This is a genomic window from Hungatella sp. SL.1.14 (assembly GCF_024460495.1).
GTDB classification, from domain to species: domain Bacteria; phylum Bacillota; class Clostridia; order Lachnospirales; family Lachnospiraceae; genus Hungatella; species Hungatella hathewayi.
In genome coordinates this window covers 57,672-115,342 of sequence record NZ_JANFYJ010000004.1, presented here as the reverse complement: position 1 = coordinate 115,342, position 57,671 = coordinate 57,672, and the positions used below count along the sequence as shown (strand labels likewise).

Here is a 57,671-nt window from a genome sequence, read left to right as displayed (position 1 = left end):
TGCAGGTTCAGGCAGAAGCACAGGCCCGGTAAGACCTTTGGGAGGAAAACAATGAATAGTAAGAAAATATCCAGCGTTATCAAAGGATGGTTATTCATTGGTTTCGGCACGCTGATTATAGTAGTATTCTGCTTTTATCCCATGATAGGAGCGTTAGCCAATTCATTTCAGACAGGAATGGGGATGAATCTCCATTTCTGTGGGCTGGCTAACTATAAACGGCTTCTGGTCGATCCCATATTTCTGTCCTCAGTAAAAAACACATTTCTCTATCTGATTGTTCAGGTGCCGGTCATGCTGCTTCTGGCCATGCTGTACGCAGTTCTTTTAAATGACAAGAAACTGAAATTCCGCAGCTTCTTCCGCATTGCGATCTTTCTGCCGTGTGTTACCTCTCTGGTAGCTTATGCGGTACTCTTTAAAAGTCTGTTTTCCGACAGTGGTTTTATCAATCAGATGTTAATGACGCTCCATGTGATCCAGTCACCGATCCATTGGCTGACCGATGCCTTCTGGGGAAAAGTTACGATTATCATCGCAATCACCTGGCGCTGGACCGGATACAACATGATCTTCTTTCTGTCCGCACTTCAGAATATTGATCCTGAAATTTACGAGGCTGCGGAGATTGACGGAGCCAATGTGGTACAGAAGTTCTTTTCCATTACCGCTCCGCTGTTAAAACCGATTATTCTGTTTACCAGCATCACCTCGATCAGCGGAACCTTGCAGCTGTTCGACGAGGTCGTAAACTTAACACAGGGAGGACCGGGCAACGCAACCATTACGATGTCACAGTATATCTACAACCTCTGCTTCAAGTATACTCCTGATTTCGGATATGCTTCCGCGGTTTCCTATGCGATACTCCTGATGATCGTTATTCTTACGGCAATCCAGTTTAAAGTGACGGGAGGCAACAAACATGATTAAAAAAGTTGGAAAATACGTGTTCTTATGTATTGCGTCTTTTCTGTCCATCTTTCCGTTCTTATGGATGATCGTCGGCGCAACGAATGCCTCTGTCGACATCACCAGTGGCCGGATGATTCCGGGGAATCAGCTTCTCACCAATATTCATACGCTGTTTACCACTACAAACATCGTGACGGGAATCAAGAATTCCATGATTATCACGGTAATCGCCACGATACTCACTGTGCTGGTAGCCGCCATGGCCGGATACGGATTTGAAATTTACAAGAGCCGGATCAAGGATAAGGTGATGGCGCTGCTTCTGATGTCCATGATGGTCCCCATGGCGACACTGCTCATCCCCCGTTATCGCATGTTTGCACAATGGGGCCTGTTAAACACCTTTCTGTCCGTAATTCTGCCTTCCATGGCAACCGCGTTCCTGATCTTTTTCTTCCGTCAGAATACAAAATCATTTTCGAAAGAAATTCTTCAGGCCGCCAGAGTGGACGGACTGGGTGAAATGAAATCATTTTTCCTGATTTATTGTCCCGTCATGCGCTCAACCTTTGCAGCGGCCACCATTATCACCTTCATGAATATCTGGAACAGCTACTTATGGCCCCTGGTCGCACTTCAGACCGACGACAAGATGACCCTGCCGCTGATTATTTCCGCCATGAACTCCGCCTATACTCCGGATTTTGGAATGATCATGGTAGCTATCGTAACAGCCACCTTTCCGACTGCGGCGATCTTCTTTATTATGCAGAAGAGTTTTGTAGAAGGGATGCTGGGGTCTGTAAAGTGAGGGGGGTACGCCCCGCGTCATTGCGTCAGGCCCAGGCTGCGGGTGGAGGGGAGCGGGCGCGCTATGGTTATTCCGTGTCCGTCTTGCTTCCTACTCACCATAAGAAAGTCCGAACCTGTCGTACACGCCAAATACGGGCGTGTTCGCCAGGCTCGGACTTTCTTATGATTCGTATCCAGATGCCGGCACACTGGAATAACCATAGCGCGCCCGCTCCCCTCCACCCGCAGCCTGGGCCTGACGCAATGACGCGGGGCTGTGTACCACGGGAGCTGGGAAAGGCGATTATGCAGCAAATGTTGTTTTTATTGTTACTATTATTATTGTTGTTGTTGTTGTTGTTGTATGGTTTTTGTTTTTTTACTAGTGGAGCCAATACACAGCCCAAATTCTTGTGGGAGGGAGAGGGGGAGGCGGGGAAGCGTGCAGGCTTCCTTTTCCGAGGCTCGCAGGAACTTAAGTCGGAAGGCAGGAAAAAAGGGTGGCGAAAGTTGGCCTCAAAGCCAACTTTCGAGCGCATACGGAGGAGAAGTCCTTCAGGAGTTCTCCGTAGTTTGCAGCGATCCGCCCTTTTTTCCTGCCTTCTGGCTTTAGTTCCTGCCGCCGAGGAAATGAGAAGTCTGCGCGCTTCCCTGCCTCCCCCTCTCCCTCCCACAAGTATTTGGGCGTATCTTCAAACACTTTGACATTTTGCACAGAATCATGTAATATTTTTGTAAACACTTACAAATACTTCGTATGAGAGCAATTCATATTGCCTTTTAAAGCCACAGGGAGGTATACTAAAGGAGTAAGAACGGAGGCAAACCATGAAACTGAACAGAACGACACAGAGAACCGTGGAAATATTGAAGATGATATCCAGAACACCGGAGGGAGCTACGCTCGATGATCTCTGCGAGAAGCTGAATCTTCCGAAGACGAGCGCCTACGATATTGTGACGACGCTGGCCGAGATGGGGATGGTCAATGTGGCCAGGGGGCAGAAGCAGAGCTATACCATCGGGCTGATGGCTTACCGCATTGGAATTAACTATACGAATAATCTGGATTTTATCGGCACCATTGAACCGGTACTCAAGGCATTTTCCAAGGAAGTGGGCAAGACCGTGTTTTTCGGAATCCCTTCCGACCACCACGTTGTCTACATATGCAAGTTTGAACCGGAGAATCCGATCATTACCACGGCGACGGTGGGTTCGAAGAATCCCATGTACTGCACCTCGCTGGGAAAGGTCATTCTTGCATACAGTGACGAGGAGACGAGAGAGCAGGTGATAAACCGGATTAAATTTGTGAAGCATACGGAACGGACAATACTGGGAAGAGAACAGCTTTTGAAAGAGCTGGAGAAGGTCCGGGAGCGTGGATACGCTTTCGACGCGCGGGAGATGGAAGAGCATATGCAGTGTGTAGGAGCCCCCGTGTTCGACCGGGACGGTTCCTGCCTGGGAGCGATCAGCGTGTCCAGTCTGTACAAACCGACGGAGGATTATGAGGCGCTGGGGGCACTTGTAGCGGCAAAAGGACGGGAAGTTTCGAGACTATTGGGCTATTTTGTGTGACAGCGGCCGCGTTCCGCCGCGTAAGTCCGGCATGCCGGATTCTTTATTCGAAAATATAAAGATTTCCTGTTGACAAAATGAAGAGAAACGATTAATATTCAATTATAAGAATCGCAATTATGAAAGACATTCGTATATGCGAATAAGAAGGAGAGAGCAATCATGAAAAAAGAACAGGTTTTAGCAAAGATGAAAGAAGACTGCCTGGTAGCCGTTGTTCGTGCAAAGAACTTGGAGCAGGGCGAGAAAGTGGTTGACGCGATTATTGCCGGCGGCATCAACTTCATTGAGATTACGATGACGATGGATGAAGGCAACCCGGTTGAATTCATTGCAAAGATGTCTGAAAAATATAGAGATAACAAAGACGTTGTTATCGGTGCGGGTACCGTACTCGATCCGGAGACTGCAAGAGCCGTTATTTTGGCAGGTGCGAACTACGTTGTGAGCCCTGGTTTAAACGTAGAGACCATTAAGATGTGCAACCGTTACAGAGTGCCGATGCTTCCGGGCGTCATGACACCAACCGAGGCTATTACCGCATTAGAAGCCGGCTGTGACATCATCAAGATCTTCCCTGGCAATATCATGGGACCGGCAGCCATCAGCTCCTTCAAAGGCCCGCTTCCTCAGGGCGAGTTCATGCCATCCGGCGGTGTTGATGTGGACAACGTGGACAAGTGGATTAAGGCAGGCGCTTACGCAGTAGGAACAGGCAGCAGCTTAACAAAGGGCGCCAAGACAGGCGATTTTGCAGCAGTTACGGCAAAAGCTCAGGAATTTGTAAAAGCGGTTGCGGCAGCACGCGCATAAGACAGACGATTCAGATAAAGTTGAAAATAGAATTAAGGAGAGAAAATAATGGCAAAAGTAGTAACAATGGGCGAAATCATGTTAAGATTATCTACCCCGAACAATGAGAAGTTTATCCAGGCAGATGAATTTGACGTAAATTACGGCGGCGGCGAGGCAAACGTAGCAGTTTCTCTGGCTAATTACGGCCATGACGCAGAGTTTGTGACAGCGGTTCCGAAGAACCCGATCGGCGAATGCGCAGTAGCAGCACTGAGAAAGTACAACGTATGCACAAAGCACATTGCAAGATGCGGTGAGAGACTGGGTATCTACTTCCTGGAGACCGGTTCCGCCATGAGAGCATCTACTGTTGTTTATGACAGAGCTCATTCTTCTATTTCCACAGCAACCGAGGCGGATTTCAATTTTGATGAGATCTTTGAAGGAGCCGACTGGTTCCATTTCACAGGTATCACACCGGCAGTCAGTGACTCTGCTGCAGAGCTGACGGAAGCGGCCTGTAAGGCTGCAAAGGCTCACGGAGTTACGGTATCTGTAGACTTAAACTTCCGTAAGAAATTATGGTCTTCCGAGAAGGCTCAGAAGGTCATGACAAACTTAATGCAGTACGTGGACGTATGCATCGGCAACGAAGAGGATGCAGAAAAGGTTCTCGGATTTAAGCCGGGCAACACTGATGTAACCTCCGGCGAACTGGAGCTGCAGGGTTACGTTGACATCTTCAATCAGATGATCGACAAGTTCGGCTTTAAGTATGTGATCAGCTCCTTACGTGAGAGCCATTCCGCTTCTGATAACGGCTGGTCAGCCTGCATCATGGACGGCGCTACACGTGAGTTCTATCACTCCAGAAAGTACCACATCACACCAATCGTGGACCGTGTAGGCGGCGGCGATTCCTTTGCAGCCGGCGTAATCTGCGGCATGGTGGACGGTAAGGATTATAAGAGTGCTCTGGAGTATGCGGTAGCTGCTTCCGCATTAAAGCACACCATTCCCGGCGACTTCAACTTAGTTACGAGAGAAGACGTTGACAGCCTTGCAGGCGGAGACGGTTCAGGACGTGTACAGAGATAAAAAATAAGACAGCGGGGTCATTCTAATCAGCTTTTAAAAGCTTTTATAGAATGGCCCCTCTTTTTAAAAGTGAGGAAGATTAATCATGAGTGACAGACCATTTGATTTGCTAAGTTTAGGTGAACTGCTGCTGCGCCTGTCTCCGGCCGGAGTGGAACGTCTTGTGCGCGGAGACTCATTTCAGAAGCAGGTGGGGGGAGCAGAGTTAAACGTCGCAGTCGGCGCGGCCCTTTTGGGGCTTCACACCGGCGTGGTGACCCAGCTTCCAGCCCATGATATGGGTAATTTTGTGAAAAATAAAGTGCGCTCCTATGGAATCAGTGATGATTTCTTTGTCTATGACCACAGCTCCGACGCGAGACTGGGCCTCTATTACTATGAATACGGCGCGCACCCCAGAAAACCGAAGGTTATTTACGACAGAAAGAACAGTTCCTTTTACAGCATTTGCATCGATTCTTTCCCGGAGGACATGTTCCGTGCGGCAACCTGTTTCCACACGACGGGTATTACCCTGGCGCTGTGTGAAAACACGAGAAGGACTGCCATTGATATGATCCGCAGGTTCAAATCAAACGGAACCATCATATCCTTCGATGTGAATTTCCGCGGGAATTTGTGGACGGGCGAGGAGGCCAGGGAGTGCATCGAGCAGATTCTCCCGTATGTGGATATCTTCTTCTGTTCAGAGGACACCGCCCGGCTGACCTTTCAGAAGACGGGAACGGCCAGGGAGATGATGAAGAGCTTTACGGAGGAATACCCCATCTCCATCGTGGCTTCCACCCAGAGAGTGGTGCACAGCCCGAAGAGCCATACGTTCGGTTCCGTGATCTATGATGCGGCCAGGGACGAATACTATGAGGAAGAGCCGTACCGCAATATTGACGTTGTAGACCGGATCGGCAGCGGAGATGCCTATATCGCGGGCGCTTTGTACGGACTGTTAAGCAGCGGCGGCGACTGCATGAAGGCGGTGCGTTACGGGAACGCGGCCAGCGCGCTGAAAAACACGATTCCCGGCGATCTGCCCACCTCGGATTTAGAGGAAATGAACATGATTATCCGTGAGCACAACCAGAAGGGTCCTCAGAGCGAAATGAGCCGCTGAAACTGGAAAAATCTGGTTGACAAGACGGTATTATAAAACTATTATATATAGTAATGGCAAAACTGTCGAAAGGCAGTGACGCAAAGCTAAAGGGCCGTATGGGCAGCCAGCTGCTAAAACCTTACGAGATGTTGGGGCTTCAGCCAGATTAATCTGTCTGAAGCCTTTTTGCGTAACAAGAAAAGCTGCCGCCCCAGACGGGTTTTCATACAGAGTTTTTTAAGGGGCCATCCCTGACATATTTTTGCTGCTTGATTCGTAAATGGCGACCTGTAGGAAACGAGGAGGGAAAATATGAAAAAGGAAAACAGCTTCAGCCGGAATCATGTGAGAGCCGTGCTGCTGCTTGTCGTGCTGGTTCTGGCTTTCATCTATCTGTTTCTGTACGATTTTTCGAGGCGTGTCGACCATTTGATGACGGACATGACGACAGAACATCTTGCGGACGTTAATGACCAGTCCCAGACCGCGGTAAAGAACGAATTGACCAGAGTATTTGAGGAAGTGCGGTATACGGCGGATTTTTTGTCTGAGACGCCTGAACTGACAGAGGAAAGCCGTCAGAGAGTCTATGAGCAGCTGAAAGAGAAGTGTGGATTTGCAAATATCAGACTGGTTTCTGCTGACGGAGGACTGTATACGGTGGAGCACGAGGAGCTTCCGCATTCGACGGGAGGCTATGTAGAAGGAATCTGCAGAGGGGAAAGCGGGATGACGGATGTCTTTCCATCCAGCGTAACCGGACAGGAGGTCTTCGCCTTTTATGCACCGGTAAGAAGAGGAGAGACTGTAGAAGGCGGAATTGCAGGGATCATGATCGTGGAGCAGATGGTGGATATGGTAACCACCAACGGATTTAATTCCGGAAGCTACAGCTACGTGTTAAAGTCAGACGGAACGGTGATCATGCAGACCAGCCATGCGGACAGTCTGTACAGTGGACGGGACTATTTCAGTTTCCTGCGAAGTGATACGGATATGGGGGAGGAGGCCGTCGAAGAACTGCAGGAGAAGATGGAGCGGAAGGAGCGGGGCGTCTTTCTGTTCACTTACGGGAAAGAGAAGCGGATCGTCTATTACGCGCCGGCTCAGATCAATGACTGGTACGTGCTTACCGTAGTTCCCTATACGGTCTCTAACTGGTACCGTGAACACATTGGCAAGACGGCTCTGTACCTTACGGTGAAGATGCTCCTGCTGTTCCTGGCGGAACTGGCAGTCATCGTTTTATGGTTCAGGAAGACGAGAAATATAATCCTGGACTCCAAGACGGCACTGGAGCTGGAGAAGAAAAAGCTGGAACTGGCGCTTCTTCATTCCACCGGCACTACATTCGAATACGTGCCCAAGGATGACAGTCTTAGCTTTATCTCCCCTCCGGTGGTGAAGACGGCAGAATTTCCAACGGTCCTATATCAGGTTTCGGCAAAAGGAGCTGCCTGTGGGCTGGTGGCTCCGGAGGATCTGGAGAAGTGGAGGATGATCTTAAAGAGGGCGGCAGAGGGAAAAGAGCCGGATCCGCTGGAATTTGCAGGAGGCACCTCCTTTTCAGAGGATACGTATTTCAGACTGTCCGTGACTCCGGTGATCGTCGGAAAGGGTGAGGTGGCCAATGCCATCGGAACACTGGAGGACATTACGGAGGAGCGGAGAATCAGGAGGCAGTTTGCCCAGGAGGAGCAGTACCGTGCAGCGCTTCTCTCGGAGGCGGTTGCCATGTGGTCTGTTGATCTCGTAAAGCAGCAGGTGCTGGCCTGTACCATTCACGGGAAAGACTGGATGGAAGACGGAAGCGGATTCTTATACAGCAGCAGATTCGTGGAGAAGATGTGCCGGTACATTCACCCGGCGGACCATGACAGGATCGCCGGACAGATGCAGGCCAATCGTATGCTGGCCGCCTATTACACCGGAGAACGGGAGCAAAAGGAACTGTTTCGGGCGGCGTATCCTGGATCGGCTGATTACAAATGGATGACGTGTACCATCTCCCTCCTGACGGAGCCTGTCTCGGGAAATCCGGTGGCTTTCGCCTACGTCCGGGATGTGGATGAAGAGACAAAACGGAAGATGGAGCTGCTGTATTCCTCCGAGAGGGATCCCCTGACAGGTCTCTACAACAGAAGAAATATCGAGGAGAAGGTGGAACAGGCCCTGAAACACGAGGACAGCCTGTCCTGTCTGATGATGCTGGATTTAGATGGATTTAAGGAGATCAATGACAGGTACGGCCATCAGGAGGGAGACGCAGTCTTAAAGAAGATGGCGAGGATTCTCTCTGGTGCATTCCGGTCTGACGACCTGATCGCCCGGTTCGGCGGCGATGAGTTTGTCGTGTTCCTGGAGCGCATACCGAACCGCGAGTGTGCCAGCTTCCGGGCCGAGGAGGTGCGCCGCCAGGTATATGCCCTGACGATGGACGGAGAGGACAGTATCGTATCCATCAGCATTGGAATCGCATTCAGCCCACAGGATGGGAATACGTTTGAATTGCTCTACAGGCACGCGGATGAGGCACTTTACAGCGCCAAAGGGCGTGGAAAGAACCAGATCGCGTTTTACGGGGAAGAGGAAGAGATCATGGTTCTGGAAAGACTGGATTAAGGGATCAGACGAAAAATACCGGTGACGGAAGAATACCTTTTTGAAGTGTTCTTCCGTCACCGGTATTTTTTTGTCTGATCTGCGGCAGGAATCAGTTTCCGCACTCAATGCTGATTTCGTTGAATCTGTCCAGAATATCGTCCACCTTCAGGGCGGCCTTGTCTTCATCGGCGCAGTCGATGATGGCATTGCCCTGGTGCATCATGATGAGACGGTCACCGTATTCCACGGCGTAGCGTAAGTTGTGAGTGACCATGATTGTGGTTAAGTTCTTTTCCCTGACGATCTGGTCGGTCAGCTCCATGATGACCTCAGCAGTCTTGGGATCCAGTGCGGCCGTGTGCTCATCGAGAATCAGAAATTCGATGGGAGTCATGGTGGACATCAAAAGAGCCATGGCCTGGCGCTGGCCGCCGGAGAGAACACCGACCTTTACGTGCAGCTTATCTTCCAGCCCCAGTCCAAGGGAATGAAGCTGTTCTTTGTAGTAATTGATTCTCTGACGGTTTGTACCGGGAAGGAGATTGAAGGGCTTTCCCTTATTGTCAGCCAGGGCCATATTCTCCAGTATTGTCATGTGGGGACACGTTCCCATGGCCGGATTCTGGTACACGCGGCCGATACGGCGCTGACGTCTGTATTCCGGCATGCTGGTTATGTCTTTTCCGCCGATGATGATGCGCCCGCTGTCCAACGGAATGCTTCCGCAGATAATATTTAACATGGAGGTCTTGCCGGAGCCGTTGCTTCCGACCACGGAGACGAACTGGCGGTCCTTTATGGTCAGGCTGAAGTCTTCGAATAAGCACATCTCATTGACGGTTCCCTGATTGTAGTATTTATTGATCTTTTTTAATTCAAGCATGACTCTTCACCTTCTTTTCCCTGCCGTTGCTGAGTACGAGTATGACGAGGAACAGCGCGGCCGTAATCAGTTTTAAATCGGAGGCCTCCAGCCCTAAGTAGATGGCGAGAGAGACACAGCCCTTATAAATGATGGAACCGATGACGACAGCCGTCGTAGATTTGACAAAGCCAACGCGTTTGAACAGCTTCGTACCGATGATGACATTTGCCAGACCGATGACGATGGTGCCGGTACCCATACTGATTTCAAAGAAGCCTTTCTGCTGACAGTAGACGGACCCGGCCAGCGCGGCCAGGCCGTTGGCGATGGCCAGACCCACGATTTTTACCATCCCTTTGTCTTTGGCAAGAGAGGTAACCAGCGTGTCGTTGTCGCCGACCGCCCGGAGCAGGTAGCCGGACCGTGTCTTTAAATAGAGGTCCAGCAGAAGCTTTACCAGGATCACAATGACGGCGAGAATGATAACAACGATGAAATTACTGATGCTGTCCGGAAACATACGGCTGACGAAAGCATTTTCAAAGATCGAGTCACTGTTGAAGATGGGGACGTTGGATTTACCCGCTACTCTTAAGTTGACAGAGTAGAGAGCAGTCATGACAATGATACCTGACAGCAGATCCCGGACCTTTAATTTCACGTGGATGAATCCCGTCACGCACCCGGCCAGGACGCCGGCCGCAAATGCGGCGAACAGCGTGAGCACCGGATTAACTCCAGCCAGTATCAGTGTGACCGTTACAGCTCCGCCAAGCGGAAATGTTCCGTCCACAGATAAGTCCGGAAAGTCCAGAATCTTATAGGTGATATAGACGCCCAGTGCCATGATGGCATAGACCAGGCCTTCTTCAAATACGCCAAGTATGATTGACATGATTGCGTTCCTCCAGGAGAAGTATTTTAGTTCCGCGGGCAGTGAGCCGGGCGGGAGAGTGATTGATTACTGTGTGATTTCGGTAAATATGGCAGCTGCGGAATCTGTTAAATCCTGCGGAAGGGTAATGCCGAGATTTTCAGCAACCTTGCTGTTGCCGTAGAATGCGGCTTCCTCGATGACTTCGAAGTTCATCTCGCTGGCTTTCTGTTCGCCCTTTAACACTTTGGCAGCCATTTTGCCGGTCTGGATTCCCAGATCGACGTAATCGAGACCCATGGAAGCCAGGCAGCCGATCTTAACCTGTTCTACCTCGCTTCCGAATACCGGAATGTTTTTCTTTGCAGCTTTATCCAGGATCATCGGGAGAGAGCTTACAACCGTGTTGTCGGTTAAATTGTTTAAGCAGTCTGCTTTTTCCAAAATGCTGTCTGCAGCCAGCGGGATATCGGCGGTGGAGGTTACGGCGCCTTCCACGATCTCAAAGCCGTAATCCGGAGCTGCTGCCTTGTATTCGGCGATGGCGGTTTCGGAGTTGACTTCGCTGGTGCTGTAGAGAATACCGATCTTCTTTGCATCCGGAAGAATCTGACGGATCATTTCCAGCTGCTTTTCTACGGGGAGTTTGTCGCTGGTTCCGGTGACCTCGCCGACCGGTGTTCCGTCTTCATTTGCAAGCGCCGCGGCGACCGGATCGGTGACCGCCGTGTAGATGACCGGAACGTTGTCTTTCTTCGCCCCGCCGTAGGCTGCCTGAGCGATCGGAGTCGCGATGGCGCAGATTAAATCTGCCTTTTTGGAAATAAAGTTGTTGATGATCTGACTGGCTGTTCCGCCGTCTGCCTGTGCATTTTCATAGAGAATGGTTAAGTTCTGGCCTTCGACGATTCCTTCATCAGCCAGTCCCTGTAAAAATCCGTCGCGGCAGTTGTCCAGGGAACCGTGCTCTGCAAACTGGCCGATGCCGATGGTGTAGGACTTGCCGTCTTCTGCGGAAGCGTCCTTGGCGGCGGTGGTGTCTGCGGCTTCTGCGGCGGTGGTATCTGCTGCGGCCGTTGTAGTGACAGCCTCTGCGGCAGTGGCAGCAGGATCCGCCGGTTTGGAAGAACAGCCCGCGAGTGCGGTTACTGTCATGGCTGCGAGTAAGAGTGCTTTCGTTGTTTTTTTCATAATTGATTCCTCCTGATTTTTCTGGTTTGCTTTAAAAACATAAAAAAAGTCCCAAGTATGCGCGATAACATACTTGAGACGAATTAACAATCCGCGGTGCCACTCAAATTGACTTCCTTAGAAGTCCCCTTTTCATATACTAACATATATGCCACCAGATAACGGTTGTGGTCTCCGTCGATCCCTACTTACCAAATGGTTCAGGACCGCCCTCAAAAGTCCATTCAGCTGTCTGCTCTATATCGCACTCACACCGACGGCGACTCTCTGAAATATTGCGGGATAGCTTACTCCTCTTTTTCAACGGTTTATTTTATTGCTTATTATATTAATGCGTCAAAGTGAATTTGTCAATAACTAATTTAAAATTCTTCTGTATTTCCTCTATTTTCCGAAAAAGCGTGCCAGCGGGCTGATTAAGTTGGATAAGTCTAAAATCGCCTGATTGAGCGTCTGGATATCCACGGAATTAATCTGCCGGAGGGCTTCCTTCACGCTCTGGTCACTGGAGGTTACCAGGTTGTCGATGTCCGTTACCATCTGGCCCAAATTCGCCTCCTCCAGCTCTTTGGCCACCACATTTACACTGTCCATCACCGTCTCCACATCGTCGAAAAGCCGGTTGACACGGGGGATGATAGTTGCAGAGGTATAGATGACGATGGCAAGGATCAGAATACTGGCCAGAGCGGTGATCTGAGACATCCGGTACTGCTTTTTCGCGTAGGAGGCCTGGCGTTCATTGGAGTCCTCCAGCTTTTTTAACATGGCCTCCAGTTCTTTGTCCGACAGGGAGGCAAAGGGATTTTTTTTCTCTACCATACTGATATCCTTCTTTCTGGTTCATTACGGCGCAGAAGCCGTTTCTTACTTTCAGTATACTACGGCCTGTGGGAAAAATCGAGGAAATATCTTCCTAAGGATATTAAATTGTGGTAAACTAAAGCAAATATCTGTAAAATGGAGGTTTAACAAATGAAGCTCTTAATTGTTGTGGACATGCAGAAGGATTTTATAGACGGCGCGCTGGGAAGTCCCGAGGCACAGGCGATTGTACCCAGTGTAAAAAAGATGATTGAGGAGTATCAGGCGGCGGGAGACGATGTGATTTTTACGCTGGACACCCACGATGGTAAGTATATGGACACCCAGGAAGGAAAGAATCTGCCGGTGCCTCACTGCATTAAGGGGACCGATGGCTGGGAACTGGATTCTTCTTTAAAGGAATTTCAGGGGAAACGGTTTGAGAAGAACACCTTTGGAAGCACCGCCCTCATGGAATACGTTCAGGAACGGCCGTATGAGTCTGTCATGCTGATCGGAGTCTGTACGGATATCTGCGTCATCTCCAATGCACTGCTGGTAAAGGCCGCCATCCCGGAGGTGCCGGTTCTCGTGGATTCCTCCTGCTGCGCGGGAGTCACGCCGGAAAGCCATGAAAATGCCTTAAACGCGATGAAGATGTGCCACATTGCGGTGCAGTAGACGATAAATCGGGGAAGGAGGTCTGCGCGATGGCACAGCGGATACTGATTGCGGATGACAGCGAGGAGATTATTGAAATTCTGCAGATCCTTCTGACCGGAGAAGGGTACGAGGTGGTGACCGCGGGAGACGGTGAAGAAGCGGTCAGGCTGGCGGACGACACCATTGATTTAATCATTCTCGATGTGATGATGCCGGTTAAGTCCGGCTACGTGGCCTGTTCGGAGATCAGAAAAAAGACTATGGCTCCCATCCTGTTTCTGACGGCCCGCACCCAGGATTCCGATAAATCCATGGGATTTTCGGCGGGAGGCGACGATTATCTGGCGAAGCCATTTTCCTATTCGGAACTCCTTTCCAGGTGCAAATCGCTTCTGAGACGGTATCTCGTCTACCAGGGAAAGAGCTTCGTTGCGCCGGATAACCGTCTGGTGCTGGGGGATCTTACTGTGGATCAGGACACACGGACCGTGACCGTGGAAGGCAGGGATGTGAATCTGACCTCCAGGGAGTACTGTATTCTCGTTCTCTTATTAAAGAACCGGAGAAAGATCTTTTCCTCGGAGAATATCTATGAGAGTGTCTGGAATGAACCGTACTTTTACTCTGCCAACAACAATGTAATGGTCCATATCAGAAACCTTCGCAGGAAAATTGAGAAGGACCCGCAGAATCCGGAATACATAAAGACCATGTGGGGGCGGGGGTATTATATTGATTAATTTTCTTAAGAAAATGGCGAATCCCACGCGCTTAAGTCTTGCCACACTGTATGATGTGGTGATCGCAGCGGCGGCCGCCTTTCTCTGCTATGTGGCGGTGACGAACGCCATGGGGCTTCTGGCCGGCATGATGACGGACCAGAAGAATTATTACGAGCGGCATACGAAGCTTCTGGCGGAGGAATTTCAGGATTTTGTCACGGAAAATCATGTGGAGATCGGAGACGGGGAGACCATCGGAGACTGGAACTCTGAGAACTGGTATGTGTTTCTGACGGTATATCAGCGGGAACGCGTCTACTATAATACCATGGACCGGGATAATGAGAAGCTGAAGACCGAGCTTAAGGACGAGCATCCGGGATTTCAGTATGGGTATCTCTACCGTCACGGGACTGCGGTTACCTATCCGGTGAAGTTTGCCGACGGGGACGGGGAGATCCTGATAAGGGCCTATTTTGAAGCCAGGTTCCGGACGCTGATCCTTGTACTGGGGGCGGGGCTGAGTGCGGTCTGCTTCGTCGTGGTGTTCCTCGTGTTGCTTCAGAAAAAACTGGCATATATCCGCCAGATTGAGAAGGGAATCCACATCCTGGAGACCGGTTCCAGAGGGTATGTAATTCCCTTAAAAGGGCGGGATGAACTCTATTCCCTGGCAGACAGCATCAACCAGATGAGCGAAAGCCTGCACAAGGAGATTGAGGAAAAGGACCGGATTGAAAAGGAACGGAGCGAGATCGTGACAGCCCTGTCCCACGATATCAGGACGCCGCTCACTTCGGTTCTGTTCTATCTGGATTTGATTACGGCCGGCAAATGCACGGCAGATGAATCCGTCCTCTATATGGAGAAGGCAAAGCGCCAGGCATATCATATGAAGAACCTGATGGACGATTTATTCAGCTATTCCTATGCCACAGGAGACCGCTTTTCCCTGAAAAATGAGGAATACGACGGAAATGAACTGTTTGGGCAGCTGATCGGTGATCTGACGGAATCCCTGGAGGAACACGGTTTCCGGACGGAAGTGCACTATAAGATTGAGACGCCGTTTACGGTGGAGACCGATGTGGTCCAGTTAAAACGCGTCCTGAATAATATTGGTACGAATATCGAAAAATACGCGCGCAGAGACGGCATTGTGTCCGTGGAGGTCAGGCTTTCAGACGGCTTCGTCTGCTTAAACATCGAAAATCCCATACGGGACGAGGAGATCGAGGTGGAAAGCTACGGGATTGGCGTCAAGGCGTCGGAGCAGATGATTGAAAAGATGGGAGGAAGCTTTACGTATGAAAGCCACGACTACCGCTATCATACGTTGATGAAGCTTCCGGAAAAACAATAGAATGAGAAATTTTTTTCAAAAAAACAGCAGACATGATAAGAATTTCTGAAGAAAATTTCAGAAATTTTACAGCCGTTTCTAAAGATTTATGGCTCATACTAAAACCAGGATAAAGAAGAATGAAATGAGGTGCGGATATGAAGCTTCTTTTTTTGACTGGAAAATTTGGTATGGGCCATTATTCTGCCGCTTTTTCGCTGGCAGAGCGTGTTTCGAGGGTGAATCCTGAGGCTGATATCGTGATCCGCGATATTTTTGAGTACGCAATGCCTTATTATTCCGATAAGGTTTATCACGCCTTTGGCGTCATGGTTACCCACTGCAGCGGAACGTATAATAAATACTATAATCATATGGAACGCAAGGGGCCGGATTTAAAACCGGTTTTTCTTCCGTGGTTTTTAAAGAAAATAAAAAATCTGCTGGAGGAGGAACAGCCGGATGCGGTCATCTCAACGCTGCCCCTCTGTTCCCAGATTATGTCCTGGTATAAGGCGGTCACGGGCAGCAGAATGCCTCTGATTACGTGCATTACGGACATCAGCAGCCATTCCGAGTGGATCAACGGCGCCACAGACTGTTACCTCGTTCCCGACCGTATGGTGCGGACGAAGCTGATGGAAAAGGGCGTAGAGGAAACGAAGATTTACGTCTATGGAATTCCGGTAAGACCGGAATTCGACTACGGATCAGAGCGGCCGGGAGAGACGGATGGGAAGAAGCACATCCTGATCATGGGAGGCGGTCTCGGAATCCTGCCTGAGAGCAATGAATTCTACGAGGAACTCAACGACTCCGGCCACATCAGGGTTACGGTGATCACAGGGAAAAATCAGGAAATCTACAAAAAGCTTCACGGGAAATACGAGAATATCGAGGTGATTGGATATACCAATGAGGTGTACCGCTATATGCAGGAGGCCGATGTGGTGATCTCGAAGCCGGGCGGAATCACCCTGTTTGAGACGATACACGCGGGAACGCCCCTGCTGGTATTTGAACCGTTTCTCCAGCAGGAGATCAACAACACAGGCTTTATCGTGGGCCGCGGTATCGGAATGATACTGGAGAAAAATCCCATGGACTGTGTCCGTGAGATTAGCAAGATCGTTCAGGATGACACGCTTCTGGACGCCATGAAGGCAAATGTAAACCGTTTAAAGAGAGAGTACGACCAGACCGTGATCGGCCAGGTCCTCGCTCTGATCGAAGGACCGGAGGGCGCATTATGTACGGGCTGAGGAAGAACTGGAGCAGACTGGCTGCGGGCTTCGGACTGCTGGCCGGTGGATTTACGGTGCATTCCGTGATCCCGGCCCTGTATCATAAACACAGAAATCCGGCGGTACTGCGAAGAACCGGAGTTCCCGGTACGGTGATGCTCACCTTTGACGACGGTCCCGATCCGGAGTATACCGGGCGGCTCCTCGACCTTTTGAAGAAAGAGGAGGTGAAGGCGGCTTTCTTTGTGGTGACCAGAGAGGCGGTAAAAGAGGAAGCGCTGATTGACCGCATGCTGTCAGAAGGCCATGTGGTTGGCTTTCATTCCATGGACCACCAGAACGCCATGGTGAGAGGATATCTGCATACGAAAAAAGATTTTCGCACCGGCTGCGAATTTATGAAGAGAAAAGGCATCTCCGACATCTGGTACCGTCCGCCCTGGGGGCTTACGAATCTGTTTTCCTGGCACTTTGTGAGGAAATACGGGATGAAGATGGTTCTGTGGGATGTGATGGCCGAAGACTGGGAGCGGGAAGCCACGGTGGGCTCGATCCGTAAGAAGTGCTTAAGCCGTGTAAAGGATGGGTCCATCCTCTGTCTCCATGACGGAGGAAGACGCACGGGAGGCGCACCCGGAGCTCCGGAGAAGACGCTGGAAGCGCTTGCGTATGTGATACCCGCGTTAAAAGAGGCGGGGTATCGGTTTATACTCCCCTCGGAATCGGTTTCCGGATAACCGTTTGCAGAAAATAGAAAGGAAGAATCGTTTTGGAGCAGAAAACCATGAAATGGAAAAATTCACTTCTCTGCATGGCGGCCATGGTGCTGCTGGCGGGAGTGACATGCTACATACTGTTAAGGGACCATTCCATGGGAACCCTGTGGGCGGTTTTAAAGAACGCGGACTTGCGTTTTGTACTGCTGGGGCTTTTTCTCATGGTTCTGTTTGTCGGCTGTGAGGCGGCTGTGATCAGGCTTCTGGCCGGGACGTGGGGAGGAAGTGTGCCCTGGAAGAGAGCCATGCAGTATTCATTTGCCGGCTTTTATTTCAGCTCGATCACTCCCTCCTCCACAGGCGGCCAGCCCATGCAGCTTTACTATATGATCCGAGACGGGATGAGCGCGGCGAGAAGTTCATTCGCACTGCTGACGATTACGGCCATGTATCAGCTGGCAGCGCTGACTTACGGCGCAGTGATGGGTGCCGCTAAGTTTTCTTATCTGATGGGACTGCCGCTGGCCCTTAAGCTCTTAATCTGTTTTGGGATTCTGGCAAACGGGATTTCCGTGGCGTTTATCCTGCTGATTCTGTTTTGCAGGCCGCTTGTGGAGCGGCTGGTATACAGAGTTCTCCGCCTGTTTAACCATATTCCTTCCTTTGACGGGGAAAAGGCCGCGCAAAAAGCCGGTTCCATGATCGAAGAGTACAGCCAGGGCGGCGCTTATCTGCGGAAATATCCGATGGCTGCGGTGAAGACGGCGGTGCTTACCTTCTGCCAGCTCACCTTCCTGTATATGGCCTCCTACTGTGCCTGTCTGGCCCTTGGCCTGGGCAGTGTAGGCCTGGTTAACTTTATTATGCTTCAGTCCATCGTCAGTCTTGCTGTGTCGGCCGTTCCGCTGCCCGGGGCGGTGGGGGCGTCGGAGAGCGGCTTCCTGGTGATGTTTGGCGGTTTCTTAAGCTCATCCCAGCTCCTCCCCGTCATGGTGTTGAGCCGGGGCATCAGCTTCTATGGCTTCCTCGTGGTCAGCGGCCTGGCGGTCGCCTCCCTCCATATCGGGAAGAAGGGAACGCCGAAAAAGGAAAAAGAGGTCCGAAGCCGGGCGCGGGGTCCAATGCATAAGCAGTTCAACGTTAGTGCAGATCCGCGCTAATCCATAGGGCTGAGAGCCGGTATGGCGACGCTGCCTCCGCGGATCGCGTAAATCCGGTTTGGGAACCGTTTCTGCATCCGTTTGATGAGAAGCGTGTTTTCCTCCTCCGGCCGTACACTTTTCAAAAGAATGGAAGACGGGGAGTAGTCGATGACTCTGGCGTGAAAGACGGAGGCCATGCGAAAAAGCTCCCGGATCTCCTCCTCCGAACAATCATGAATTCTTAAAAACATCAGCTCCTCGCAGTGTGCGGCGGTCTCCGTAAGGTCTACGACCTTGATGACCTCCACACGCCGGGCGAGCTGTTTTTTTATCTGCTCAAAGGTCTGATCGTCGCCGGTCAGCCCGATGGTCATGCGGGAGACCGTCTCATCCTCGGCCGGTCCCACGGTCAGACTTTCCAGATTATAGGATTTCCCGGAAAAGAGGCCGGCAATTAAGGCCAGGACACCGGGTTCATTTTCTACATACAGATTAATCCAACGCTTTTTCATCGTTATCTTCCCCTCTCATTCTCCAGGATCATGTGGTCGATCGGACTGCCCGGCGGTACGATGGGCAGCACGTTGTCATCCCAGGCGATTAAAAATTCGATCAGAACCGGCGCGTCTTTGCTGGCTTCTGCGGCCTGAAGAGCCGGCTGAATCTCCTCTGCCTTCGTGACTCTGATCCCTGTAATTCCAAAGCTTTCAGCCAGCTTGATGAAATCCGGCGTGTACGGCGGACAGTCCGGTCCGGGCTCCATACAGACTGCGGGGCAGCTGTATCTCCGGCGCAGGCAGGTGGCGGAATAGCGGTGTTCAAAAAACATCTCCTGCCACTGGCGCACGTTGCCCAGCCAGCCGTTGTTAAGGACGCAGATGATCACGGGGAGCCCGCAGACCACGGCTGTGGCCATTTCCTGCATATTCATCTGCAATCCACCGTCCCCGGTGATGAGCACCACCGTCTTATCCGGGTTCCCGATTTTCGCGCCGAGAGCGGCAGGGAGGCCGTATCCCATGGTGCCAAGTCCGCCGGAGGTCAGAAGCCGCCGGTCCTTGTCCAGCTCCAGAAACTGGGCTGCCCACAGCTGGTTCTGTCCGACATCTGTAGCGACGAGGAGCGGGCCTTCCAGCCGGTTGATACACCGGATAACGGATTCCGCGGTCAGTCCTTCCTGCTTCATGGTGATGGGATGGTTTTCTTTCCAGCCATCGATCTGCTTCCTCCACTCGTCTGTGTCCAGAGGCACAGCTTTTTCCAGGAGCGCCTGAATGGCGGCACCGGCGTCGGCGACGATGGGAATATCGACGGCGATAGTTCTGGAAATAGAAGCGGGATCAATGTCCACGTGGATAATGGACGCATGTTTCGCAAATTCCCCGTTCTTTCCGGTGATGCGGTCATTGAAGCGGGTGCCGATGGAGAAGAGGACATCGCAGCTGCTGACCGCCGAGTTGGCGGCAAAGCTTCCGTGAATCCCGATACTGCCCGCATACAGCGGATGCGTGGAGGGGATGGCGCCCTTTCCCATGATCGTAGTCACGACAGGAACGCCGGTACGTTCGGCAAGCCGTGTCATGGCTTCTTCCGCGCGGGCGATATTGACGCCGCCGCCCACCAGGAAGAGGGGCCGCTTTGCCTGATTTAAGAGCTCTAGGGCCTTTTTTATCTGGCCGCCGTGTACGGCGAAACCTGGCCGGTATCCCCGGAGGTTCACATGGTCGGGATAGCAGCAGCTCCCGTATTCTTTCTGAATGTCTTTGGGCAGATCCACCAGCACGGGGCCGGGCCTTCCGGTCGTGGCGATGTGGAACGCCTTTTTGATAATTTTCCCTAAACGTTCTCTTGTCCGGACGGTTACTGAATATTTGCAGATACTCCTGGTGATGCCTGTAATATCGACCTCCTGAAAGGCGTCGTTGCCGATCAGGCTGGTGGGGACCTGGCCTGTGAAACAGACGAGGGGGACGCTGTCGTAATTGGCCGTTGCGATGCCAGTCACCAAGTTGGCCGCGCCTGGGCCGCTGGTCACGAGACAGACCCCGGGCCTGCCGGTGGAGCGGGCATAGCCGTCGGCGGCGTGAACCAGTCCCTGTTCGTGGCGGGGGAGGATGAGACGGATGCCTGTTTCCCCGTAAAGTGCGTCGAATAAGTCAATGGCCTGTCCGCCGGGATAGCCAAACAGGACTTCGACGCCTTCTTCCTTCAGTGCTTTTACAAAAAGCTGTGCGCCTGTGATTTGCATGATCAATACCTCCTTCTTAAAATAATGAATGCAAGTACTTGCTGTCATATAAGCGGTAAAATTGGTACCGCGGTTTTATGGCGGTACCGTATATGATTTCTTCACTGTTCGGGAGCTTCCCGCCTGCCGATTCCTTCCAGAAAGACTGTGACGCTGTCCCTGACGTAATCGTGACGTGAGAGTTTGGACAGGCTGTCGTCGAAAGACGCTTTCAGAAACGTATAACCGAAGGTTGCGGAGAAAATCGTCATGGCCCAGGATTCATAGTTTCCGTGACTCAGCTTCCCCTTCTCCTCCATCTGTTCAAAATACCGGATGAGAGAGGAGACAAAGGCCTTCGGAATCATCATGATGAACGGGGCCGTTTCCTCGTAGATCTGGGGAGCGCGCAAGCCGATGGAAAGGTTGACGAAATCCGGGGTTATCCGGTCCATGTACGCATTCATGAACATCTCTAAATCGCTTCTCAAGTCCCAGGTGACGTTTTCAAAAGCCAGGGGGGTGACGTCCGCCCGCCACTTTTCCTGGTCAATGCCTGCCAGAACGATGTCCTTCTTTCCGGAAAACTTTCGGAAAAGCGTACATTCGTTGACGCCCGCCTGCTTCGCAATGTCTTTTGTGGTAGTGGCGACATATCCCTTGTCACGGATCAGCCCCATGGCTGCGTCCACGATTCTCTGGCTGGTATCATCCATGTATTCCACCTCCATGCAAGTACTTACTTTCATTACATTCTATCGGAAAGAAGAGTGGATGTCAAGAAAAATTAAGGCAGAACTATTTGACAAAATGACAGTTACAGAGTATAATGAACAATGTTCATATTGAAGGAGGTCCTATATGAAGAAATCGGCAACATCAAAAGAAGAGCTGCTTGCGATTGCGAAAGAGATTGCGGGCAGGGAGGGAATTGGCAATCTGAATATCCGCCGCCTGGCCTCGGAGAGCGGCATCGCGATCGGTACGGTCTATAATTATTATCCTTCCAAAGGGGATTTAGTTGGGGCGGTTATGGAGGATTTCTGGCGTAATGTGTTTCACGGCAGCCATTTTGACACAGAGAGCGGTGATTTTATCGGAAGTATCCACGATATCTATTTCCGCCTGCACGAAAATCTGGAAAGCTTTCGCGAAGAGTTTTTACAGGAGATGGAGGTGCTCAGCCAGACGGATCAGAAGAGAGGGAGAGAGCTGGAGGCATTTTATTTAGGACATATGAAGGAAGGGCTGCTCCGTATTCTGGAGCGCGACAGCAGGGTGGCGCCGGAGGTCTGGAACGAGACCTTTACACCCCGGAAGTTCGTATCCTTCGCCTTCTCCAATATGGTTTTTCTCCTGAAAAATCAGGAGGATCCGGCTTATTTTGAAGAGATTATGAGGCGTCTGATCTATAAGACAGATGCGGACACAGGAAAGGAAGTATGACGATGCAGGCAGTAATGGAGACAATTTTTGATATTGTATATTTATGCACGGTGATTGCGCTGGGCGTGCGTATGATCGCAGGAGCGGGGGAGAGAAAGCAGATAAAGCTGTTTGGAATCATGGCGGTGGTTTTAGGATGCGGAGACGCATTTCACTTAGTGCCCCGCGCTTACGCCCTCTGTACTGACGGATTGGCGAATCACGCTGCGGCACTTGGATTTGGAAAACTGGTAACCTCTGTGACCATGACCGTATTTTATGTAATTCTGTACTACATATGGAAGATGCGGTACCGCGTGGAGGGAAAGAACGGCCTGACCGCCGCTGTATGGGGGCTGGCCATTGTAAGGATATTCCTGTGCTTCATGCCGGGCAATGACTGGTTAAGCGCCAGCGCGCCGCTCTCCTGGGGCATTTACCGCAATATTCCGTTTGCGGTTCTGGGACTTCTGATGATAGTCCTCTTTTACCGGAAGGCAAAGGAGACGGCGGATTCGGGCTTTGGCTTTATGTGGCTGGCGATTACGCTCAGCTTCGGATTCTATATTCCGGTTGTGCTTTGGGCGGACACCATCCCGGCGGTTGGTGCGCTTATGATCCCCAAAACCTGCGCCTACGTGTGGATCGTGGTTATGGGATACCGGGAGATGAAACAGACGGGACAGAGAAAGGAGAGGTAATATGACAAATGACAGAAAAAAGAAAGCGGTATTAAAGCTGATAAACACCGCGTTTGTATATGCGCTGCTGGCTATGGCGGGAGGCGTATTCTACCGTGAATTTACGAAGTTTAACGGGTTTTCCGGAAGGACGACGCTGGCCTTCGTGCACACGCACTTATTCCTGCTGGGAATGATCGTGTTCCTTGTGGCCGCCCTGTTTGAGTTTCATGCGGCGGTGACGGAGCAGAAGCGGTTTGGCCTGTTCTTTGGGATCTATAACGCGGGAGTTGCGGTAACGGTGGTGATGCTGATTGTCAGGGGCATTGCACAGGTGCGCGGCCTGGAATTAAGCCGTGCCATGGATGCCTCCATTTCGGGAATCGCCGGCATCGGCCATATTTTGACGGGTGTGGGAATCATCCTTTATTTTGTGATGGTGAAGAAGGCCGTTGCGGAATAACACGTTCAGACGTAAACCGGAGAGCCCGGGAGCGTCCAGGATCAGAAAATATCTGATTCCGGACGCTCCCGGGCTTTTTTTGATATCACAGTAAAGTGCATCTGTGATATCAAAATCCCTTCGTGCAGGGCCGCGCTGCTGTCTGGCGCTAAATTTCATCCGTGAGGAGAAGCCCCCATTCCCTGCCGAGCCGGTATCCTTCTTCCATACAGGAATCCCACAGCACATCAGGGTTATGGCAGTCGGAGCTTACTATGACCGGAATCCGGGTGCCGGACACGTGTTCCCAGAAGCGTTTGTGCGGATAGGGATAACGCACACCGTCACAGTATTCCCTCATTCCGCGGCGGATTCCGTTGGCGTTCAGCTCTAAGACGGCGCCGGACACCTGTGCTGCTTCGACGATGATTTCACATGCCCGGCTGCAGTTCTCATCCCAGGCAAGATCGTTGATAAAGATCACATCCGGATGGGCCAGTACCTTGAAGAAGCCGGTCGCCAAGCCCTCTCTGATTGAAAGGGCGTAGTCGATGTAAGCGGCTGTGCCGCCTTTCTCCTCCAGCTCATAGATATTCACCGGCAGCGCGCCTGCCGCGGTGTAGAAGTGCTGGCCGAGAAGCAGATAATCCAGCCGCCCCGGCTTAAGCAGGCTCTCGTAATACTCCAGACTGTCAGGGCAGTACTCGATCTCCAGGCCGGAACAGATGGAGACCCGCCCCTGATACTCCGTCTTAAGCCGGTTTAGATCCCGTATATAGGGTTCCAGCTCATCATACTGCATGCGCAGCCCAAAACGGCCGTCGGGAAATGGTGCATGGTCGCTGAAGCCCAGCACATCGAGGCTGTTTTGCCATGCCGCAGCAGCATAATCTTCGGCAGCGCCGCCTGCATGGCGGCAGAGTCTGGTGTGAGTATGGTAATTTACTTTTTTCATTGGTAAATCGTCCTTTCTTTTTTGTTCTGTTTACAGAAACCGGTTTCCGTAATGCAAATGTATCGCAGTGAAAGGAAGAACGAATGCTGTTATCTATTATAATATTTCAACAAAATAAATCAAGTATTTAGTAAGAAAATTTATGAAATGGATAATTTACTCTATATTGTGTTGACAAATACTCTGTATAGCGGTATAAAATACTTATGAAAACCGGTTTCCGTAATAACCTGTAAGGCATCATGCCGTGCAGGATTCATAATTGAACTATGGCATCAGCTGTGGCAGGGAGGGCATTGTGAAATCAAGAAAATCTCTTTTATTATCAATTTTTATTTGGGGAAGCGGCCAGTTTTTCATATGCAGGCAGCATGTGAAGGGAATTCTGTTTTTTTTCGTTCAGGCGCTTGTGATTGGAATCGAACTGCAGACCGGATACTGGCTTGAGTGGCTGACGGGAAAGATACCGGTGTTTGAACTGCGTCTCTGCGGCGGCTTTTTCACGAGAGGAGTCTGGGGACTCGTTACACTGGGAGAGAGGCCGGGGGCTAAGACGGGCGATCATTCCATGATGCTTATGATCAGCGGCGTGATCGTAGGGCTTCTGCTGCTTCTGTTCCTGGGGATATACGTATGGAACCTGCGGGATGCGTGGCGTTCCGGAAGGGAGATAGACGAGACCGGGATCTATCAGGGATCAGCCAATTACTTTAAGAAGCTTTATCAGGAGAAATTTGTGTATATCGTGCTGGCTCCGGTGGCTGTTCTTATACTGTTCATTACGGTAATGCCGATGATATTCTCTGTGCTGACGGCGTTTACCAACTACTCGAAGGGGAATCTGCCTCCGGCCAATCTGATCGACTGGGTAGGTTTCGACAACTTTTACAAGCTTTTTCACGTGCCGGTCTGGTCCAGTACCTTCTTCGGCGTTCTGGGCTGGACTGTCATTTGGACGGTGGCGTCCACGCTTTCCTGCTACTGCTTCGGAATGCTCCAGGCGGTCATTTTAAACAACGAATGCGTGAAGTTTAAGAAGGTGTTCCGGACTATCATGATTCTGCCATGGGCCATGCCGGGAATGATCTGTCTTCTGGTGTTCCGCAATATTTTTAACGGGCAGTTCGGTCCGCTGAACCAGTTTCTTCTGGATATGGGCTGGATCTCAGCGAGAATTCCGTTCCTGACCGATCCGGTGCTTGCAAAGATTACCGTAATCCTGGTCAATCTCTGGCTGGGGTTTGGAGCCAGCATGGTTATGATCTCCGGCGTTCTTTCCAATATGGACCCGGGGATGTATGAGGCGGCCAGAATCGACGGGGCCTCCGCGATGAAGCAGTTCCGGTTTCTGACGCTTCCCCATCTTTTGCGGGTGACAGCACCGCTGCTCGTTATGAATTTTTCAGGTAATTTCAATAACTTCGGCGCGGTATTTTTCCTGACCCAGGGCGGACCCGCCAACCCCAATTACCAGTTTGCGGGAGATACGGACATCCTGATCTCCTGGATCTACAAGCTGACCCTGGATAATCAGATGTACAGCATGGCAGCCGTCATGAGCATCTTAATCTTCCTGGTGGTCGGAAGCGTGGCCTTCTGGAATTTCAGACGGACCAGCGCATTTAAAGAGGTATAAGGAAGATACGAAAGGAGCCTGGTTTCTATGGCAAAGTTTAAAAAAGTATTCGTGGCAGCACTGCTTCATCTGGAACTGATCATCGTATCGCTGCTCGTTTTAATCCCCATCGTCTGGATTGTCTCATCATCCTTTAATAACAGCTCCAGCCTGGCCAGCGCCACACTGATTCCGGAGAAATGGACGTTAGCCAATTACGCCAGGCTTTTCCGGGAAACGAAGTATGGAAGCTGGTTTGCCAATACGCTGAAGATCGCCGTCGTCAATTCGGCGGTCTCTGTTACCATCGTCATGATCACGGCGTGGGTCATGTCCAGATTCCGCTTCAGAGGGAAGAAGGCGGGGCTTATGACTCTCCTCCTTCTGTCCATGTTCCCGTCGTTTCTGTCCATGACGGCGATCTACGTCCTGTTTTTGACCTTCGGCCTGTTAAATAAGCCGGTGGCGCTGGTGATCATCTATTCCGCAGGCGCGATTCCGTACAATGTGTGGCTGGTGAAGGGTTACTTAGACGGAGTATCGCGGTCACTGGATGAGGCGGCCTATATCGACGGCTGTTCTAAGTTCCGCGCCCTCTTTCACGTGACGCTTCCGTTGTCAATGCCGATTATTACCTATGTGACGGTGACGCAGTTCATGACGCCGTGGATGGACTACATCCTGCCGAATCTGCTCCTTTCCAGGAATGAGAACAGGACTCTGGCTGTGGGCCTGTATGCGATGATCAATGAGCAGGAGAGTACCAATTTTACGATGTTTGCGGCGGGAGCGGTGCTGGTGGCGGTACCGATTTCCATGATCTACATCATTTTCCAGAAATATATCGTGCAGGGGGTCAGCGCCGGTGCAAATAAGGAGTAAGGGCAGCAGAATCAGAAGATGGAAGAAGGATACCCGTTCATATTATCAAACGATACAAAAGGGAGGAAACAATATGAAGAAAAGAAAATTATGTTCTCTGTTACTGGCATCCATTATGGCCGCCTCGGCACTCTGCGGCTGCAGCAAGGAACTGCCGCCGGAGGCGGTACAGAATTCGGCCGCGGAGGCTGATCCGGAAGATGTTTCCGGTAAAATCATTCCGGAGGAGGGCGCAAAGCTTCTCTTATGGACGGACAAACAGGCTTACGGCGAAGCGATTGCCAAAGGCTTTATGGAGGCGTACCCAGGTGTGACCGTGACGGCCGAGGAGGTGGGCTTTACGGATGCCAGGACGAAGATGGAACTTGACGGACCCGCAGGAAGCGGCGCGGATGTGTTTATGATTTCCCACAACCGTCTGGGAAGCGCCATCTCTTCCGGCATGGTTATGGCGTTTGAAGGCGATGTCAGGGACCGGCTGTTAAGCGAACTCTCCGATGCCGCGATTAAGAGTGCTTCCCAGGGCGGCAAGCTGTACGGAGCTCCGGTATCTGTGGAAGCCAACAGCTTTTTCTATAACAAAGATATTGTAGGGGACGAACCTGCGGGCACCTTTGAGGAGATCATGGAATTTGCAGAGACGTTCAATGATCCGGCGAAAAACCAGTTTGCCTTTATGATGGATGCCGCCAACGGTTACTCAGCGTACGGTTTTCTGACTACATACGGTTATAAGCTGTTTGGGGAAAGCGGAACGGACAGGGATGAACCGGGATTTGACTCGCCGGAGTTTGAAAAGGGACTTGAATTCTACCAGGAGTTAAAGAAGATTCTTCCGGTGGAATCCCAGGATTTAAAGGGAGAGTTTGTCAATGAGCAGTTCAAACAGGGGAAGACGGCCTATATCCTGGGCGGCCCATGGAATATCGTGGATTTTAGAAATGCGGGCGTTAATTTCGGCGTCATGACCATGCCCACTCTAAACGGCAGGACTCCAACCCCGTTTGCCGGGCTCAAGGTGGCTCATGTGTCGGCTTATACAGACTATCCTCATGCGGCCATGCTGCTGGCGGAATATATGGCATCGGAACCGGGCGCCATTATTTTGTATGACACCAATTATAAGACGACGGCCTTAAAGGATATCAGCGCGGTGCCAAAGCTTTTGGAAGACAGGGATTTATCCGTATTCTCCAGACAGTTTGAAACAGCGTTCCCGGTGCCCAACATCGACCGCATGGATTACTATTACTCCATTTCCGAAAAGGCACTGGCGCTTGTATTCGACGGGCAGTTAGAGCCTGCGGAAGCAGCGAAAAAGGCGATGGAGGAGTGGAACAGTCTGGTGGCCAGCGAGTAAGAGCCGGAGTGTGGGTATGACATCGATTAATGATATAGCCAGAATGGCCGGAGTCTCCAAATCTACGGTGTCCAAGGTCTTAAACCAATACGACTCGGTCAGCGATCAGACCAGAAGAAAGGTGGAACAGGCAGTCCGGGCACTGAATTACGTTCCCAACGCTGCGGCGATCTCTCTGTCCAAAAAGAATTTCCACCGGGTGGGGCTGATCGTTGACATGACTTATTATAAGCAGGCAGTGGATGAGATCGATATTCTTTATCTGTTTGGTGCGTTTGAGAAGGCGGGGGAGTATCAGATGGAGGCAGTCACTTTTTTTACCTCCCAGTTTGCACACATGAGCGGCGACGATATGATCCGTTATTTAAAGAGCCAGGGCATAACAGGAATTATCGTCTACAGTCTTGCCCGTGAGAATGTGAAGCTCTACAATGTCATCATGTCAAAGGAATTCAAAGCAGTAGTGGTGGATTCACCGATTGTCAGCCAGATGATCTCTTCTGTTTCGGTAGATCACTATAAGGGACAGTATGAGGTGGCAAAAAAGGCAGTGGAGAGCGGAACAGGCAGCACAGTGCTGTATATCGCCTGCGGGCCGGATGGTTATATGACGGATGCCAGGCTGGCTGCCATGAGACGGCTGAAGGAAGAGAGGAATCTGGAACTGATCGTGGAGTATGCGGACTACAGTGAGAAAAAGGCCAGGGAGATCACGTTTGCAAGAGGAAGAGAAGCGGATGTTATCGTCTGCGCCTCGGATCTGATGGCCATAGGAGCGGCCTGCGCCCTGGAGGAGATGGGAGTGAGACGGCCGGTGTCCGGGTATGACGGCATCACGCTGATGGGATATATGAGAACTCCCATGTATACGTTAAAACAGGATTTTAAGAAGATTTCATCGACCGCTTTCCTGGAACTGGTACGGCTGTTTGAAGGCGGAACGGGAAGACACGTTACCATGGAGGCAAAGGTAGTGCAGATTTTCTATAAAGATGTAATGAAGTAAATAACTGGTAAGAAGTTGGGTGAATATGAGACTGGAATATGGAAGAAACAGCTTCACAGGATTTGATCGGGGGCAGGAGCAGTGCAGCCTTTTGACAAACGGTCTTGGAGGGTATTCCTCCCAGACCGTCATAGGCTCCAATACGCGGGGCGACCACGCCCTTTTGATGGCGGCATTGCAGGCGCCGAACCTTCGGTATCATATGGTGACGAGAGTGGATGAGACGCTTATGACGGGAGGCAGCTGCTTTTCATTAGGCAGCCAGCAGTATGCGGGCTATTGTGAGAATACGGAGGGATTTCGCTATTTGGACGCCTTCTGTATGGAGTATATTCCGGTATATACGTACCGGGTGCGCGGCGTGGAGATTAAGAAAACTGTAGTCATGCCGCAGCAGGAGAATACGGTTGGAATCCGCTATGAGATAGAAAACCGCACGAAAAGAGAGGCCCTGCTGGAGGTGGTTCCCCTGTTCCAGTTCGTCGAGAAGGGAGAAAAGTGCATGCCGGGCCGGCAGTTTACCCTGTCAGCTGTGAAGGCAGCCGGCCGCATCAGCGACGGAGTGCTGAATCTAAACTTCTGGACGGATGGGGAGATTGTGGAGCAGACGCAGCAGTATATAGACGATCTCTACTTTGAGTATGATGCCAGAGACGGAAGGCCGGCCGTCGGAGGTGCCTATCGCAACCATCTCATCCGGTACCGGGTTCCGCCTCATTCTTTGGCATACGGAGAGATAATCTATACTGCCGGAGAGATTGGCAGAACGCGGTGTGAGGAGATGATGGCGCAGGAGAGTAAGCGGTAGCAGGAACTGGAAGAGAATTCCGGTTTCCGTGATGCGGAGGCACGGCTGATAGCCAGAAACTGCAGCCAGTACGTGGTAAACCGGCAGTCGACAGGTGGTAAGAGTGTGATTGCCGGCTATCCGTTCTTTGGAGACTGGGGGCGCGATACCATGATTGCCCTGCCGGGACTCTGTATCGTGACCGGTCAGATGGAGACTGCGAAAAGCATTCTCAGCACGTTCATCCAATACAGACGCCGGGGACTGATGCCGAACGTTTTTCCTGAGGGAGACGGAGAACCGGAATACAACACTGCCGATGCATCGCTTCTCTTTATCGGAAGCGTCTACGAGTACTATCAGGCGGGAGGCGATCTCGATTTTATCGAAAAGGCGGCGTATCCGGTGATCCTTGAAATCATCGACTGGTATCGAAAGGGGACGGATTATCATATCTGTATGGACCGGGACGGTTTGATTTCGGCAGGCGGCGGCCTGGAGCAGGTGACCTGGATGGATGTGAGAATCAACGGGTTTCTGCCCACTCCCAGGCATGGCAAAGCGGTGGAGATAAATGCACAGTGGCACAGCGCCCTGATGATAGCCGGACATTTTGCCGCTCTCTTTTCAGGGTCAGGGAAGGTGTTTACCGACCTGGCAGAAACGGTGAAAAACAGCTTTGTGCGGGAATTCTGGCTCGAGAACGAAGGCTGTTTAAAGGATGTGATCTCGAATTCCGCGGAGCATCACCCGGACAGACAGATTCGCTGTAATCAGATATGGGCGGTATCGCAGCCATTTCCGATTCTGGACCGGGAGAAGGAACGTCGTATAGTGGATACGGTCTATGAGCATTTATATACGCCTTATGGGCTGCGGTCTTTAAGCGGCAAAGACGGGGAATTCTGCGCCGAATACGGCGGCAGCGTAGTAAATCGCGATATGGCTTACCATCAGGGAACTGTCTGGACATTCCCGTTAGGAGCCTACTATCTGGCTTACTTAAAAGTTCATGACGATTCCAAAGAGGCTGCGAAAAAAGTGAGGGAACAGCTTGGCCCGGTCAGAGAAATGCTGCGAGAGGGCTGCGCCGGCCATCTGGCGGAGATTTATGACGGGCTTTATCCGGCCGTATCCAGAGGCTGCTTTGCACAGGCCTGGAGTATGGGAGAGATACTGAGGGTGTATCGGAAATTGGAGGAGATAGAAGCGGAGTGATCGCGGAACGGTCCGGGTAACGAAAACACCGGGCGGGCAGCGGAATCTGCTGTGGAATGAGAAAATATCCGGACGCAGGTGTTGCGACAGTTTTTTTTCTGTGCTAGAATAAAGGAACATAGGACGGCGGAGATTCATAGCATTTCCAGTATTGCTTAGAGGCTCCGGCCGGGCAGCGAGTCGTTGTCCGGAAGTTCACAAGTTAAGGTCATAAGACCGTAATCTGCTCCGAAGTACAACTGCACATTTCATGTGCTTACGCCTGCGGCTTGTACGTCTTCGCATCTTACGGCATCCTTTTTCGTATGAGTTTCCACCGTCTTATATCCTTTTTGTCTATTTTACCGATTTCGATGAGGAACGCCTATGCACGAACCGGATTTGTGGAAATACTGTACAGCGGAGCACTGCAGGGAGATGCTTTTGTCCTTTCATCTGCTGGAAGGGGAGGAGTGGACCGATGAGAAGGTCATTTCCTGCCTGTATGCCGTGAGCAATCATACAGAAAAGCATTACAGCCGCCTGAGGATTCCGAAAAAGGGCGGGGGCGTAAGGCAGATTCAGGCGCCGGATCCGCTGCTGAAGGCGATTCAGCGGAATATTCTGCATCATATTCTGGATGGACTGGAACTCTCATCCTGTGCGGCTGCCTACCGCAGGGGTGCGTCCATATGGGAGAATGCGGCCTGCCATACGGGAAAAATGGTGGTATTAAAGCTGGATATCAAAGATTTTTTTGGAAGCATCACCTTTCCAGTGGTGCATCGCAGCGCATTTAACAGCAGATACTTTCCGGCTTCAGTAGGGACGCTCTTAACCTCTCTGTGCTGCCTGAATGACTGTCTGCCCCAGGGCTCGCCGGCTTCGGCCGCCATATCCAATCTTGTGATGAAGCCATTCGATGAATACATGGACGGCTGGTGCAGGGAGAGGAGTATTACGTACAGCCGGTACTGTGACGATATGACATTTTCCGGAGATTTTTCTGCGGCAGAGGTGATCAGAAAGGTAAAAGGGTTTCTGGGCGCCATGGGCTTTGAACTGAACCGGTCAAAAACGAAGATTCTTACCCGCAGGACCAGGCAGTTGGTAACCGGGATTGTGGTCAACGATAAGGTATCCGTTCCCGCTTCATACAGGAAGGAAGTAAGGCAGGACGTTTATTACTGCATGAAATTTGGTGTGCAGGCGCATTTAGAGCGCAGGGGTGAGGAGAAATATTTAAAGATGGGTCCTGCCGGGGAGGTCAGGTATCTGACGTCCCTGTTGGGAAAAATCGGATTTATTCTGTCAGCTGCGCCTGGAGATATCTGGTTTACGGAGGCAAAAGAGGCGGTGAAATCGCTTTTGAGAGAGGCGGCAGAGCCGGTTCCTGAATAAAAAGAATGTTTGTATCATAAGATTATTTTTCAACAAATATTAAAAATGAAAGTCTGCAGGAAGGACGAAAGAAATGTCTTCCCTGCAGACTTTTTGTATGCCGGCAGCAGGAATTTACCGCATCAGCCTGTTTAAGTCCTCATAAAAGTCCGGATAGGAGATCCTGACACATTCCGCACCAAGGATCTCGGTCTCCCCCTCCGCGCAGAGCCCTGCGACGGCAAAGGTCATGGCGATACGGTGATCCAAAAGGCTGTCGATCACAGCGCCGTGGAGCGGTTTGCCGCCGTGGATGATCATTCCATCAGCAGTTTCGGTCACATCGGCCCCCATGGCGGATAAGTTCTTTACCATGACTTCGAGACGGTTGGATTCCTTGACCTTTAATTCCGCCGCATCTTTGATAATGGTGGTGCCTTCCGCGAAGCAGGCCATCACCGCGATCATGGGAAGCTCATCGATCAGAGTGGGGATGATGGCTCCTTCGATGACCGTGCCGTGGAGGCTGCTGCTTTTCACCAGAATGTCGGCAGTGGGTTCCCCGGAGGCGTCCTGCTCATTCATCAGGGTTATGTCGGCTCCCATGGCCCGGCAGACGCGGAGAATACCGTCTCTGGTGGGATTGATCCCCACCTGCCGGATCAGCACTTCAGAACCCGGTACCAGCAGGCCGGCGGCAAGAAACGGCGCGGCGGATGAGATATCGCCGGGAACTGTAATCTGTCTGCCGTAGAGTTCCTCCGCCGGCCGGATGACTGCTGTCGTGCCTTCCCACCGCACATCGGCGCCGAAGGAGCGGAGCATGAGCTCCGAATGGTTGCGTGATACAACATCTTCCATGACTCTTGTCTCGCCGTCCGCATAGAGTCCGGCCAGAAGAATGGCTGATTTTACCTGGGCAGACGGAATTTTGGAATGATAGTGGACGGAATGCAGCGGCTTTCCTGTAATGTGCAGGGGAGCGCAGCCATTTTGACGGAGACTCTCAATCTGAGCCCCCATCATGGAAAGCGGTTCGATGATCCGCTTCATGGGGCGCTTCTGTATGGACTCGTCGCCGGTTACCGTCACATCAAAATTCTGTGCTGACAGGATACCGGATATGAGGCGGGTGGTCGTGCCGCTGTTGCCGCAGTCCAGGATGGAGTCCGGCTTTTTTAAGCCTCTGAGGCCGTTGCCCCGGACGATGACGGAATCCCCGTTGTTTTCGATGGCTACGCCCATTTTCTGAAAGCAGGAGATAGTGGAGAGACAGTCTGCTCCCTGAAGAAAATGGCTGATCTCCGTCGTTCCCCTCGCAATCGATCCGAACATGACGCTTCTGTGGGAAATGGATTTATCGCCGGGGATCTGCAGTTCACCCTTAAGCGGGGTTGCCTTTTTAAATTTCATAATGTTCCTCCGTAAGTCAGTTATTCGAGATCAGGTCGTAATGGTAGCGCTCCAGCTGTTTCCACGCCATATCCATGGCTTCCTTATCATAGAAAATAATCTTGAGAGTACCTTCCCCGTGTTCTCTGTTATGGTTGATACCGATATTTTTAATGCTGATGCCCTTGGCGGCCAGAATAACGGACAGCGTGGAGATCGCGCCGACCTCGTCCGCCATGTCCACTGTAAACGAATATTCCGGTGTGACAGAACCCTGGTTCCTCTCGGAAATGGAGTTCCGGTAGTCCCTGGAAGTCTCAAACAGCCGGGAGAGATACTGGTTGTCACCGGACCTCAGCTTTACAAGCGTCTCATTTAAGGAGGCAATATACTGTTCCAGGACAGCGGCCAGAGGCGCCCGGTTTGTCATGCAGATCTGTTCCCACATCTCGGGGGACGAGGAGGCAATTCTGGTGATATCCTTAAAACCGCCGGCAGCCAGCCGTTTCATCAGCCCCTCCTGATTATCGGCATCTCTTACCAGATTCACCAGGCTGGAAGCAATCACGTGAGGCAGATGGCTGATTGCCGCCGTGATGGAATCGTGCTCGTGATAGTCCAGAACGATGGGGATGGATCCGATCAGCGAGGCGATGGAAATCAGCCGTTCCACTGCAGCCGGGGAAGACTTGCGGGTGGGGGTGATGATATAGTAGGCATTTTCCAGCAGATGGTCCGTGGAATTCTCAAATCCTGTCTTTTCGGAACCGGCCATGGGATGGCCTCCCACGAAGCAGTCCTCCATATCAAGCCGGATGACCTCCTCATGGATGTCAGTCTTCGTGCTTCCCACGTCTGTGATGATGGCGCCTGGTTTTAAAAATGGTTTGATTTCAGCAAGATAGCGGGCGTTATATTCCACAGGGGTACACAGAAATATGAGATCACACTGGGATAACTGCTCATCTGCCCCATCGAGGATCACATCAATCACACCTTCGTCCATGGCGCTTAAGAGCCTGGAACGGGTCCGCATGTATGCCATAATCTTTGTATCCGGATTTTCACGCTTGATCCCCCTGGCAATGGAGCCTCCGATGAGACCAAGCCCGATAAAGGCAATGGTGGAATCAGTCATTAAAATCTCCTTCCTGCAAGCGCTGCGTACGGTTTCAGATTTTCGGTCAGCTGTTCAAACTGTTCAAAGGTAAGCGACTGCGGGCCGTCGGACAGCGCGCAGGACGGGCACGGATGGACCTCCACGATCAGGCCGTCCGCACCTACGGCGACCGCGGCTTTGGAAATCGGCTCAATATAGGCGCGTACACCGGTTGCGTGGCTGGGATCAATGATAATAGGAAGGTGGCTCTTGGCTCGGATAACCGGTACGGCGCTGATGTCCAGCGTGTTTCTGGTAGCGGTTTCGTAGGTCCGGATGCCGCGCTCACAGAGCACGATGTGGGGATTGCCTTCGGAGGCAATGTACTCCGCTGCATTTAGCCATTCGTCGATGGTTGCGGATAAGCCCCTCTTTAACAGTACCGGAATACCGGCGCGGCCGGCCTCCTTGAGCAGTTCAAAATTCTGCATGTTGCGGGCTCCGATCTGGATCATATCCACGTACTTTACCGCCGTCTCCAGAGCGCGCAGGCTGGTAACCTCACAGACAATATTAAGACCGGTCTCATCCCGGGCTTCCTTCATATACTGCAGGCCTTCCTCCTCCAGTCCCTGAAACGCATAGGGGGAAGTTCTGGGCTTGTAGGCACCGCCTCTTAAAAACTCCGCACCGGCCTTCTTTACCGCAATTGCCGTCTCGATCACCATGTCGTGGTTTTCAATGGCACAGGGGCCGGCCATCATGGTCAGCCTGCCTGGTCCGATATGAGTATTACCGACTCTGATTACGGAATCCTCGGGATGGAACTTTTTGTTGACCAGCTTATACGTCTCGGTGACCGGAACGATCTTATCCACGCCTTCCGCCATCTCGATGTTGGCTCCCTGAAGCTTTGTCTTGTCGCCGACAACGCCTACGATGGTGACCTCCGTTCCTTTGGAAAGATGCGCCTGGAGGCCTTTGGATTCTATCAGGTTTTTAATTTTCCCAACTGCCTCCTCGGAAGCATTGGGTTTCATAATAATAATCATATCAGTTCCCTCTCTTTAAAAGTATTCAGAAATAGCTTAAGCATCATTGTAATCGAAAGAGTGAAAGTTGTCAACGCTTTTATACGTTAAACTTTGACGCTTTAACGTAAATTAGCAAAGATGAATAACAGGGTTGACAAAGAACGTATGTTCTGGTACAATAAAAACAGAAAAAAAGAACGTATGTTCTGGTAGGCAAAAACCTGACAGGAAGGAGAAGATCAATACGATGAAGCTGACAAGGAATAATTTGAATGAAGTTCTGTTTGAAAATCACGATGCAAGGCTTTTGATTGAGGACGTAGTTTCCCATACTCAGGCGGGCATCTATTACTATCATGATGTGGAGATCACTCTGCAGGCCGCCCTAAAGATCTGGAACAGAGCGAACGAAGCGGAGCAGAATGAGACCCCGTATCACGCGTCTTTCCTTGAGTTTGAACGTGAATGCAGGCCGCAGGCCGCCTGGTGTCCGGCCCTGTAAAAGCCCCATATTTTGGCAAGTAAAATTATTTGTGCAAAATGCACATTCTACTTGCAATTTTCCGACACTTTTAGTAAAATATCCTCATAGACTTAAATACTGAACAGGAGGAATGTTTATGAACGTGTATGGAACCAAGCAAATCCGTAACGTTGTATTACTTGGCCACGGAGGCGCGGGTAAGACGACACTCGCAGAGGCGATGGCACTGATTACAGGAGCTGTCAGCAGAATGGGAAAGATCACCGATGGAAACACCATCAGCGATTATGATAAGGAAGAGATTAAGAGACAGTTCTCCATTTCTACGACTCTGATTCCGCTGGAGTATCAGGGTGAAGAAGGTCCGATCAAGATTAACCTGCTGGATACTCCGGGGTATTTCGATTTTGTTGGTGAAGTAGAAGAGGCAATCAGCGTTGCAGACGCCGCGGTCATTGTGGTGAACTGCAAGGCAGGCATAGAGGTTGGTACATATAAGGCATGGGAACTTTGTGAAAAGTATAAACTGCCGCGTATTATTTTCGTTACGAATATGGATGACGATCATGCAAGCTACCGTGAACTGCTGCTGAAACTGGAAAAAGAGTTCGGCAGAAAGATTGCACCGTTCCATCTTCCGATTCGTGAGAATGAAAAGTTCGTCGGATTTGTTAACGTCGTAAAGATGGCGGGCCGCAGATTTACGGTGAACAGTGATTATGAAGAATGCGAGATTCCTGAATATTCACAGAAGAACCTGGGTATTGCGCGCGAAGCGCTGATGGAGGCTGTTGCGGAGACGAGCGAGGAGTATATGGAACGCTACTTCTCAGGCGACGAGTTTACCCAGGAAGAGATTTCTTCTGCACTTCGGGAATATGTAATAGAAGGCAATATCGTACCGGTTATGCTGGGATCCGGCATTAACGCACAGGGTGCGAAGATGGTGCTTCAGGGAATTGATAAGTACTTCCCAACACCGGACCGTTACGAGTGTATTGGTGTGGACGTATCCACAGGAGAGCGTTTTACGGCCAAGTATAACGATAACGTTTCACTTTCCGCCCGTGTATTTAAGACGATTGTAGATCCGTTTATCGGTAAGTATTCTCTGATGAAGATTTGTACCGGTACCTTAAAACCGGATTCCAATATTTATAACGTAAACAAGGATACAGAGGAGAAGATCGGAAAGATCTACCTGCTCAGAGGCAAAGACGCGATCGAGGTTCCGGAATTAAAAGCCGGCGATATCGGTGCTGTATCCAAGTTATCCGTAACCCAGACGGGAGATACCATTGCTCTACGTTCCGCGCCGATCGTATACCATAAGCCGGAGATTTCCACGCCGTATACGTATATGCGGTACAAACCGAAGACAAAGGGTGACGATGACAAGGTATCCAGCGCATTGTCGAAGCTGACAGAGGAAGACTGGACCTTAAAGGTGGTTACGGATACAGAGAATCATCAGTCCCTGATATACGGAATTGGCGACCAGCAGCTTGACGTGGTAGTCAGCAAGCTGTTAAACCGCTATAAAGTAGAGATTGAGCTGAGCAAACCGAAATTTGCGTTCCGTGAGACCATCAGAAAGAAAGTTGAGGTTCAGGGAAGATATAAGAAGCAGTCCGGCGGACATGGACAGTTCGGCGATGTCAAGATGACCTTTGAGCCGTCCGGCGATTTGGAGACGCCTTACGTATTCGAGGAGAGCGTATTCGGCGGAGCTGTTCCGAAGAACTACTTCCCGGCTGTTGAGAAGGGCGTTGCAGAGTGCGTCTTAAGAGGACCTCTCGCAGCTTATCCGGTTGTCGGTCTGAAGGCGACACTGACAGACGGATCCTATCATCCGGTAGATTCCTCTGAGATGGCGTTTAAGATGGCGGCCACCATGGCATTTAAGAAGGGCTTTATGGAGGCGAACCCGGTTCTGTTAGAGCCGATTGCTTCTTTGAAGGTTACCGTACCGGATAAGTTTACCGGTGATGTTATGGGTGACTTAAACCGCAGACGCGGCCGTGTGCTGGGCATGAATTCCAACCATAACGGCAAGCAGGTTATCGAGGCAGACGTTCCGATGTCTGAGCTGTTTGGATACAATACAGACCTCCGTTCCATGACAGGCGGTATGGGAACGTATGAATATGAATTCAGCCGCTACGAGCAGGCTCCTGGTGATGTTCAGAAGCGGGAAGTAGAAGAGCGCGCGTCCAAGGTTGACAGGACAGAATCATAAACGTAAAAAAGAAAAGAATTATATTGAGAGGCGGAACAGAAGTGCGTTCCGTCTCTTTTGTCTCTTTGATATAAACAGACCGGTCTCTGCGATTCCCCAAGTTTCCTTGTCAACAGAAGACAGATGTGATAAACTTGGAAACGTGATGTTCAGAAGAGTCAGGAGGTAAATACCGGATGGATTACTTAAGAGAAATAAAGAAAACGTGTTCAAGGCTGGGCGTGGGATACGCGGCCTTCCTGGTGGTGGGCCTTCTGCTGCAGATGGAAGCGGGGCTGATACTCGGAGTACTGGGAAGTATGGGCTGGAGGGGAGACTGGAATACCTGGATTGTGATTCTGGGATCACTGCCCACGTATTTGCTCGGAACGCTGATATGCTGGTTGATTGTGAAGGATATGGGAACTCCGTGCAGACCCCGGAAGCAGCCGTTCGGTGCGGGGAGGCTGGTGGTTGCTTTTTTTGCCTGCATCAGCATTATGTACATCGGGAATATCATCGGAACTGTTCTGATGAGTATCGTGAATGGAATTCAGGGGAAGCCTCTCGTGAATCCGGTCAGCGAGCTGATTGAAAATCTGGATACGCGTGTGATCTTTCTGCTGACGGTGGTGGCTGCTCCCATCTTTGAGGAAATTCTATACAGAAAGCTGTTGATTGACCGGGTTGCTCATTACGGTGATAAAGTGGCGGTGATTCTGTCGGGAGTCTTATTCGGACTCAGCCACGGTAATTTTTATCAGTTTTTCTATGCCTTTGGCCTGGGAGTTGTGTTTGCTTACGTTTATATCAATACAGGAAAGCTGCGGTATACGATTATATTCCATGCGATTATCAATTTTCTGGGATCAATCGTAGCGCTTCACGCAGCGGATAATATCTGGTTTGCCATGGCATATAGTATCTTTATGCTTGCAGCCGTTGTGCTGGGAATCGTTTTTCTGATTATTTACCGCCGTGAGATCTCCTGGAAACCGGCGATGGTGGTGATCCCAAAAGGGAGGCGGTTTGAGACCCTGTTTTTAAATCTGGGCATGATTCTGTTTTTCTTTGTGTCTGTGGGTCTGTTCCTGCTCTCATAAGCGGGAGGCAGACGGTAACCGGCCGCGCCGGGCATCGGTGTCTTAAGCCGGACATGGTCTGTGCCGGGAACTGGAGGAAAATCATAAATAGCGGTTGACACGCTACAGCAAGTGTGATACATTCATAGTCAGCATAAATACTGTGAAGAGGAACAGTAAGCTGTCTGAAACATGCAGAGAGCCGGCGGTTGGTGCGAGCCGGTTGGGAAGGATGGCTGAACTCGCCTTGGAGTTGCTCACTGAAGGAAGCGCTGCTTTTGTGTAGGTGCGGCCGGCATCCCAGCCGTTACGATGGGAAGGATATGAATACGTATCCCATGAGCGCATACAGATTCTGTATGAAATAGAGTGGTACCGCGTGGAAGAAATCCGCGTCTCTATCGTTATGGCCTGAACGGCCGCAGCGAAAGAGGCGCGTTTTTGATATAATGGGAAAATGCTTCCATGATATCTGAAGTTCCAGATTATGCAGTCAGAAAGGAGAATGGTAAATAATGTCAGCATCATACAACCACAGCGCAATTGAGAAGAAATGGCGCGAAAACTGGAAAAAGAATCCCATCAATATCAATGACGGGAAGAAACCGAAGTATTACTGTCTCGATATGTTTCCGTACCCGTCGGGGAGCGGGCTTCATGTGGGACACTGGAGGGGGTACGTGATCTCCGATGTCTGGAGCAGGTATCAGATATTAAAAGGACATTACGTCATCCATCCGATGGGGTGGGATGCCTTTGGCCTTCCGGCAGAGAATTATGCGATTAAGATGGGCGTTCATCCGGCGAAATCAACGGCCGAGAACGTGGCCAATATTAAGCGTCAGATCAATGAGATTGCCGCTGTATATGACTGGGATATGGAGGTCAATACTACGGATCCAGACTTTTACAAATGGACTCAGTGGATCTTCGTTCAGATGTTTAAGAAGGGGCTGGCCTATGAAAAGGAATTTCCGATTAACTGGTGTCCATCCTGTAAGACCGGGCTTGCCAACGAGGAAGTGGTAAACGGCTGCTGTGAACGCTGCCAGACACCGGTGACAAAGAAAAATTTAAGACAGTGGATGCTAAAGATCACCGCCTATGCGGACCGTCTGCTTGACGATCTGGATAAACTGGACTGGCCGGAGAAGGTCAAGAAGATGCAGACTGAATGGATCGGAAAATCCTATGGCGCGGAAGTGGATTTCCAGGTGGCTGGACGGGAAGAAAAGATAAAGGTCTATACGACAAGACCGGATACGCTTTACGGAGCGACCTTCATGGTGCTGGCTCCGGAGCATGAACTGGCCCTGGGCCTGGCTGTGCCGGAGACGAAAGACGCAGTGGAGAAGTACATCTGTGATGCTTCCATGAAATCCAATGTGGACCGCCTTCAGGATAAGGAAAAGACGGGTGTGTTTACGGGAAGCTATGCCGTCAATCCGATAAACGGTGTAAAGGTGCCGATCTGGCTTTCCGACTATGTACTGGCTGATTACGGTACAGGGGCTATTATGTGTGTACCGGCCCACGATGACAGAGATTTCGAATTTGCAAAGAAATTCGATCTCCCGATTATCCAGGTTATTGCCAGGGATGGGGTGGAGATCATGGATATGACGCAGGCTTACACCGAGGCGTGCGGGATCATGATCAATTCCGGCGAGTGGAACGGAATGGAGTCTTCCGTCTTAAAGAGGAAAGCTCCGGCGATGATCGAGGAGCGTGGAATTGGAAAGAAGACCGTCAATTACAAACTGCGCGACTGGGTATTCTCGAGGCAGCGCTACTGGGGCGAGCCTATTCCGATTATTCACTGTCCGCACTGCGGCAGCGTACCGGTTCCTGAGGATCAGCTTCCGTTAACACTGCCTGAAGTAGAAAGCTATCAGCCGACAGGAACGGGGGAATCCCCGCTGGCCGCTATCGATGAGTGGGTAAATACCACCTGCCCGGTCTGCGGAGCACCGGCCAAGCGGGAGACAAACACCATGCCTCAGTGGGCCGGCTCTTCCTGGTACTTCCTGCGCTATGTGGACAGCCATAATGAAAAGGAGCTTGTCTCCCGTGAAAAGGCGGATCAATATCTTCCGGTCGATATGTATATCGGAGGCGTGGAACACGCGGTGCTTCATCTGCTCTACTCCAGGTTCTACACGAAATTCCTGTGTGACATCGGTGTCATCGATTTTGACGAACCGTTTACGAAGCTGTTTAACCAGGGCATGATCACCGGTAAGAATGGAATCAAGATGAGCAAGTCCAAGGGAAATGTGGTATCCCCGGATGAGCTGGTTCGCGATTACGGCTGTGATTCCCTGAGAATGTATGAGCTCTTCGTCGGTCCGCCGGAGCTGGATGCAGAATGGGATGACAGGGGAATTGAAGGTGTCAGCCGTTTCTTAAACAGGTTCTGGAATCTTGTGATGGACAGCAAAGACAGGGAGACGGAACCCACAAGAGAGATGGTGCGTCTCCGCAATAAGCTGATTTTTGATATTGAACAGCGTTTTAACCAGTTTAATTTAAATACGGTCATCTCCGGATTCATGGAGTACAACAACAAATTCATCGAACTGGCAAAGAAGACCGGCGGAATCGACAGAGAAACACTTCGCACATTTGTGATCCTGCTTGCGCCGTTTGCCCCTCATATCGGTGAAGAATTGTGGCAGCAGCTGGGAGGCAGCGATACCGTTTTCCATGCCCAGTGGCCGGTGTGCGATGAGGAAGCCATGAAGGACGATGAAATTTCCGTTGCCGTCCAGGTGAATGGAAAGACAAAGGCGGTCGTAACACTTCCGGCAGGCACAGCCAGAGAGGAAGCGATCGAGGCCGGCAGGGCGCTGGTTACAGATAAGATTACAGGTACGATTGTTAAGGAAATCTATGTGCCGGGAAGAATTATCAATATTGTATGTAAATAGCAGCAGACACCCGGAGGCGGACAGCCGAAGGGTGTTTTTTGCATGATAAAATAAAAACATAATAGTTTGATAATTAACGAACAAGTATAAAATAATCAGAAAATATTGACAAAAGAGAGAAAAATGGCTATGATAATAGTAATAGCAGATAATTGAGAAATTTGTTATAATAAACGGAGATGAAGGAGGTATTTTATGGAGCAGTCGAGTGTAGGTTACCCATTGTTGCTTCTTGACAATGAGACTCTGGCCCATGTCCTGGGGGACGGGGATTTCCGGTTTGCAAATCTGACGTTTGAGGAAGCGAAAGCGATTCTGGATATGAATGCGGAGGAGGATATTGCCAGGTGCTTTGAGGATAAGGATCTGGAGAATGCCATCTACGAATATCTGGGAATTGAGCGCAGGACGTTCGAGTACCGTCCGGTCAGGCAGATGAAGGTAGGCCAGGATGCAATTGCATTTAAGCTGTACATTACGCCGTCCGGCACGCAGCCGATCATTTTGGGGGAAGAAGGGGAGCAGGCTAAAAAGATTAAGAATGTGTACATATATTGTCAGCATGTTGTAAGATTAAAATAGCGCAACAGTACAGACGGCGGAAATGAGCCGTCTGTACTGTTGCAAAATTGCCGTTCAGGCATGACAAAAAGGACCGTACCGTGTATAATAACAGCAGAAGACAGGATAATCGGAGGAAATTACCAATGAGACGATATCAGAGATATTTGCTGGTCATGACAGGGGCGGTCCTTTTTGCATGCTCCGGCACTGCAGGAACAACGGCCTGTGCACGGATGAACGAAGATCCGGTGGTCCGGCCGCAGGAACGGACCGATGGCCCGGAGGAAAAAGGCCCTGGCATTGGTCTGAAGGACAAGAATACGGAAAAGGCAGAGGCAGAGGCAAAACAGGAGAATGCCGGAGAGCAGAAGAACGCCGGAGAACAGGAGCTCATGGGGAACATAGCGGCCGCTTCAGAAACGGACAGCCTGATCCTGGTTGTGGGACAGGGAGGAGCGGATATCAGCCTTTCCTACCATACGAAGAATGAAGAGGGGATCTGGACGGAAGAATTTGAGACCATGGGGAGATACGGGAAAAACGGCGCGACGGATGATAAGAAAGAGGGGGACAAGAAGACGCCCCTCGGAACGTATCGTTTTACCATGGCGTTTGGCGTGAAGGAAAATCCGGGCAGTATTCTGCCGTATCACCGGCTGACAGATACCGATTACTGGGTGGACGATCCGGAAAGCAGCCACTATAACCGGCTGGTGGATTCGCGCAGCACAAAAAAAGACTGGAAGTCAGCGGAGCATATGGCGGCCATGGTTCCATTTTACCATTATGGACTGGCACTGGATTATAACAGCGATTGTGTGCCGGGAAACGGTTCCGCGATCTTTCTGCACTGTATGAACGGGACGGCCGATACCGGGACCTCGGGCTGTGTCAAGGTGCCCGAGGAATATATGAAAAAGCTGGTGACAAGCGTCGATGAAGATACCAGAATCGTCATTGTTTCCGATATCAGCCGGTTGGAGCAGGAGAACGGCCGGTAATGTTATTTCCGTTTTGCTAAATTTTTAGAGATCATACGTAAGGTATCCATGCGTTTCCGCTCGGCGGGGCTCATTCCCCCGCTCAGGATCGAGACGAGCAGTTCCGTCTCCTGATCGGAAAAATGGATGCCTTTTTCATTGGCCTTCAGGTTAAGTGTGAGGATCGTGGACATCAGCTGGTCCTTCGGTGCGGATTCCACCTCTTTGGCGAATGTGGTCAGCAGTTCGAGTTTTTGCGGATCCATGCCCTTTAAGCGGGGGTCCTGTTTCCAGTTTGTATTCATAGAGTGCTGTTCTTCCTTTCTTTCATTCTTTTATAGTGATATGTAGCGGTAAGGTCAGCTCATCTGCTGCATGGCAGACATCATAAGCTGCATGGTCTCCAGCCGGGACTGCTGTTCCTGAGGAATAAAATTTTTGATCTGATCGAAGGACATGCGCCCGAACGGCCCGCCGGAGCGGTGCGGAGGCGGTGTCTGCGCCTGCCTGGCCGTATTTTCCGTGGGATCGGGATCCGGGACCATGGATCCGGGAACCGCGTCGGATACTGCGCTTGCCAGCTTAAATCCCTGGAAAAAGTTCATGATCAGATCGATTAAATCCTGTTCGGTCGGTGTTCCAAACGGTTTGATGGCCCCCAGCATATCAATGGGAGACGCCGGTTTTTCGGTGCTTTCTCCGGTGGAGCAGATGCCCATGGCCGCCACCTCCTCATCTTCAAACAGCTGCACGGTGCGGCGGAGCTCATTGAATTTGACAAAGAGGGAGATAAAACGCTGCTCTGTTACGCTCATATAGGGAAGCGCGGCCTTCATCATCTGTAAATGGTTATCACCGATTAAGGAATCCAGGTCAACTGGCTGGGAATTTTTTTCGTTGTTCATAACATGATATCCTTACTTTTCTTGTTGACAATATATGCGGCCGCATATATTAGTATTACAGGAGAGTGATAAACATGAGAAATCGTTTGATTATAGATGGCAATGCAGTATATGAAATTGACGACGAGTGCGTAAAGAGAAAACAGGGAAGAAATTCCGGACGCGGAGGAAATGGAGAAAATCCGCTGGCCGCACCGGGACAGGATAAGAATCGGGGGCGGTGATGGTCCGCTTCCCGCCCTGCTGAAGGATACGGATAAATGAAAAACTGCGGCCCGGAATATCCGGACCGCAGTCTTTATGTTTCGTGGAACGGTTTTTTCTGCATGTATTAGCAGCAGAATCCACCACCGCCGCCGCCACAGCAGCAGAGAAGAAGGATGATCCAGATGAAATCGCATCCATTGCTTCCGCCGCAGCCGCAGCCGCAGTTACTTCCGCCGCCGCATCCGCAGCCGCCCCCGAATCCACCGCCGCCGCCACAGCAGCAGCACAGAATCAGGATCAACCAGATAAAGTTGCATCCACTTCCTCCATTGTTGCATTCACAGCCACATCCACATCCACAATTTGTTGCTGCCAGATCACTCATATTTGTTCCTCCAAATAAATTGTTTACACTTAAATGTATGTGACCCTGCTTGCCACTGTTTCCACATTTTTCGTAAAATTTTAGAATTCATATGATTGAACTTATCCCATACTTGTGTATAATTAGTTACAAACGGGAAAAGAGGAGAATCTATGGAAAAATTATATTATAGACAGCCATATGTCAAAGCGTTCGAGGCGGTGGTAACAGACTGCAGAGAGGGGAAAAACGGCAGGTACCAGGTGATGCTGGACCGGACAGGCTTCTATCCGGAGGGCGGCGGCCAGCCGGGGGATACCGGGAGGCTGGGACCGGTGAAGGTACTGGATGTCCATGAAAAGGCAGGAGAGATCATCCATGAGACGGACGGTCCCCTGGAGGCAGGGACGGCCGTTGCGGGAACCATCGACTGGGAAAGACGGTTTGGATACATGCAGAACCATTCAGGCGAACATATATTTTCAGGACTGGTACATAAAAAGTATGGGTTCGATAATGTGGGATTTCATATGGGAAGCGAGGAGGTGACTGTTGACTTTAACGGAGTGATCACAGCCGAAGAATTAGAGGAGATCGAAACGGAGGTCAACCGGAAAATCGCAGAGAATCTGCCGATCCGGGAACTGTATCCGGCTGCCGGAGCGCTGGAGCATATGGAGTACAGAAGCAAGAAGGCGCTGACCGGCCAGGTGAGAATTATTGAGATTCCCGACAGCGATGTCTGCGCATGCTGCGGAACCCATGTCATGTCCACCGGAGAGATCGGCATTTTTAAGATCACCGGTGCAATCCACTACAAAGGCGGCATCCGGGTTTCCATGCTCTGCGGGATGGATGCCCTTAAGGATTACCGGAAGAAACAGAAGACGGTGACGGAGCTTTCCGTGATGCTCTCGGCCAAGCCGGAGAGAGTCGTGGAGACTGTGGAAAAGCTGAAGAACGAGAACGGAATAAAAGACGGCAGGATTAACCGGCTGTACCAGGAGCTGTTTGCAGCCAGAATGGAGCAGTTTCAGTACAGCCAGGAGCCTTTAGCGGTGTTCGAGGAAGGGCTGGCGCCGATCCAGCTGCGCCAGTACTGCACCATGCTCTACGAGGGCGGAAGGGGAAGTGTGGTCCTCGTCTGTTCCGGAGCGGACGGCAGCTATCAGTACGCGATTGGAAGCAGCTGCGCAGACATGAGGGCTCTCAGCAAAACCTTAAACAAAGAGTTAAACGGAAGAGGCGGTGGAAGCGCCCTGATGGCTCAGGGAACCTTTCAGGCGTCGAAGCAGGCGATTCTGGAGACATTTACAGGACTGGTAAAGGAGTAATTTTATGGAATTAAATGACAGCAACATCAAGAAGCTGCGATGGCTTATCGTATTTACCGTGGTGGTCGTGGTGATCGGCGTGAACTACCGGCGTGTATTTGAGGTGTTCATGATGCTTTTCGGATTCATCTCACCGTTTTTGCTGGGTGGCGTCATGGCGTTTATCTTAAACGTCCCCATGCGCAGGATTGAGAAAATGCTTCCCATGAAGGAAAACAGCAGACTGCGCCGTCCCATAGGCCTGGTTTTTACCCTGCTGTTTGTGGTGGGCCTGCTGCTGTTAGTCATTTTCGTTGTAATGCCCCAGCTGTTTGAGACGTTTATGAGTCTGCAGAACAGTATTCCGGTATTCCTGGCAGGGGTGAAGAAGGGGGCGGAAGATTTATTTGCCCAGAATCCGGAGATCCTGGATTATATCAACGGAATCCAGATTGACTGGAAGTCTTTTTCCGAGGATGTGATCGGCTTCCTCTCATCAGGGGCCAGCACCGTGCTGAATTCCACGATCACAGCAGCGGTTTCCATCGTCAGCGGCGTCACAACCTTTGGAATCGCCCTTGTATTTGCCATCTATATACTGCTGCAGAAGGAGACGCTCTCGGCTCAGATGAAGAAGCTGATGCGGGCGTTTCTGCCGGACCGTGTCACGGAACATGTTCTGTCAGTTGCCGGTCTGGCTTACAATACGTTTTCCCATTTCCTGACAGGACAGTGCCTCGAGGCGGTGATTCTGGGAACCATGTTCTTCCTCACGCTGTCCGTGCTGCGGCTGCCTTATGCACTGCTGATCGGCGTGCTCATCGCCTTTACCGCGCTGATTCCCATTTTTGGAGCCTTTATCGGCTGTGTGATCGGGGCGTTCCTGATGCTGATGGTGAAACCGTTAGATGCGCTTCTGTTTGTGGCGGTGTTCTTTATCCTTCAGCAGATTGAAGGAAACTTAATCTATCCCCATGTGGTGGGGAATTCCGTGGGCCTTCCGTCTATCTGGGTGCTCGTTGCGGTGACGATCGGCGGCAGCGCCATGGGAATCGTGGGAATGCTGATCTTTATCCCGCTCTGCTCCGTGCTGTATTCTCTGCTGAGAGGAACGGTTTACGCGAGGCTGGAAAAGAAGAATCAGGAGCAGAAAAAGAACCGGGGGAAAGTGAAAGCACAGTCTTAGTCGTGGAAAGGAAACAGTGATGAAAAGGATTCGGGCATACGGAATCATACCGGGCGATATGACGCCCGGACCCCTCAATAAGATCAGCGATGTGGCAGGCGTGACGGTGGGGCACGCTGCCGTGAATACGGCAGAACATAAGACGGGAGTTACCGTGATTCTGCCGTGTGAAGACAATCCCTACCGAAAAAAGCTGACAGCCGCCGCCTACATCCATAACGGCTTTGGAAAGAGCCAGGGACTGGTTCAGATTGAAGAACTGGGGACGCTGGAGACCTTTATCGCATTGACCAATACGCTCAATGTGGGAAAGGTGCATGACGCTGTGGTCGATCTGATGTTGGAACAGTGTGAGCGTGAAGGGATTCAGGTTACCACCATCAATCCGGTGGTGGGAGAATGCAATGATTCAGGCTTAAACATGATCCGGGAGAGGATCATCGGACTTAACGAAGTCCGTTCGGCAGTCCGGGATGCGAAACGGGATTTTGAAGAGGGGGCTGTCGGTGCAGGAACGGGAACCGTCTGCTTCGGCTTAAAGGGCGGGATCGGTTCCGCATCCAGGCAGTTTACCGCCGGAGGAAGCACGTATACGGTCGGCGCCCTGGTACAGTCGAATTTTGGAAGTACGAAGAATCTGGTGATCTGCGGCGAACCGGTGGGAAGAGCACTGGAGAAAAAGATAAAACCGGCTGATTTAGACCGGGGGTCCATCATGACGGTGATCGCGACGGATCTGCCGCTTTCCGACCGGCAGTTGAAGCGCGTGATCAGGAGAGCCGGAGTGGGGCTCAGCCGGACCGGTTCCTTTATGGGACACGGAAGCGGGGACATTATGATTGGCTTTACCACGGCGAACCGGATTCCGGAAAGCACGGATCAGGAAGTACTGACGATCCGGGTCTTAAAAGAAAGCTCCCTGGACACGGCCTTTACGGCCGCGGCGGAAGCGGTAGAAGAAGCCGTATTGAATTCTCTGGCCATGGCGGAGACTACGGTCGGTTATCAGGGAGAGATAAGATACTCCCTGACGGATCTGTGGCTGGCAGATCGCGGTACGAGGGAGCAGCCGGCGGCAGTCTTTTCGATGGAGGAATGACTGCTTGGGGTCAATCAAAATCAACGTGGTAATTCTGGTCTTTGATATGGACGTCGATGCTGCTTAAGTTAAAGTTGTCCTCAAAAATCTGCAGTCTGTATTCAAAAAACACATCATCCGTCTTTTTGGAGAAAAAGACGTAGGCGCCCGGTTCCCTGTTCTCGATCTCGTCGCAGATTTCGTTGTAAATCTCTTCGCCGTCGGCAGGGAACGGACAGCCGCTGTTCCGTATCGTTTCTTCAATTGTTCTGTATAATTCTTCCATAATAAAAATCCTTTCTTACGATAAGTTTTTTGCTCTCGCCTTCTTGATGTCGTCCAGAAGCAGGGCGGAGATGCGCAGGCTGCCGCGGCCGCATCCGATGGCGATATCCGGCTTATTGGCACCGTGAAAGTCGGAACCGCCGGTGGGGAACAGGCCGTACTTCACGGCAAGATTCTTAAGCTTCCCGCTTTCATACTGATTATTAGACGAGTGGTAGACCTCGAGGCCGGCCAGTCCGTTTTCCTTTAAGGAAACGATCAGTTCTTCCAGCTTTGCATCGCCCAGATGGTACTGATACGGATGGGCGAGTACCGGTGACGCTCCGCAGCCGGTCAGGATGCTCAGTGCGCGGGAAGGTTCGATGGTCTCTTTTTTGGGGCACCAGCGTCCGCCGTATTTTAAATATTTTTTGAATGCCTGATCCATAGAGGAAACGTACCCTTTTTCCATCATGACGCGGGCGAAGTGGGCCCTTGTTATGACCGTGTCGGGATTGCCGGCGGTGAGCTCTTCTCTGGTCATGACCATGCCATCCTCCGAAAAACGGCGGATCATCTCGTCGTTGCGCTTCTCGCGCAGTATGAGAAGGCGGTCGGTTTCCCGAAGAAATGCGGGATCCTCCGGATTTACATACAGTCCCAGAACATGGATCTCTTCTCCCTCGTAGTGGCAGGAGAGCTCGATGCCGGGAATAATCTCGATGGGAAGGCCGCGGGCGGCGTCTATGGCCTGCGGGATGCCGGCTATGGTGTCGTGGTCGGTCAGAGCGATGGCAGCCAGTCCTTTTTCAGCGGCCAGAGCGACCACCGCGGCTGGGGAGAGCGTTCCATCCGAGGCGTTGGAATGAACGTGCAGATCGATAAGTTCCATGATTACCTCCAATTTGAAATACTTTAGTAATACTATAGTAACATGTTTTTTACGTTCTGTAAAATGTAGAAAAGCGACGAAAAATAATTAAGAAAATTCATAAATTTGTAATAGCATTTCCCACAAAGTATGGTATACTACTCAATGTAATATACACTATCATGTGAAAAGGTGAAATAGATGAGTCAGACAGGCAACAGACAGAGCGGAACGTCAAGATCTTATTCCTCTCAGGGAACGCGGAAGACGGGAACGGGAACTTCCAGAAAGACAGGTCAGGGAAGCAGGGGGCAGTCCTCAAGATATAAGAGCTCCTACCAGCCGCGGAGCGGTTCCGGAAGAGGTTCGAAGAGAAAGAAGCGTCCGCAGTACGATATAACAAAGATTCTGCTGGGAATTCTTATCGCGGTGGTTGCCGTGATTGTAATTATGGCCGCCGTGAAGTTTGTGGGAAGCAAACCGGCTGAAGCGGAGACTGGTGAGACGACCAGCGAGCCGGAGACGGAGCTCCAGAAGGAAGTTTCCGTAGATGGGATATCCATCACCGGAATGTCCAGGGAACAGGCGAAAAAGGCCATACTGGACAAGTATGAGTGGGGCATGAAGGTTACGTATAAGGATGATACGTATGAGGTCGCTGATTTGCTGGAGACAAAGGTAGATTCTCTTCTGGGAGATATCTATACGGGCGAGCCGAAGGAAAGCTATACCCTGGATATGAGCGGACTGGAAGACGCGGCTGCGGAAGAAGCGAAGAAGGCTGCCGCCAAGTGGGACGTGAAGGCCAAAAACGGTTCGGTGTCCGGCTTCGACAAGGAAGCAGGAAAGTTTATCTACTCCGGAGAGCAAAACGGATTTGTGATCGACCAGGAGAAACTGGTTTCTGACATACTGGCTCAGTTAAAGAATAAGAATTTCAGCGCCGTGATCGAAGCCACGGGCAGGGAGACGGCTCCGGAGATTACGGAGGCGCAGGCCAAGGAGCTGTATCAGGTGATTGGTACCTATACCACCACCACCACAGCCAACAAAGACAGGAACAAGAACATCGAGCTGGCGGCCGAGGCCCTTAACGGCTTAATCCTGCAGCCGGGCGAGGAATTCTCCTTTAACAAGGCGACGGGAGAGCGCTCGGAGGCCAAAGGATACCGGCCTGCGGGAGCCTATGTTAACGGGGAACTGGTTGAAGAGCCGGGCGGCGGAGTATGCCAGGTTTCCTCCACGCTTTACAACGCGGTTATTTTTTCAGGTCTTACGACGACAGAGCGCCATGCGCACAGCTATGAACCCTCTTACGTAACGCCGGGCGAGGATGCCATGGTAAGCTTCGGAGGACCTGATATGAAATTTGTCAATACCTCTTCGACGGCGATTGCCATCAGGGCCAGCTTTGCAGACCGGAAGTTAAAGATTTCCATTGTCGGTATTCCGATTCTGGAAAAGGGAGTCACGCTCTCCATGACCTCCAAGAAGACGGCTGAGTTGGATGCTCCGGCACCGGTCTATGAAGAAGACCAGACGCTTCAGCCGGGAGAGGAGAAGATTGTGAAGGCGGAGACAAAGGGAAGCCGCTGGGTGACGAACATGGTCACGAAGAAGGACGGCGTCGTGGTAAGCGACGAATTCTTCCATAACAGCACGTACCGCGGCAAGCCTGCCACAATCAGGCGCAATACTTCTGGAGTGGTGGTACCTGCCACGGATGAGTCTGCTTCCGGAGAGAGCACCATCGCATCCTCGGAAGGCGAGACGTTACCTTCCGGCGGGGCGGATACCCCGACGACGACAGCGCCGACACAGCCGACCACGGCACAGCCGGATACGGTTCCGGGACAGGGACCGGGAGAGCAGCCGACATCGGCGGCACAGCCGACCACGACCCAGGCAGTACAGCCGGAGGGGCCGGGTGGAGGCAGCGGAAACAGTCCGGGACAGAATGTGGTTCCGCCGAGTCCGCTTAGCTGAAAGACGATATATGGACCGGATCAGACAGGAGATCCGGTCCTTTTTCTGTTATGAACAGGACAGTTGGCCGCCGGCAGCGGGCAGTTTTTTTCATTTCCCGGAATTGTTCGTAAAATAGTACGTTATTTTCCTTTTTTCTTATTTGCAATTTGTTAAATAATTGTTATAATAGTAAGCAGGTCACTATCCCTTCGGGGAACCAAACTATACAATATTCACATTTGTAGGAGGAAATCAAAAATGGCAAGAAAAATGAAAACCATGGATGGTAACCATGCAGCAGCACATGCATCGTATGCATTTACTGATGTAGCGGCTATCTATCCGATTACCCCATCCTCACCTATGGCGGAAGCTTCAGATGAATGGGCAACCGACGGAAGAACCAACATCTTCGGTCATACAGTACAGATTACAGAGATGCAGTCTGAGGCAGGTGCAGCAGGTGCTGTTCACGGATCCTTATCTGCAGGTGCGCTGACCACCACCTACACAGCATCCCAGGGTCTGTTATTAATGATCCCGAACCTTTATAAAATCGCAGGCGAGCAGTTACCGGGCGTATTCAACGTTTCTGCACGTGCAGTTGCAAGCCATGCGTTATCAATCTTTGGTGACCACTCCGACGTATACGCATGCCGTCAGACCGGCTGCGCAATGTTATGCGAATCCAGCGTTCAGGAAGTTATGGATTTAACTCCTGTTGCACATATGGCAGCTCTTGAAGGAAAAGTTCCGTTCATCAACTTCTTTGACGGTTTCCGTACATCTCATGAGATCCAGAAGGTTGAGACCTGGGATTATGAAGATTTAAAAGAGATGGTTAACATGGAGGCTGTGGACGAGTTCCGCCGCCACGCATTAAATCCAAACCACCCATGCCAGAGAGGTTCTGCTCAGAACCCGGATATCTTCTTCCAGGCAAGAGAGGCATGTAACCCATATTACGAAGCATTACCGGCTATCGTCCAGAAGTACATGGACAAGATCAACGAGAAGATCGGTACTGATTACAAGCTGTTCAACTACTACGGCGCTCCGGATGCAGAGCACGTAATCGTATCCATGGGCTCTGTCAACGATACCATCGAAGAGACCATCGACTACATGGTAGCACAGGGACAGAAGGTTGGTGTTGTTAAGGTTCGCCTTTACAGACCATTCTGCGCTGACGCTCTTGTGGAAGCAATCCCGGATACCGTTAAGACGATCTCCGTATTAGACAGAACAAAAGAGCCAGGATCCCTTGGCGAGCCGTTATACTTAGACGTAGTGGCTGCTTTAAGAGGAACCAAGTTCGACCAGGTTAAGATCTTAACCGGACGTTACGGCTTAGGCTCCAAGGATACAACACCGGCTCAGATCGTTGCTGTATTTAATAACGAGACAAAGACACCGTTCACCATCGGCATCAACGATGATGTGACTCATTTATCCCTTGAGACAGGCGCTCCTCTGGTTACAACTCCGGAAGGAACAACAAACTGTAAGTTCTGGGGTCTCGGTGCTGACGGTACCGTAGGTGCCAACAAGAACTCCATCAAGATCATCGGTGACAACACAGATATGTACGCTCAGGCTTACTTCGATTATGACTCCAAGAAGTCCGGCGGTGTTACCATGTCCCACTTACGTTTCGGACATAAGCCGATTAAATCTACTTATTTAATTCATAAGGCTAACTTCGTTGCATGCCATAATCCGTCCTATGTACGCAAGTACAACATGGTTCAGGAATTAGTGGATGGCGGTACATTCTTACTGAACTGCCCATGGGATGCAGAAGGCCTTGAGAAGCATTTACCGGGACAGGTTAAGAAGTTCATCGCTGATCACAACATCAACTTCTACACCATCGACGGTGTGAAGATCGGTATCGAGACCGGCATGGGACCGACACGTATCAACACAATCTTACAGTCCGCATTCTTCGAGTTAACAGGAATTATTCCTGCTGAGAAGGCAAACGAACTGATGAAGGCAGCTGCAAAGGCTACCTACGGACGTAAGGGCGAAGACGTTGTTATGAAGAACTGGGCTGCGATCGACGCAGGCGCTAAGGGCGTTGTTAAGGTAGAGGTTCCGGAGAGCTGGAAGTCCTGCACAGACGAAGGTCTTGACATGACTCATGCAACCAGCGGCCGCAAGGACGTTGTGGACTTCGTTAACAACATCCAGGCTAAGGTAAGCGCTCAGGAGGGTGATTCCTTACCAGTATCCGCATTTACAGAGTATGTAGACGGTTCCACACCATCCGGTTCTTCCGCATATGAGAAACGTGGTATCGCAGTGAACATCCCTGCATGGAATCCGGACAACTGTATCCAGTGTAACTTCTGTTCTTACGTTTGTCCTCATGCAGTTATCCGCCCGGTTGCCATGACAGCAGAAGAGGCTGCAAATGCTCCGGAAGGAATGAAGATGCTTGACATGACAGGTATGCCTGGCTACAAGTTTGCTATCACGGTATCTGCTCTTGACTGTACCGGATGCGGCTCCTGTGCGAATGTATGTCCTGGAAAGAAGGGCGAGAAGGCTCTTACCATGGTCAACATGGAAGCAAACTACGCAGATGCTCAGAAGGTATATGACTTCGGCCAGACCGTTTCGATCAAGCAGGAAGTAATCGATAAATTCAAACCTACTACTGTTAAGGGAAGCCAGTTCAAACAGCCGTTACTTGAATTCTCAGGTGCATGTGCAGGCTGCGGCGAGACTCCTTACGCAAAATTAATCACACAGTTATTCGGTGACAGAATGTACATTGCCAATGCAACAGGATGTTCTTCTATCTGGGGTAACTCTTCACCGTCCACACCTTACACAGTAAACGAAAAGGGACAGGGTCCGGCATGGTCCAACTCCTTATTCGAGGATAATGCTGAGTTCGGTTACGGTATGTTATTAGCTCAGAACGCGATCAGAGACGGCTTAAAGGCAAAAGTTGAGTCCGTTATGAACTCTGATGCAGCTTCTGAGGAAGTAAAAGCAGCATGCAAAGAGTACTTAGATACCTTCGGATGCGGCGCAACCAACGGCATTGCAACAGACAAGTTAGTGGCAGCGTTAGAGGGCTGTGACTGCGAGACCTGCAAGGCCATCGTAAAAGACAAAGATTTCTTAGCCAAGAAGTCCCAGTGGGTATTCGGTGGTGACGGATGGGCTTACGATATCGGCTTCGGCGGTGTTGACCACGTACTTGCAAGCGGCAAGGATATCAACATCATGGTATACGATACCGAAGTATACTCCAACACAGGCGGACAGGCTTCCAAGGCTACCAAGACAGGTGCGGTTGCACAGTTCGCTGCAGGCGGAAAAGACGTTAAGAAGAAAGACCTTGCAAGCATCGCAATGAGCTATGGCTATGTATACGTAGCACAGATCTCCATGGGTGCTGACTATGCGCAGACCGTTAAGGCCATCGCAGAGGCAGAGGCTTATCCGGGACCGTCCTTAATCATTGCTTACGCTCCTTGTATCAACCATGGTATCAAGAAGGGCATGAGCAAGGCTCAGACAGAAGAGAAGCTGGCTGTTGAGTGTGGTTACTGGAATAACTTCCGTTTCAACCCGGCTGCTGAGAAGAAGTTTACTCTGGACAGCAAGGCTCCGACAGGAGATTATCAGGAATTCTTAAAGGGCGAGGTTCGTTACGCTTCCTTAGCTATGAAGAATCCTGAGAGAGCAGCTGACCTGTTCGCTAAGAACGAGGCAGATGCGAAGGAAAGATATGAATATCTGACAAAGCTTGTTACACTGTACGGTGATAAATAAGATTTGAAGGAATGCGCCCGGGCAATACGCCCGGGCGTTTTTTGATATCATAGGAAAGTACTTCTATGTGATAAAATTCACGAAAATTGAAAATCCAACAGAAAATGGAAAAATTTCACTTGCAAAATCGCTCCACTGAGTGTAAATTATGATGATGTAGCATCATGATTCTGTGGTGCGAAGAACTGAAAATCTGAATAAATAAGTGAGGACGGAAACGATGGCAAAGAAGCAGACAAAGGATATGACAACCGGATCGCCGGTAAAGCTGATCTTGAGCTTTTTGATTCCCATGCTGTTCGGTCTGCTGTTTCAGCAGCTGTATAATATGGTTGACACCATTATCGTTGGAAAGTATCTGGGCGTTAACGCATTGGCCGCAGTGGGCTCCACCGGCTCGATTAATTTTATGATCATCGGGTTCTGCATCGGTGTGTGCAGCGGCTTTGCGATTCCGGTGGCACAGAAGTTCGGAGAGAAGAATGAGGTGGCCCTCCGGCGGTTTGTTGCCAACGGTGGCTGGCTGTCCCTGATCTTTTCGGTTACCATGACGGCCGTGGTCTGTGTGCTGTGCCGGAACATTCTGATCTGGATGAATACGCCGGAGGATATCATCGATGGGGCGTATTCCTATATTATCATCATATTTATGGGAATACCGGCTACATACCTTTATAACATTCTGTCAGGAATTATCCGGTCGCTGGGAGACAGCACGACGCCGCTCTATTTCCTGCTGGTGTCCTCGGTCATGAACATTATCCTGGATTTCTTTACCATACTCGTCCTGCATATGGGGGTGGCGGGAGCCGCCTGGGCGACGGTGATCTCTCAGGGCGTCTCAGGAATCCTCTGTCTGCTCTATATGAGAAAGAAGTTTACGATATTAAAGATGCAGGGGGATGAGTGGAAGCCGGATAAGAATGCCATGGTGACGCTGTGCGGCATGGGAATCCCCATGGGGCTTCAGTACTCCATTACGGCCATTGGAAGCGTGATCCTGCAGACGGCGGTGAACTCCTTAGGATCGGTCGCTGTGGCTTCCGTGACGGCAGGAAGTAAGATCAGCATGTTTTTCTGCTGTCCCTTTGACGCCATGGGGGCCACCATGGCCACCTACAGCGGACAGAACGTGGGAGCCAGGCGGCTGGACCGAATCGATAAAGGAATTAAATCCTGTATTATCATCGGCGCGGTCTATTCGGTGATTGCGCTGGCCGGGCTCTGGCTGTTCAGCGACGTGGTGGCTCTTCTGTTTGTGGATGCCGGGGAGACTGAGATTCTGGCAAACACGAGGCAGTTCCTGATTGCCAACAGTCTGTTCTATTTCCCGCTGGCTCTGGTCAATATTGTGAGATTTACGATTCAGGGACTGGGTTACTCCAAGTTTGCCATTATCGCAGGCGTCTGTGAGATGGCGGCCAGATCCTTTGTCGGTTTCTGTCTCGTTCCGTTCTTTGGATACGCGGCGGTATGCTTTGCCAATCCCATTGCCTGGGTGGCTGCGGACCTGTTCCTGATTCCGGCTTACCGCTAT

Annotated in this window: 53 protein-coding genes, 1 riboswitch and 2 other annotated features (2 of these 56 cut by a window edge); of the genes, 37 read left to right on the top strand and 16 right to left on the bottom strand. The window is 51.0% G+C overall.

Features of this window, described 5'->3' with window-relative positions; genetic code table 11:
• The 8 genes from NE473_RS05960 to NE473_RS05925 form a co-directional block, all read left to right on the top strand.
• Positions 1-32, top strand: partial view of an extracellular solute-binding protein gene (locus NE473_RS05960; RefSeq protein ID WP_006776741.1) — the end only. It extends 1,306 nt beyond the left edge of the window; 32 of the gene's 1,338 nt are visible here — the last part of the coding sequence; the start codon falls outside the window, past its left edge; the stop codon is at positions 30-32.
• A gap of 19 nt (positions 33-51) precedes the next feature.
• The gene (locus NE473_RS05955) at positions 52-933 is read left to right on the top strand and encodes a carbohydrate ABC transporter permease (RefSeq protein ID WP_006776740.1); all 882 of its coding nucleotides are present in this window, start codon (positions 52-54) and stop codon (positions 931-933) included.
• On the top strand, positions 926-1,726 hold the full coding sequence (locus NE473_RS05950) for a carbohydrate ABC transporter permease (protein ID WP_006776739.1): 801 nt from the start codon (positions 926-928) through the stop codon (positions 1,724-1,726). Before NE473_RS05955 ends, NE473_RS05950 begins: the two co-directional genes overlap by 8 nt.
• 809 nt (positions 1,727-2,535) lie before the next feature.
• Complete coding sequence (locus NE473_RS05945) at positions 2,536-3,291, top strand: IclR family transcriptional regulator (RefSeq protein ID WP_055649750.1); 756 nt, start codon at positions 2,536-2,538, stop codon at positions 3,289-3,291.
• A 162-nt stretch (positions 3,292-3,453) separates the two neighbouring features.
• Positions 3,454-4,104, top strand: a complete 651-nt coding sequence (locus NE473_RS05940) for a bifunctional 2-keto-4-hydroxyglutarate aldolase/2-keto-3-deoxy-6-phosphogluconate aldolase (RefSeq protein WP_006776141.1) — start codon at positions 3,454-3,456, stop codon at positions 4,102-4,104.
• A 48-nt stretch (positions 4,105-4,152) separates the two neighbouring features.
• Positions 4,153-5,184, top strand: coding sequence for a sugar kinase (locus NE473_RS05935; RefSeq protein WP_022032011.1), 1,032 nt, complete (start codon positions 4,153-4,155; stop codon positions 5,182-5,184).
• An 85-nt stretch (positions 5,185-5,269) separates the two neighbouring features.
• Positions 5,270-6,295, top strand: a complete 1,026-nt coding sequence (locus tag NE473_RS05930; protein WP_022032012.1) for a sugar kinase — start codon at positions 5,270-5,272, stop codon at positions 6,293-6,295.
• Between the two features lie 45 nt (positions 6,296-6,340).
• Positions 6,341-6,413: riboswitch (cyclic di-GMP riboswitch) on the top strand.
• Between the two features lie 176 nt (positions 6,414-6,589).
• Positions 6,590-8,899 (top strand): sensor domain-containing diguanylate cyclase, encoded by a 2,310-nt coding sequence (locus NE473_RS05925; RefSeq protein WP_081034839.1) that lies wholly within the window; start codon positions 6,590-6,592, stop codon positions 8,897-8,899.
• A gap of 91 nt (positions 8,900-8,990) precedes the next feature.
• Here the strand turns inward: NE473_RS05925 and NE473_RS05920 are convergent, their stop codons facing one another.
• From NE473_RS05920 to NE473_RS05905, 4 genes are all read right to left on the bottom strand, one after another.
• Complete coding sequence (locus NE473_RS05920; protein WP_006776146.1) at positions 8,991-9,764, bottom strand: ABC transporter ATP-binding protein; 774 nt, start codon at positions 9,762-9,764, stop codon at positions 8,991-8,993.
• Positions 9,757-10,644 (bottom strand): ABC transporter permease, encoded by an 888-nt coding sequence (locus NE473_RS05915; RefSeq protein WP_172682245.1) that lies wholly within the window; start codon positions 10,642-10,644, stop codon positions 9,757-9,759. Before NE473_RS05915 ends, NE473_RS05920 begins: the two co-directional genes overlap by 8 nt.
• A 63-nt stretch (positions 10,645-10,707) precedes the next feature.
• Positions 10,708-11,811 (bottom strand): ABC transporter substrate-binding protein, encoded by a 1,104-nt coding sequence (locus tag NE473_RS05910; RefSeq protein WP_055649748.1) that lies wholly within the window; start codon positions 11,809-11,811, stop codon positions 10,708-10,710.
• A 71-nt stretch (positions 11,812-11,882) separates the two neighbouring features.
• Positions 11,883-12,124, bottom strand: a binding site (T-box leader).
• A 71-nt stretch (positions 12,125-12,195) separates the two neighbouring features.
• A complete protein-coding gene (locus NE473_RS05905) occupies positions 12,196-12,633 on the bottom strand; it encodes a hypothetical protein (RefSeq protein ID WP_055649747.1) in 438 nt (145 codons plus the stop codon).
• 153 nt (positions 12,634-12,786) lie between these two features.
• Here NE473_RS05905 and NE473_RS05900 point away from each other — a divergent pair, with 153 nt between their 5' ends.
• The 6 genes from NE473_RS05900 to NE473_RS05875 all read left to right on the top strand — a co-directional run bounded on the left by NE473_RS05900 (position 12,787) and on the right by NE473_RS05875 (position 18,462).
• A complete protein-coding gene (locus tag NE473_RS05900) occupies positions 12,787-13,296 on the top strand; it encodes a cysteine hydrolase family protein (RefSeq protein WP_055649746.1) in 510 nt (169 codons plus the stop codon).
• Positions 13,297-13,325: 29 nt separating this feature from the next.
• Complete coding sequence (locus NE473_RS05895; protein ID WP_055649745.1) at positions 13,326-14,018, top strand: response regulator transcription factor; 693 nt, start codon at positions 13,326-13,328, stop codon at positions 14,016-14,018.
• Positions 14,011-15,363 (top strand): HAMP domain-containing sensor histidine kinase, encoded by a 1,353-nt coding sequence (locus NE473_RS05890; protein WP_006776153.1) that lies wholly within the window; start codon positions 14,011-14,013, stop codon positions 15,361-15,363. The genes NE473_RS05895 and NE473_RS05890 overlap by 8 nt, the downstream gene beginning before the upstream one ends.
• A gap of 137 nt (positions 15,364-15,500) precedes the next feature.
• On the top strand, positions 15,501-16,604 hold the full coding sequence (locus NE473_RS05885; RefSeq protein ID WP_022032018.1) for an MGDG synthase family glycosyltransferase: 1,104 nt from the start codon (positions 15,501-15,503) through the stop codon (positions 16,602-16,604).
• On the top strand, positions 16,592-17,323 hold the full coding sequence (locus NE473_RS05880) for a polysaccharide deacetylase family protein (RefSeq protein ID WP_006776265.1): 732 nt from the start codon (positions 16,592-16,594) through the stop codon (positions 17,321-17,323). The genes NE473_RS05885 and NE473_RS05880 overlap by 13 nt, the downstream gene beginning before the upstream one ends.
• Positions 17,324-17,370: 47 nt before the next feature.
• Entirely contained in the window at positions 17,371-18,462 is a 1,092-nt protein-coding gene (locus NE473_RS05875; protein ID WP_155521578.1) for a lysylphosphatidylglycerol synthase transmembrane domain-containing protein, read from the top strand.
• Here the strand turns inward: NE473_RS05875 and ilvN are convergent.
• The 3 genes from ilvN to NE473_RS05860 form a co-directional block, all read right to left on the bottom strand.
• Positions 18,459-18,956: an acetolactate synthase small subunit gene (gene ilvN / locus NE473_RS05870; RefSeq protein ID WP_006776263.1), complete on the bottom strand. Its 498-nt coding sequence runs from the start codon at positions 18,954-18,956 to the stop codon at positions 18,459-18,461. The genes NE473_RS05875 and ilvN overlap by 4 nt on opposite strands.
• Before the next feature lie 2 nt (positions 18,957-18,958).
• Positions 18,959-20,692, bottom strand: coding sequence for a biosynthetic-type acetolactate synthase large subunit (ilvB, locus tag NE473_RS05865; protein WP_055649743.1), 1,734 nt, complete (start codon positions 20,690-20,692; stop codon positions 18,959-18,961).
• Between the two features lie 101 nt (positions 20,693-20,793).
• A complete protein-coding gene (locus tag NE473_RS05860) occupies positions 20,794-21,387 on the bottom strand; it encodes a TetR/AcrR family transcriptional regulator (RefSeq protein WP_022032021.1) in 594 nt (197 codons plus the stop codon).
• A gap of 145 nt (positions 21,388-21,532) precedes the next feature.
• Here NE473_RS05860 and NE473_RS05855 point away from each other — a divergent pair, with 145 nt between their 5' ends.
• Genes NE473_RS05855 through NE473_RS05845 form a run of 3 tightly spaced genes read left to right on the top strand, consistent with a single transcriptional unit; the run spans position 21,533 to position 23,239 of the window.
• Positions 21,533-22,117 carry a TetR/AcrR family transcriptional regulator gene (locus NE473_RS05855; RefSeq protein ID WP_006776259.1) on the top strand — a complete coding sequence of 195 codons (585 nt, stop codon included), beginning with the start codon at positions 21,533-21,535 and terminating at the stop codon, positions 22,115-22,117.
• 2 nt (positions 22,118-22,119) lie between these two features.
• The gene (locus tag NE473_RS05850; RefSeq protein WP_055649742.1) at positions 22,120-22,797 is read left to right on the top strand and encodes a hypothetical protein; all 678 of its coding nucleotides are present in this window, start codon (positions 22,120-22,122) and stop codon (positions 22,795-22,797) included.
• Position 22,798: 1 nt separating this feature from the next.
• The gene (locus NE473_RS05845; protein WP_055649741.1) at positions 22,799-23,239 is read left to right on the top strand and encodes a DUF2871 domain-containing protein; all 441 of its coding nucleotides are present in this window, start codon (positions 22,799-22,801) and stop codon (positions 23,237-23,239) included.
• Between the two features lie 148 nt (positions 23,240-23,387).
• On the opposite strand, the gene NE473_RS05840 is transcribed toward NE473_RS05845, so the two are convergent.
• Complete coding sequence (locus NE473_RS05840) at positions 23,388-24,173, bottom strand: histidinol-phosphatase (protein WP_055649740.1); 786 nt, start codon at positions 24,171-24,173, stop codon at positions 23,388-23,390.
• A 298-nt stretch (positions 24,174-24,471) separates the two neighbouring features.
• Here NE473_RS05840 and NE473_RS05835 point away from each other — a divergent pair, with 298 nt between their 5' ends.
• The 7 genes from NE473_RS05835 (at position 24,472) to NE473_RS05810 (ending at position 32,421) form a co-directional block, all read left to right on the top strand.
• Positions 24,472-25,809, top strand: coding sequence for a carbohydrate ABC transporter permease (locus tag NE473_RS05835; RefSeq protein ID WP_242866096.1), 1,338 nt, complete (start codon positions 24,472-24,474; stop codon positions 25,807-25,809).
• A 27-nt stretch (positions 25,810-25,836) separates the two neighbouring features.
• On the top strand, positions 25,837-26,670 hold the full coding sequence (locus NE473_RS05830) for a sugar ABC transporter permease (protein ID WP_006776254.1): 834 nt from the start codon (positions 25,837-25,839) through the stop codon (positions 26,668-26,670).
• Positions 26,671-26,743: 73 nt separating this feature from the next.
• Positions 26,744-28,030 carry a sugar ABC transporter substrate-binding protein gene (locus tag NE473_RS05825; RefSeq protein WP_055649739.1) on the top strand — a complete coding sequence of 429 codons (1,287 nt, stop codon included), beginning with the start codon at positions 26,744-26,746 and terminating at the stop codon, positions 28,028-28,030.
• Between the two features lie 16 nt (positions 28,031-28,046).
• Positions 28,047-29,036: a LacI family DNA-binding transcriptional regulator gene (locus NE473_RS05820; protein WP_006777359.1), complete on the top strand. Its 990-nt coding sequence runs from the start codon at positions 28,047-28,049 to the stop codon at positions 29,034-29,036.
• 25 nt (positions 29,037-29,061) lie between these two features.
• Complete coding sequence (locus NE473_RS32790) at positions 29,062-29,844, top strand: glycogen debranching enzyme N-terminal domain-containing protein (RefSeq protein WP_341465592.1); 783 nt, start codon at positions 29,062-29,064, stop codon at positions 29,842-29,844.
• Between the two features lie 72 nt (positions 29,845-29,916).
• Complete coding sequence (locus tag NE473_RS32785) at positions 29,917-31,041, top strand: amylo-alpha-1,6-glucosidase (protein ID WP_341465591.1); 1,125 nt, start codon at positions 29,917-29,919, stop codon at positions 31,039-31,041.
• A gap of 366 nt (positions 31,042-31,407) precedes the next feature.
• The gene (locus NE473_RS05810; protein ID WP_055649738.1) at positions 31,408-32,421 is read left to right on the top strand and encodes a reverse transcriptase family protein; all 1,014 of its coding nucleotides are present in this window, start codon (positions 31,408-31,410) and stop codon (positions 32,419-32,421) included.
• Between the two features lie 114 nt (positions 32,422-32,535).
• Here the strand turns inward: NE473_RS05810 and aroA are convergent, their stop codons facing one another.
• Genes aroA through aroF form a run of 3 tightly spaced genes read right to left on the bottom strand, consistent with a single transcriptional unit; the run spans position 32,536 to position 35,943 of the window.
• Complete coding sequence (gene aroA, locus NE473_RS05805) at positions 32,536-33,813, bottom strand: 3-phosphoshikimate 1-carboxyvinyltransferase (protein WP_055649737.1); 1,278 nt, start codon at positions 33,811-33,813, stop codon at positions 32,536-32,538.
• Positions 33,814-33,829: 16 nt separating this feature from the next.
• Positions 33,830-34,930, bottom strand: coding sequence for a prephenate dehydrogenase (locus tag NE473_RS05800; protein WP_006775365.1), 1,101 nt, complete (start codon positions 34,928-34,930; stop codon positions 33,830-33,832).
• Positions 34,930-35,943 (bottom strand): 3-deoxy-7-phosphoheptulonate synthase, encoded by a 1,014-nt coding sequence (gene aroF, locus NE473_RS05795; protein WP_022032031.1) that lies wholly within the window; start codon positions 35,941-35,943, stop codon positions 34,930-34,932. Before aroF ends, NE473_RS05800 begins: the two co-directional genes overlap by 1 nt.
• A 229-nt stretch (positions 35,944-36,172) precedes the next feature.
• Here aroF and NE473_RS05790 point away from each other — a divergent pair, with 229 nt between their 5' ends.
• From NE473_RS05790 to NE473_RS05765, 6 genes are all read left to right on the top strand, one after another.
• Positions 36,173-36,427, top strand: a complete 255-nt coding sequence (locus NE473_RS05790) for a hypothetical protein (RefSeq protein ID WP_022032032.1) — start codon at positions 36,173-36,175, stop codon at positions 36,425-36,427.
• Positions 36,428-36,545: 118 nt separating this feature from the next.
• A complete protein-coding gene (locus NE473_RS05785) occupies positions 36,546-38,648 on the top strand; it encodes an elongation factor G (RefSeq protein ID WP_022032033.1) in 2,103 nt (700 codons plus the stop codon).
• A 176-nt stretch (positions 38,649-38,824) separates the two neighbouring features.
• Positions 38,825-39,730: a CPBP family intramembrane glutamic endopeptidase gene (locus NE473_RS05780; protein WP_022032034.1), complete on the top strand. Its 906-nt coding sequence runs from the start codon at positions 38,825-38,827 to the stop codon at positions 39,728-39,730.
• Positions 39,731-39,863: 133 nt separating this feature from the next.
• Positions 39,864-40,112: a binding site (T-box leader), on the top strand.
• A 112-nt stretch (positions 40,113-40,224) separates the two neighbouring features.
• Positions 40,225-42,639, top strand: a complete 2,415-nt coding sequence (leuS, locus tag NE473_RS05775; protein WP_055649736.1) for a leucine--tRNA ligase — start codon at positions 40,225-40,227, stop codon at positions 42,637-42,639.
• Positions 42,640-42,834: 195 nt separating this feature from the next.
• Positions 42,835-43,221, top strand: coding sequence for a hypothetical protein (locus NE473_RS05770; protein WP_022032036.1), 387 nt, complete (start codon positions 42,835-42,837; stop codon positions 43,219-43,221).
• A 125-nt stretch (positions 43,222-43,346) separates the two neighbouring features.
• Positions 43,347-44,204 (top strand): L,D-transpeptidase family protein, encoded by an 858-nt coding sequence (locus tag NE473_RS05765; protein ID WP_022032037.1) that lies wholly within the window; start codon positions 43,347-43,349, stop codon positions 44,202-44,204.
• Between the two features lie 2 nt (positions 44,205-44,206).
• On the opposite strand, the gene NE473_RS05760 is transcribed toward NE473_RS05765, so the two are convergent.
• Complete coding sequence (locus tag NE473_RS05760; RefSeq protein ID WP_006775374.1) at positions 44,207-44,488, bottom strand: hypothetical protein; 282 nt, start codon at positions 44,486-44,488, stop codon at positions 44,207-44,209.
• 54 nt (positions 44,489-44,542) lie between these two features.
• A complete protein-coding gene (locus NE473_RS05755) occupies positions 44,543-45,088 on the bottom strand; it encodes a hypothetical protein (protein WP_055649735.1) in 546 nt (181 codons plus the stop codon).
• A 74-nt stretch (positions 45,089-45,162) separates the two neighbouring features.
• Here NE473_RS05755 and NE473_RS05750 point away from each other — a divergent pair, with 74 nt between their 5' ends.
• Positions 45,163-45,312 carry a hypothetical protein gene (locus tag NE473_RS05750; protein WP_022032038.1) on the top strand — a complete coding sequence of 50 codons (150 nt, stop codon included), beginning with the start codon at positions 45,163-45,165 and terminating at the stop codon, positions 45,310-45,312.
• A gap of 107 nt (positions 45,313-45,419) precedes the next feature.
• Here the strand turns inward: NE473_RS05750 and NE473_RS05745 are convergent, their stop codons facing one another.
• Positions 45,420-45,680 (bottom strand): hypothetical protein, encoded by a 261-nt coding sequence (locus tag NE473_RS05745; protein ID WP_022032039.1) that lies wholly within the window; start codon positions 45,678-45,680, stop codon positions 45,420-45,422.
• 152 nt (positions 45,681-45,832) lie between these two features.
• On the opposite strand from NE473_RS05745, the gene NE473_RS05740 reads away from it, so the two are divergent.
• From NE473_RS05740 to NE473_RS05730, 3 genes are read left to right on the top strand one after another with little or no spacing between them, the layout of a single operon-like run.
• A complete protein-coding gene (locus NE473_RS05740) occupies positions 45,833-46,993 on the top strand; it encodes an alanyl-tRNA editing protein (RefSeq protein WP_055649734.1) in 1,161 nt (386 codons plus the stop codon).
• Positions 46,994-46,997: 4 nt separating this feature from the next.
• Entirely contained in the window at positions 46,998-48,158 is a 1,161-nt protein-coding gene (locus NE473_RS05735; protein WP_006775379.1) for an AI-2E family transporter, read from the top strand.
• Positions 48,159-48,177: 19 nt separating this feature from the next.
• Positions 48,178-49,257 (top strand): P1 family peptidase, encoded by a 1,080-nt coding sequence (locus NE473_RS05730; protein ID WP_256265182.1) that lies wholly within the window; start codon positions 48,178-48,180, stop codon positions 49,255-49,257.
• Between the two features lie 10 nt (positions 49,258-49,267).
• On the opposite strand, the gene NE473_RS05725 is transcribed toward NE473_RS05730, so the two are convergent.
• Together NE473_RS05725 and NE473_RS05720 are read right to left on the bottom strand one after the other, a co-directional pair.
• Positions 49,268-49,522, bottom strand: coding sequence for a hypothetical protein (locus tag NE473_RS05725; RefSeq protein ID WP_006775381.1), 255 nt, complete (start codon positions 49,520-49,522; stop codon positions 49,268-49,270).
• A gap of 15 nt (positions 49,523-49,537) precedes the next feature.
• On the bottom strand, positions 49,538-50,392 hold the full coding sequence (locus NE473_RS05720) for a PHP domain-containing protein (RefSeq protein ID WP_022032042.1): 855 nt from the start codon (positions 50,390-50,392) through the stop codon (positions 49,538-49,540).
• A 180-nt stretch (positions 50,393-50,572) separates the two neighbouring features.
• Between NE473_RS05720 and NE473_RS05715 the strand changes: the two genes are divergently transcribed.
• The 3 genes from NE473_RS05715 to NE473_RS05705 form a co-directional block, all read left to right on the top strand.
• The gene (locus NE473_RS05715; RefSeq protein WP_022032043.1) at positions 50,573-52,357 is read left to right on the top strand and encodes a VanW family protein; all 1,785 of its coding nucleotides are present in this window, start codon (positions 50,573-50,575) and stop codon (positions 52,355-52,357) included.
• Between the two features lie 240 nt (positions 52,358-52,597).
• The gene (gene nifJ, locus NE473_RS05710) at positions 52,598-56,134 is read left to right on the top strand and encodes a pyruvate:ferredoxin (flavodoxin) oxidoreductase (RefSeq protein WP_022032044.1); all 3,537 of its coding nucleotides are present in this window, start codon (positions 52,598-52,600) and stop codon (positions 56,132-56,134) included.
• A 220-nt stretch (positions 56,135-56,354) separates the two neighbouring features.
• Positions 56,355-57,671, top strand: partial view of an MATE family efflux transporter gene (locus tag NE473_RS05705; protein ID WP_055649733.1) — the 5' portion only. The gene runs 69 nt beyond the window's last position; 1,317 of the gene's 1,386 nt are visible here — the first part of the coding sequence; its start codon is at positions 56,355-56,357; its stop codon lies beyond the right edge, outside the window.

Coding starts and splice junctions, on each gene's coding strand:
- NE473_RS05955 (WP_006776740.1), top strand. CDS start 52: ATGAATAGTAAGAAAATATCCAGCGTTATCAAAGGATGGTTATTCATT.
- NE473_RS05950 (WP_006776739.1), top strand. CDS start 926: ATGATTAAAAAAGTTGGAAAATACGTGTTCTTATGTATTGCGTCTTTT.
- NE473_RS05945 (WP_055649750.1), top strand. CDS start 2,536: ATGAAACTGAACAGAACGACACAGAGAACCGTGGAAATATTGAAGATG.
- NE473_RS05940 (WP_006776141.1), top strand. CDS start 3,454: ATGAAAAAAGAACAGGTTTTAGCAAAGATGAAAGAAGACTGCCTGGTA.
- NE473_RS05935 (WP_022032011.1), top strand. CDS start 4,153: ATGGCAAAAGTAGTAACAATGGGCGAAATCATGTTAAGATTATCTACC.
- NE473_RS05930 (WP_022032012.1), top strand. CDS start 5,270: ATGAGTGACAGACCATTTGATTTGCTAAGTTTAGGTGAACTGCTGCTG.
- NE473_RS05925 (WP_081034839.1), top strand. CDS start 6,590: ATGAAAAAGGAAAACAGCTTCAGCCGGAATCATGTGAGAGCCGTGCTG.
- NE473_RS05920 (WP_006776146.1), bottom strand. CDS start 9,764: ATGCTTGAATTAAAAAAGATCAATAAATACTACAATCAGGGAACCGTC.
- NE473_RS05910 (WP_055649748.1), bottom strand. CDS start 11,811: ATGAAAAAAACAACGAAAGCACTCTTACTCGCAGCCATGACAGTAACC.
- NE473_RS05905 (WP_055649747.1), bottom strand. CDS start 12,633: ATGGTAGAGAAAAAAAATCCCTTTGCCTCCCTGTCGGACAAAGAACTG.
- NE473_RS05900 (WP_055649746.1), top strand. CDS start 12,787: ATGAAGCTCTTAATTGTTGTGGACATGCAGAAGGATTTTATAGACGGC.
- NE473_RS05895 (WP_055649745.1), top strand. CDS start 13,326: ATGGCACAGCGGATACTGATTGCGGATGACAGCGAGGAGATTATTGAA.
- NE473_RS05885 (WP_022032018.1), top strand. CDS start 15,501: ATGAAGCTTCTTTTTTTGACTGGAAAATTTGGTATGGGCCATTATTCT.
- NE473_RS05880 (WP_006776265.1), top strand. CDS start 16,592: ATGTACGGGCTGAGGAAGAACTGGAGCAGACTGGCTGCGGGCTTCGGA.
- NE473_RS05875 (WP_155521578.1), top strand. CDS start 17,371: ATGAAATGGAAAAATTCACTTCTCTGCATGGCGGCCATGGTGCTGCTG.
- ilvN (WP_006776263.1), bottom strand. CDS start 18,956: ATGAAAAAGCGTTGGATTAATCTGTATGTAGAAAATGAACCCGGTGTC.
- ilvB (WP_055649743.1), bottom strand. CDS start 20,692: ATGCAAATCACAGGCGCACAGCTTTTTGTAAAAGCACTGAAGGAAGAA.
- NE473_RS05860 (WP_022032021.1), bottom strand. CDS start 21,387: ATGGATGATACCAGCCAGAGAATCGTGGACGCAGCCATGGGGCTGATC.
- NE473_RS05855 (WP_006776259.1), top strand. CDS start 21,533: ATGAAGAAATCGGCAACATCAAAAGAAGAGCTGCTTGCGATTGCGAAA.
- NE473_RS05850 (WP_055649742.1), top strand. CDS start 22,120: ATGCAGGCAGTAATGGAGACAATTTTTGATATTGTATATTTATGCACG.
- NE473_RS05845 (WP_055649741.1), top strand. CDS start 22,799: ATGACAAATGACAGAAAAAAGAAAGCGGTATTAAAGCTGATAAACACC.
- NE473_RS05840 (WP_055649740.1), bottom strand. CDS start 24,173: ATGAAAAAAGTAAATTACCATACTCACACCAGACTCTGCCGCCATGCA.
- NE473_RS05830 (WP_006776254.1), top strand. CDS start 25,837: ATGGCAAAGTTTAAAAAAGTATTCGTGGCAGCACTGCTTCATCTGGAA.
- NE473_RS05825 (WP_055649739.1), top strand. CDS start 26,744: ATGAAGAAAAGAAAATTATGTTCTCTGTTACTGGCATCCATTATGGCC.
- NE473_RS05820 (WP_006777359.1), top strand. CDS start 28,047: ATGACATCGATTAATGATATAGCCAGAATGGCCGGAGTCTCCAAATCT.
- NE473_RS32790 (WP_341465592.1), top strand. CDS start 29,062: ATGAGACTGGAATATGGAAGAAACAGCTTCACAGGATTTGATCGGGGG.
- NE473_RS05810 (WP_055649738.1), top strand. CDS start 31,408: ATGCACGAACCGGATTTGTGGAAATACTGTACAGCGGAGCACTGCAGG.
- aroA (WP_055649737.1), bottom strand. CDS start 33,813: ATGAAATTTAAAAAGGCAACCCCGCTTAAGGGTGAACTGCAGATCCCC.
- NE473_RS05800 (WP_006775365.1), bottom strand. CDS start 34,930: ATGACTGATTCCACCATTGCCTTTATCGGGCTTGGTCTCATCGGAGGC.
- aroF (WP_022032031.1), bottom strand. CDS start 35,943: ATGATTATTATTATGAAACCCAATGCTTCCGAGGAGGCAGTTGGGAAA.
- NE473_RS05790 (WP_022032032.1), top strand. CDS start 36,173: ATGAAGCTGACAAGGAATAATTTGAATGAAGTTCTGTTTGAAAATCAC.
- NE473_RS05785 (WP_022032033.1), top strand. CDS start 36,546: ATGAACGTGTATGGAACCAAGCAAATCCGTAACGTTGTATTACTTGGC.
- NE473_RS05780 (WP_022032034.1), top strand. CDS start 38,825: ATGGATTACTTAAGAGAAATAAAGAAAACGTGTTCAAGGCTGGGCGTG.
- leuS (WP_055649736.1), top strand. CDS start 40,225: ATGTCAGCATCATACAACCACAGCGCAATTGAGAAGAAATGGCGCGAA.
- NE473_RS05770 (WP_022032036.1), top strand. CDS start 42,835: ATGGAGCAGTCGAGTGTAGGTTACCCATTGTTGCTTCTTGACAATGAG.
- NE473_RS05765 (WP_022032037.1), top strand. CDS start 43,347: ATGAGACGATATCAGAGATATTTGCTGGTCATGACAGGGGCGGTCCTT.
- NE473_RS05760 (WP_006775374.1), bottom strand. CDS start 44,488: ATGAATACAAACTGGAAACAGGACCCCCGCTTAAAGGGCATGGATCCG.
- NE473_RS05755 (WP_055649735.1), bottom strand. CDS start 45,088: ATGAACAACGAAAAAAATTCCCAGCCAGTTGACCTGGATTCCTTAATC.
- NE473_RS05750 (WP_022032038.1), top strand. CDS start 45,163: ATGAGAAATCGTTTGATTATAGATGGCAATGCAGTATATGAAATTGAC.
- NE473_RS05745 (WP_022032039.1), bottom strand. CDS start 45,680: ATGAGTGATCTGGCAGCAACAAATTGTGGATGTGGATGTGGCTGTGAA.
- NE473_RS05740 (WP_055649734.1), top strand. CDS start 45,833: ATGGAAAAATTATATTATAGACAGCCATATGTCAAAGCGTTCGAGGCG.
- NE473_RS05735 (WP_006775379.1), top strand. CDS start 46,998: ATGGAATTAAATGACAGCAACATCAAGAAGCTGCGATGGCTTATCGTA.
- NE473_RS05730 (WP_256265182.1), top strand. CDS start 48,178: ATGAAAAGGATTCGGGCATACGGAATCATACCGGGCGATATGACGCCC.
- NE473_RS05725 (WP_006775381.1), bottom strand. CDS start 49,522: ATGGAAGAATTATACAGAACAATTGAAGAAACGATACGGAACAGCGGC.
- NE473_RS05720 (WP_022032042.1), bottom strand. CDS start 50,392: ATGGAACTTATCGATCTGCACGTTCATTCCAACGCCTCGGATGGAACG.
- NE473_RS05715 (WP_022032043.1), top strand. CDS start 50,573: ATGAGTCAGACAGGCAACAGACAGAGCGGAACGTCAAGATCTTATTCC.
- nifJ (WP_022032044.1), top strand. CDS start 52,598: ATGGCAAGAAAAATGAAAACCATGGATGGTAACCATGCAGCAGCACAT.